The organism is Actinomadura sp. 7K507, assembly GCF_004348425.1.
Lineage (GTDB): Bacteria > Actinomycetota > Actinomycetes > Streptosporangiales > Streptosporangiaceae > Spirillospora.
Map to the genome: position 1 here is coordinate 1 of NZ_SMKK01000057.1, position 43,427 is coordinate 43,427.

A 43,427-nucleotide genomic window follows, 5' to 3' on the forward strand; every position below is an offset into this window, starting at 1 on the left:
CCCCGCCACCCGTACCGGTCCCGTTGACCGCGCCTCCGCCCGACGTACCCACGGCCCCTGTCCTTCCCCCGGTGCCCGGCCGGGCGGACGGTCCGGACCGTCGCGGCGGGCCCTCCAGACGCGCCAAGCTCACCGCCACCGCCGTGGCGGGCGTGCTGGTGGCCGGAGCGGTGGCGGGAGGCCTCTACTACTTCGCCGGGCCGTCCGGCGAGGCGGAGAAGCCGCCGGGGCCCGCGGCGTTCCCGTCCGATCCGATGCTCGTCCGGATCGACACCCGGCCCGGCTGGCCGGAGTCGTGCCACGCCGACATCGGCCGCTACCGGCCGGGCGAGCCGTCCGCGACGACGCTCGCCGGCGGGGACCGCTGCGAGATGCTGCCCGAGCCGTCCCCGGACGGCCGCCGCATCGCGTTCACCCGGACGGGCGGCGGCGAGCGGGAGGCGTGGGTGATGAACGCCGACGGCTCCGGCGCGCGGAAGGTCACCGACATCGCGGGCGGCCGGGTGACCTGGTCGCCGGACGGCACGCGGCTGGCCTACATCGGCGACGACGGCGGCACCCGGCAGATCTTCACGATCACCCTGCGGGGGCACGACGTCACCCGGCTCACCCGGGACGACTCGGTCAAGGACGATCCGATGTGGTCGTCCACGCAGAAGCTCGTGTTCTGGAGTGACCGCGACGGCGACGAGGAGATCTACACCCTCGACCCGAACACCCCGGGGTCGCCCTGGACGAAGCTGACCAGGGACGGCGTCCGCTCGGTGGACCCCGAGTGGTCCCCCGACGGCTCCAGGATCGCGTTCACCCGGGGCGAGTCCGAGCACAGCTCGATCTGGGTGATGAACGCCGACGGGTCCGGGGCGCGCGCCGTGACCACGGGCGGCCGGGACGACATGGACCCGGCGTGGTCCCCCGACGGCCACTGGATCTGCTACGTGCGCGGCTCGGTCACCGAACCGGTCGTCCACGCCGTCCGCCTGGACGGCACCGGCGACCGGGTGGTCACTCCGCAAGGGCGCACGTTCGGCCACCCCGCCTGGACGTAGCGGCCGCAGCCACTACTCTGCCCCGCATGCGGTGGCGACACGACTCCTGGGTCACCCGGGGCGGCCTGGGCCTCGCGGTGCTGGTCCTGCTCGGCGGCGGCTACCTGTTGCTGCGGCCGGACTCGCCCGAGGAGCGTCTGTCGGAGATCTGCGGCGGAATGCTCCCGGCCCGCGACACGCTCGGCATGATCTTCGATGCCGACGACCTCGACATCGAGGACCGGCTCATCGGCGACTCCGCCGGGGTCCCGGAACTCAGCAGGCGCTGCAAGGCGAACAACATCCTGGTCACCATCGAGCCCGCCACCGGAACCGGCCGGCCGTTCGGCACGCGCGCCTTCAAGCCGCGCCACCAGGCCATGCCGGTGCCGCTCGGATCCGGGTGGACGGGCTTCGTCGTCAGGGACGACGACAGCGACACCGCGGAGGTGCTCCTCGGCTGCGACGGCTGGCCCTTCCTGGAGGCCAAGGGCCTCCTCGTCACCGTCAGGGACGGCTACGGCGCCGACATGGACCCGCGGCACCGGGCGGACATCGCCCGCCTCGTGACGGACATCGCCCGGCGCGCCGCCGAGAAGACGGGATGTGACACCGAGCCGGGCTCCAGGATCGAGGGCATCGCACCGCTGCCGCCGGAGACCTTCAGCCGGGTCTCCGGCGCCACGGGCACCTGCAAGGGGATGACGTCCCGTCCGTCCGCCCGCGAGACGCCGGCGGGCATCTCCCCGGTCGAGTACTGCGTCCTCAAGGACGGACTGGTCCTGACCGCCGCGTACGGCCCCTACCCCAAGATCGATCCGGAAGCGGACGACCCCGCGGGCGTCAGCGCTTCCTCCATGTGGGGCACGGCCGCCTGTGAGGGCGTCCTGGAAACCGCGTACTACCGTGCGGTGCCCCGGGACTACACCAGGAACCTCGCCGCCGGGGACGGCGCCTCTGAGGACGATGCGGAGCCGCCCACCGAGGCCGAACTCGCGGATCTGGCCCGCTTCGCCGAGGCGTCCGCCGCCCGGCACGGCTGCGAGGCTCCCGTCCTGCCCTCGGGGGCCGACGCCTGACCGGCCGCGCCGGGGTCAGGCGGTGATCATGTCGAGGCGGCGCAGGATGACGCCCTCGCGCAGCGCCCAGGGGCAGACCTCCAGCTCGGTGAGCTGGAACAGGTCCATCGCGGCGTCCGCGACGATCGCGCCGGCGAGCAGCTGCGGGGCGCGCCGCTCGGAGACGCCCGGCAGCGCGGCGCACTCGGCGGACGGCATCGGCGCGAGCTTGTCGGCCCACTCGGTCAGGTCGGCGCCCGCCAGAACGCGCCGCTGGTAGGGGCCCTCGGCCGTGGGGGCGGCGCCGCCGACCCGGGCGAGCTGCTTGAACGTCTTGGACGTGGCGACCGCGTGGTCGGCCGGTCCGTACTTGGCGACGTCCCCGACCCGGCGGGCGATCTCCGCGCGGACGTGGCGGCGCAGGTCGCGGACCTCCTCCGGGGGCGGCGGGTCCGCGGTGAACCGGTCGCGGGTGAGCCGCGCCGCGCCGAGCGGCAGGGAGAACGCCACGTCCGGCTCCTCGTCGATCCCGGACGCGATCTCCAGCGAGCCGCCGCCGATGTCCACCACGAGCAGCCGCCCCGACGACCAGCCGAACCAGCGCCGGACGGCGAGGAACGTCAGCCGCGCCTCCTCCTCGCCCGGCAGCGCCCGGATGTCGATCTCCTTGTCGGAGCGGACGCGTTCGAGGACCTCCTCGCCGTTGGCGGCGTCGCGGAGCGCGGAGGTGGCGAAGGCGACGAGGTCCTCGACGCCTTTGTCCTCGGCGACCTGGAGCGCCTCGTCGATGAAGTTGCGCAGCAGCGCCTCGCCCTCCCCGGACAGGCTGTCTCCTTCGTCGAGGTGGTCGGTGAGCCGCAGGTCCGCCTTGTGGGAGTACGCGGGGAGGGGCCGGGCCCCCTCGTGGGCGTCCACCACCAGCAGGTGCACGGTGTTCGAGCCCACGTCCAGCACGCCGAGTCGCATGCGCAAAAAATATCGGACGGCACTCCGGCCCTTCGGGACGACCAGCCCCGAACCGTCAGAACGGACATGTTCCCGCAGGTGCGGAGCACGGCAGGACACGGCATTGTGGCGGCCGCGGAGCCCGCTGCTCAGCCCGCGGGCGGCTCGGGCAGCTCGTCCGGCGCCGGGTAGGAGCTCTGCGCGCCGTGCTTGCGGACGGCGGCGGCGCCCACCCGGGTGGCGTAGCGAGCGGCGTCCCGCAGCGAGTCCCCGCGGGCGAGCCGCAGGCAGAGCGCGGCCGTGAAGGCGTCGCCCGCGCCGGTCGTGTCGACGGCCTCCGCCTTCGGGGACGGAACGGACGCCGTCCCCTCGCCGTCCGCGACCACGACCCCCTCGGGCCCGAGCGTGACGACGACCGACCGGGGCCCGGACCGATTCCTTGTGGGGGGACGACCCCCCACGCCCCCCGGAACGGCCCCGACGAGCGCCGCCGCCGTCTCGTGCGGCCCGCCGTCGCCGCCCAGCAGGTAGGCCGCCTCGTGCTCGTTGACGACGAGAGGGTCGCAGAGGGCGAGCAGCTCGTCCGGGACGGGGGCCGGCGGCGAGAGGTTGAGGACGACCCGCCCGCCCGCCTCGGCGGCGGCTCGGGCGGCGGCCTCGACGGCGGGCAGCGGAACCTCCAGCTGGAACGACACGACCGAGGCACCGGCGATCATGGCTCGGGCGGCGGCGACGTCGTCCGGGCCGACCCGCGCGTTGGCGCCGGGCGAGACGATGATGCTGTTGTCGCCGTCCGCCCCGACCGTGATCAGCGCGACACCGCTCGGCGTGCCCTGGGTGGTGGTCAGATGGGCGAGGTCCACGCCGTCGGCGGCGAGGGCGCCGCGGAGCATCTCGCCGTGCCCGTCGTCGCCGACGCGCCCGACGATGCCGACCCGCCCGCCGAGCCGCGCCGCCGCGACGGCCTGGTTGGCGCCCTTGCCGCCCGGATGGGTGGCGAGGTCGGAGCCGAGCACGGTCTCCCCCGGCGCGGGCCTCCGGTCGACGCCGACCACCAGGTCCGCGTTGACCGATCCGACGACGACGACTTCCCAGCTCTGCGAGCGTTCTTCGATCACGGTGTAACCGATTACACGTGCCGGACCGTCCCGCGCAACCCGGGGTGCCGCTAGCGAGCGCGCAGCTCGGCCAGATCGACCACCTCCGCCAGGTCCTCGACGGACGCGTAATAGCCGCGCCCGGCGAGCACCCCGTTCCTCGTCACCAGGAACGCGCTCGGCCCGCGCACGCCGGCGAACTCGGCCAGGACCCGGTGCGCACCGCTCAGCCGCACCGCCGTGACGCGCAGTCCGCCGGGCCCCGTCCAGCTCCCCCGATCATCCCCCACATGCAGAACGTTACGTTGAGTGACGATCTGTGACGGCGGCGGGCTCGGTAGCGCTGGGCGGATCTCAGCCGGTCTCGCGGGCGCGCTGGTCGCGGGCGATCTCCTGGAGCGCGTCCTTGAAGGCGTCGAAGCGCTCTTCACCCATCGTCCGCCGGTGGCGCTCCTCGATGCCGGCGAGGATGGCGCGGGCCTTCGCGACCTCGTCGAGCCCTTGCTCGGTGGGGACGATCCGCTTGGCGCGACGGTCCGCGGGGTCGGGTTCGCGGCGGACGTACCCGAGCGCGACGAGTTCGTCCACGATCGTGCCGACGATCTGCTTGTGCTGCCCGGACCGGGCCGACAGCTCGGTGGCGCGCACGCCCGCGGGCTCGAGGAACGCGAGGACGGTGCCGTGCCGCGGCCGGACGTCCGGGTGCCCCTGCTCGGCCAGACGCTGGAACAACTCCTCCTGCAGCGCCCGCATCAACTGGCCGGCCAGCATGCCCAGGTCGGGGACCTCGCGCTCCGCGTCCATGACCGCCTCCCGTACTATTTAGTCACATATTTTGACCATCAATATCCGTTACTATACCTCGGGGCGCAGATGTAGTCACGGTCAGTTTCAGTCCATGACATCAGGGATGACGCAAATCCAGGTCCAACCTGCATGCATGTGTCGCCGTGGTGACCAAGTACCGGCGGGCAGTGTTCACCCGTTACTCCCGTTCACTGAGATGGGGCCCGAGCCGACCGGGCCGATGGTGAGGAGCCGGCCGGTGGCGTCGCGGCCCGTGGTGCGGGGGGCGCGGGCGTGGGGTCCGGTGACGTGGACGTCGCGGGGGTCGGCGTCGCCCAGCTCGATGACGAGCCGGGCCGAGGTGTTGGGCGGCACGTCCACGTCCAGCCGGTAGCGCCTCTCCCGGTTCAGCGCGACGGAGACCGGGCCGCGGACCGTGGGGACGCGGCCGGAAAACCGGGTGAGGCCGCCGGGGCGGGGCCGGACCTCGATCTCGGCGGCGCCCGGCGCGGTGATCCGCACGCCGAGGATGTGGCGCGGGATCACGTTCGCGGGTGCGGAACCCCAGGCGTGGGAGAACGTCATGTTGGGCTTCAGGGACGGGTCCCACGCCTCCGCGACGATGGTCGCACCGAGGTCGTCCATCATGTGCAGCCACGAGCTGAGGCCCTTGGCCGTCATCAGGCCGATCGCAGCCTCGGCCCGTCCGGTGGCGAACAGGGCGTCCAGGAGGAACTGCGCGCCGTAGACGCTGACCTTCATGCCGCCGTCCGCGAGGGTCTTGCCCAAGGCGTGGACGACGGAATCGGGGACCGTGCCGGGTCCGGCCACACCGAGCGCGACCGGGTAGGCGGTCGCGTGCTGTGCGCTGTGGGTGGTGCCTACGCCGTCGACGAACCGTCCGTTGGCGGTGTCCAGGAGCTTCTCGCGCATGGCGGCGGCGAGCTTGTCGGCCCGCCCACGCCATGTCCTCGCGTCGCCGGTCTTGCCCAGGACGGCGGCGATGTCGGCCATGGCGGTGAACGCGGCGTACTGGCAGGCGTTCACGACGGTGTTGACTTCGGTGAAAACGTAGCCGTCCCGGTTGGACACGGGCCAGTCGACCAGATCGCCGAGGTCGCGGCTGGACGAGCCGGGGTCCTTGTGGACGAGCCCGTCGTCGCCCAGGTACGACGTCAGGTGCTTGGCCGCGAGGACGTCGTAGTCGGCGGCGAGTTGCTCAGGGTCACCGGTGTGCAGGTAGTCCTGCCAGGCCGACATGACGTTCATCAGCCGGTACTCGGTCGGCCAGGTGTGGTTGCGCGCCAGGAACACGTCGGACGCGCGGGCCAGCGCATACGACCGCTGCACCCCGTACTCGGACGCCTGGTTGATCAGCGCGTCCCCCTCGTAGGGGCCGCGTTCGCGGGTCGGGGTGTCGATGTAGAGGTCGCCGCGCGTCGCCTCGATCGAGTAGCGGCACATGTCGTACAGGCGGTCGAGGTCGGGGTCGGAACTGGAGAACGAGGCGTCGGAGCCGCGCCAGCCGGCGCGCCAGGCCCGTCCTGTGACCGCGCGCGAGAGGTCGAGTCCGTCATCGCAGAGGACCTGCGCGTAGCGGAACCCGCGATAGCCCCAGTGCTCGATGGTCTGGCGGCCGTCGCGGAGGGTCCAGATCTCCCGGTAGGTGACGCCTGCGCGCAGCGCGTGCCTGACGGTCCCGTCGTCGTTCAGCTCTTCGCCGAGCCTCACTTCGACGGTCTGCCCGGCCTTTCCGCGCACGGAGATCCGGAGGCCGCCCACGATCTCCTTGCCGAGATCCACCAGCCAGGTACCGGACGAGACCTTCCGCACCGACTCGGGCCGGACGTCGTGCAGCTCGACCGGCTCGATCAGCGCCGGCTCCAGCCCGTCGATCGCCGCCTTGGCCGCCGCGGGCTCCCAGCCGGAGTCGTCGAAGCCGGGACTCGTCCAGCCGGCTGGTTCCTCCCGCATGTCCCAGTACTCCTGGGGGCCGTGGTAGAAGCCGGTGCCGAACGTCCCGCCGTCGCGCAGCATCCCGGCCTGGCGGCGCGCCTTCCATTTCGTGCCGCTGCGGACTGTCGTGGTGGTCCCGTCGGCGTAGGTGACGACGAGCTGGGCGAGGAACCGTTTGTCCTGGGTGGTGAAGGCCAGGGCGGCGAGCGCGTTGCGCCGTCCCGGCTTCAGCGAGGCCGTCACGTCGAACGAGTTGTAACGCGGTGCCCCGCGCCCATGAGGCGTGGACGCGAAACCGGCCACCTCGCCGTTCACCCAGATCTTCGCCGGGTACTGGCGCGTCGGTGTCGGCGACTGGGCCGCGACCTGGAGCACGGCGGCCACGATCTGCTTGCGCGACGGAGTGAACTCCGTGCGGAGCAGCGCCCAGTCGTCGTCCGGCGAACCCGCCGACGACAGGGTCGACTGGCCCTTCTCCAGGGTCAGGGCACCGTCGGCCACGGTCCCGGCGGAGAACGTGCCGCGTCCTTCGGTGAAGTCCTCGTCGATGACGGCTTCGCCGTCGGGACCCGTGAACGTGACGCGGCCCCAGACGTTCGCCTCGCTGGAACCGTTGCGCATCCCGACCGTGCCCGTCCGGTACGTCGCGTCGGTCGTGCCGTCGACCTCCGCGCCGTCGATCGACGTCGTGAACGTGGAGCCGGTCATCGCGATCGTGACGTCGTACCAGCGGCCCGCCTCGACGGGTACCGCCAGGCGCTTCTCCTCCAGCACCCGGTACGTGCCGTCCACGCACACGTGCTTCTTCAGGACGCCGGGCGTCCCGGCGCGGAGTTGCCACAGGTAGTTGGCGCCCGTCCCGGACGCCCGGAACCACAGGCTCGCCGCGACCGCGGTGATCCGCACCCTGGCCTTGAGGACACCGTCCCCCAGGCTTGGTGCGGCCGGCGTCCAGATCGGCTCGGCCGTCCACGCGCCGACGCCCGTGGCCAGGAGCGCCGCTTCGGACCAGCGGGACGACCGGTGCCCGTCGAACGTCCGGACGCGCCACCAGTAGGCCGTCCCGGGCGAGAGTGCCGGGCCTCCGTACGGCACGGCGACGGAGGCGCTGGACGCGACACGGCCGCTGTCCCAGAAGCGCGGGCCGTGCTCCAGCCGGGCCGGGGTCGTCGCGAACTGGACCTGGTGGTGAGTCTGCTCCGTCCCGTGCCCCAGGTCGGCGACCTGCCAGCTCAGCCTGGGCCGGGCCGCCGTGACCCCGAGGCCGTCCGGCATGAGGGAGGTCAGCAGGCCGGACGGTGTGCGGCGCGCCGCGCCGCCCGCGGGGGCCGCCGCCGCGGTGCCGGCGGAGCCGAGGACGACCACGCCGGTCGCTCCGGCCGCCGACGCGCCGAGGAAACGGCGCCGGGTCATGCCGTCGCGGGTCACGCCGCCGCCCCTTCGAACTTCCAGTCGCCGGAGCCGGTCTCGAAGACCGCCCGGCCGTTCTCGACGCCGATCCATGTGGCGTCCCCGGGGGCCTTGGGCCGTCCGGCCCCGGCCGGGAGGGGGATCTCGACGCGGGCCCTGGCGCCGGGCGGGACGGTGACGTCCAGGCGGAGCTTCCTGCCGGTGCGGCGCCAGGAGGCGGCCGCCCGGCCGCGCGGCGTCTCGTAGGTCGCGGCGGCGCGGGTGATGTCGCCGACCACGGAGGGCCGGATGAGGAGGGTCTCGAAGGCGATCGAGTCGCCGGTCTGGCCGAGGCCGGCGAGATGGGCGTGGAACCATTCGTCGATCGCGCCGAGCATGAAGTGGTTCTGGGAGTTGCCGGACGTGGGGCCGTCCCAGTTCTCGGTCAGCGATGTGGCGCCGTGGGCGACCTGGTAGCCGTAGCTGGGGTTGCCGGTCTGCGTGGCGAAGGCGTGGACGACGTCGTCGCGGCCGGCGGCGGACAGGGCGTAGAACACCGACGGCAGCGAGATCTCCCCGACGGTCAGGTGGTAGCCGTTGGCCTTGATGCTGTCGACGAGGTGGGCGAGGACCGCGTCCTTCTTGCCGGACGGGACCGCGCCCATGTCGAGAGCGAGGGCGTCGCACGCCTGACTGCCGGACCCGTAGGTGTCGCCGGTGGCGTACTCGGCGTGGAACGCCGAGCCGATCTCGCCCGCGAGCGCCTCGTACTTCGCGGCGTCGGCGTCCTCGCCGATGACCTTCGCGATCCGTGCGAGGGCCGATACGGCCCGGTGGTAGCCGAACGTGGCGGTGACGCCCTTCGGGGTGCTGGTGTCGAAGGCGATCCAGTCGCCGAGGCCGTAGTCGAGGAGATGCCCGTCCGCCTTCCCCGACAGGTAGCCGACGTAGCGGACCATGTTCGGGTAGTACGTGCGGAGCGTGGCGACGTCGCCGTAGGCGCGGTACATCTGCCAGGGCGCGAACACGATGACGTTGCCCCAGTTGGGGTCGTCGCGGAACCCGCCGGAGAACACCGTGAACTCGGGCGCGATGTCGGGGACGAGGCCGTCCTCGGTCTGGGCCTCGGCGATGTTGCGGACGATCGAGCCGTAGTAGGCGGTGACGTCGTAGTTGCGGGCGACGGCGGGGAACACCAGGTTGGCCTGCTCCAGCCAGCCGAGCTTCTCGCGGTGCGGGCAGTCGGTGAGGACGGAGTACATGTTGCCCTGCACGGCCCGGTCGATGATCGTGTGGATGTCGTTGAGGAGGCCGTGGGAGCTGGTGAACGAGCCTGCCTTCTCATTGGCGGCGCGCAGCACGATGCCGGTGACCGTGCCGTCGTCCGGCGGGGAGGGCAGTCCTTCGATCTGCAGGTAGCGGAATCCGTGGTAGCAGAACCGGGGATGCCAGGTCTCGGTGCCGTCGCCGGACAGGGTGTAGGTGTCCCAGATGGGCGAGCCGGTGGTGTGCTGGCTGACGGTCCCGTCGCCGGCGAGCAGTTCGCCGGGGCGCATCGTCACCTTCGTCCCGGCCGGGCCGCGGACGCGCAGCTTCGGCCAGCCGGCGATGTTCGTGCCGAGGTCGACGACGTAGACGCCGTCCCGCGGCTCGGTGATCTTCTTGGTGCGGAACTCGTCCACGGGCTCGATCGGCGGCGACGTGCGGGCCGCGAGGCTCGCGGTCGGGGAGGCGACCATCATCGCGTCCGCCCACTCCCCCGGGGTCCGGCGGGCGTCGTGGTCCTCGCCGCCGTACCAGCTGGAGAACGTGGTGGCGCCGAGCGCCGTCCGCCATGACGTGTCGGAGGCGATGACGTCCCGGGAGCCGTCGGTGTAGGTGATCTCGAGCTGGCCCAGGAACGCCGGTTTGCCGTCGGATCGGGTGAGCTTCTGGTAGCGGCCGGGCGTGGGGGGCACGTGGGCCATGCCGGGGCCGAGTTCCACCTGCACGGTGTTGCCGCCACGGCGGAGCAGTTTCGTCACGTCAAAGGTCGAGTAGACGAGCCGCTTGCTGAAGGTGGAGTACGGCGGTTCCAGTACGGCGTCGCTGACCGGCCGTCCGTTGAGCGTGATGTCCAGGACGCCGAGGGCGGTGGCGTACAGGCGCGCCGAGCGGACGCGCTTGCCGAGCTCGAACTCCCGCTTGAAGACGGGCAGCGCCTCGGGCGCGCGGTGCAGCGGCGGCGGCGCCTCCTGGCCCTCGACCGTGGCGGCCGTCTCGAACGCCTCGCCGTCGCCGGACGTCTGGACGGTGAAGTCCTCCGGGAAGTTGGCCGTCTTCTCGTCGCCGGTCGTCACGTCCGTGCGCGGGTAGAGCAGGATCCGGTCGAACCGCTGCTCCTCGCCCAGGTCGATCTGGATCCAGATGGGCTCGGTGAGGTCCTGCTCCCTGCGCTCCATGCTCGTGTAGCCGAAGGGGGCGGCGTCGGTGGTGAGCGAGCCGTCGGTGACGGCCTCCGGCTCCCACTGGCCCTCGACGGTGTAGCTCTCCGACGCGGTCACCGGGGCCCTGAGCGCCAGGTCGGTCCCGGACGGCCCGTCCAGGACCCGGATCTCGGCGAGCTGGAGCCGCGACACCTCGTACGGCCAGCCCTCCTTGATCGGGAGACCGAGCCGGGTCACGTTCAGGCGGACGTACCGGGCGGAACGGGCGGTGAACGCGACCGTCGCCGCGACCGGCTCCGGGTCGGCCGACCACGCCTCGTTCCCGATCCAGTGGGCGGTCCAGTCGGCGGCGGCGAGCAGCCCCGTCTCGAAGTGGGACGGCTCGCTCCACCGGGACGCGCGGCCCCGCTCGTCCCACACCCGGACCTGCCACGACACCCGTTCGCGGGACTTCAGAGCGCGGCCCGCGTAGACGGCCGAGACCGCCGCGCCGGCGACCTTGCCGGAATCCCACAGGTCGGGGTGCGCGAGCCGGCGGTCCGAGCTCGCGGCCCGCACCTGGTAGGCGGTCTGGGCGGCGTTGCGTGGTCCGGCGGCGTACCGCCAGCTGAGCGTCGGCTTCGTGTCGTCGATGCCGAGCGGCGACCGCAGGTGGCCGACCCGCGGATCCTCAGGACGCAGCGTCCGCGCCTTCGCGGTGCGTGTGGGGGCGGTGTGCGCGGGCGCGGCGCCCGCGGGTGCGGTGATCGCGCCGCTCGCGGTGATCGCCGCGGTGGCGGCACCGCCGGCCTGCACGAACCGTCTCCTGGAGAGTTCACTCATCTCGGGCTCCTCGGGGGTGGGACGAACGGAAGACGACGTGACGGAGCCGGATGGCGGGGAGGTCCGGCGGCATGGGGGCCCGGTCTCCGGACCGGGCCCCCGCGCGGTCAGCCGGAGGGGAAGCGGCTCGTGGTGAAGCGGTACGAGCCGGAGCCGACCTCGAAGACGGCGGCGCCGTCCTGCATGCGCAGGAACTTCGCGCCCCGCTGGGAGACGTCGCCGGCGTCGGCGGCCGGCACCCAGACCTCGGCGGTGGTGTTGACGGGGACGGAGACGTGGAGGGAGAACCTGTCGCCGTTCAGCGACCAGCGGGTGCTGACCGGCCCGTAGACCGAGTCGTAGGTGGCGTCCGCGCGGCGGACGTCACCGCCCGGCCTGGGCCGGATCACGGTCCGGCGGTAGCCGGGCTCGCCGGCGCTGATGCCGGCGATGTGCTGGTACATCCACTCGCCCACGGCGCCGTAGGCGTAGTGGTTGAAGGAGTTCATGGCCGGGTCCTCGAAGCCGCCGTCCGGCCTGATGGAGTCCCAGTGCTCCCACATCGTGGTCGCGCCCTTGCCGATCTGGTAGCCCCAGGACGGGTACGTCTTCTGCTGCAGCAGCCGGTAGGCCACGTCGGTGTGCCCGGTCTTCGTGAGCACCGGCAGCAGTTCCGGCGTCCCGAGGAACCCGGTGGACAGGTGCCAGTCGCGTGCCTTGATCAGCTCGACGAGGCGGTCGGCGGCCGGTTTGCGCGCGTTCTCGGGCAGCACGCCGAACTCCAGGGCCAGGGCGTAGGCGGTCTGGGTGTCGCCCTTGATGCGGGCGCCGCCCTCGGTGACGTAGGCCTCGTTGAAGGCGGCGCGCACCCGTCCGGCCAGGTCGTCGTAGCGCTCGGCGTCCGCGTCCTTGCCCAGCGTCCGGGCGGTCTCGGCCACCAGCGCGGCCGAGTGGGCGAAGTAGGCGGTGCCGATGACGTCCTTGGGCGTCTCGGCGTCGACGTTCAGCCAGTCGCCGTACCCGGACGCCGGGCGGAGCAGTCCTTCGCTGTGCTCCTCCAGGTAGGTGATCCACTTCTGCATGGCGGCGTAGTTGTCCACCAGCACCTGCCGGTCGCCGTACGCCTGGTACAGGTTCCACGGGACGGTGACGCCCGCGTCGCCCCAGCCGGCCGAGCCGCCGCCCAGGAAGCCGACCTTCGGCGCGACGTCCGGGAACGATCCATCGGCGGGCTGCGCGTCGCGCATGTCCTGCATCCACTTGGTCAGGAAGCGGGCCGACTGCATGTTGTAGGTGGCGGTGCGGCCGAAGACGTTGATGTCGCCGGACCAGCCCATGCGCTCGTCGCGGGCGGGGGTGTCGGTCGGGATGCTGAGGAAGTTGCCGCGCTGCCCCCACGTGATGTTGCGGTGCAGCTGGTTGAGCATCTTCACGTCGGTCTTGAACGACATCGTGAACGGCTCGGCGGTGTGCATGACCCGTCCGGTGACGGCGTCGAGGTCGGGCGTGCCGGGGTAGCCGGTCACCTCCACGTACCGGAAGCCGTGGAAGGTGTGGCGGGGGGTGTAGGTCTCGGTGCCGCCGCCCTTGAGCGTGTAGGTGTCGGTGGCCTTGGCGGTGCGGAGGTTGGCGGTGTAGAGGGTGCCGTCGTCGTTGAGCACCTCGCCGTGCCGCAGCGTCACCTTCTGCCCGGCCTCGCCGGACACCCGCAGCCGCACGGTGCCCACCATGTTCTGGCCGAGGTCGAAGATGTGGACGCCCGGCTCCGGGCTGGTGATCTTCACGGGGTCGATCTCCTGCTGGACCCGGGTGGGCGCCGCCGCCTGCGCGACCGGGAGCGGATCGGCCTCCTCGTTCAGCAGGACCGGCTTCCAGCCCGGCGCCTCGAAGCCGGGGCGGCTCCAGCCGGGGGTCTGCTCGCGGGCGTCGTACTCCTCGCCCATCAGCAGGTCGGAGGTCTGGACCGGCCCGACGCCGCTGCGCCAGCTCGGGTCGGTGGCGACCTTCTGGGAGGTGCCGTCGGTGTAGTCGATCTGGAGGTGGCCGCGGAACCACGGGCGGTCGCCGTACTGGCCGGGCCCGAAGATGGCGATGTGCCCGGAGTACCAGCCCGGCGAGAGGGTGGCGCCGATCGCGTTTCCGCCCCGGCGCAGCAGCTTGGTGACGTCGTAGGTCTGGTACTGGACGCGTTTGGCGTAGTCGGTCCAGCCGGGGGTCAGCTCGTCGCCGCCGACGCGGCGGCCGTTGATCTCGGCGGAGTAGACGCCGAGCGCGGTCGAGTACAGGCGTGCCCGCGCGACCTTCTTGCCGACGGTGAAGTCCTTGCGGAGCTGCGAGGTGAGCCCGTCGGGCCCGGACGACTCCGTCTCGAAGCTGAAGCGGCGGTCGCCGGCGACGGGCTCGCCGTCCGCGTACGCCTGCCCGTGCTCGTAGCCGTCCTCGGTGTGGCCCCACCAGCCGATCTGCCCGGACGGCTCGGACTGCTCGACGTAGTACGTCCCGGCGGGGGCGGGCGAGTCGAGGGTGAGGGTGGCCTCGGCGTTGTCGGAATGGTCCTCGATGCGGCGCTGCACGAGGACCTCGCCGCCGGGGCCCTTCTCGCGGAGGGTGAGGGTCACGTCCGCGTCGGAGGTCTGCCATGTCGGCATCGGGATCGACACCGCCGTCACCGGCTTGTCGGAGGTGAACGTCTGCCCCTGGGTGCCGTCCTTGAGCTGCGCGGGGTCGTTCTGCCCGGTGAAGGAGGTGGGCATCGGGAGTGGCGCGTCGTGCCCGATCCATTCCCCGGCGAGGTTCCTGCCGTCCAGCAGGCCGGTCTCCCACCAGGTGGTCTTGCTCCAGCCGGAGGGGCGGCCGTTCCCGTCCCAGACCCGGACGGACCAGTAGTAGCGGGTGCGGGGCTTGAGCTGCGGCCCGGCATAGGGGACGAGGACGGAACGGCCTGAGGAGACCTTGCCGCTGTCCCACACGTCGGGCGATCTGAGCCGTTCCGGCGAGGACGCCACCCGCACCTCGTACGCGGACTGGACCTGCCCGCGCCTGGAGGAGCCGAGCCGCCAGGTCAGCCGCGGGTGGGCGGCGTCGATGCCGAGGGGGCGCTCGCCGTACTCGGTGCGGGTCTCCACGACCCGCACGGCGCCGCCGGGCGCGGCGGCCGCGGGGACGGCGGCGCCTCCCCCGGCGATGAGAAGGACCGATGTCGGAAGGATGAGAAGTCGGGACGGTGTTCGCCTCATGAGCTTCCTCCGGTTTTCGGGCACGCCGAACCGAACCCGCGGCCCTGTGGGGCGGGGCGCGGCTCGCCGTCACCTCAGAAGTGGATCCCCCGATCCTGCGCTGTGTGCCTTAGGGCCTCACCTCGATGAGCTCTACCTCCAGCAGGTCGGCGAGGGCCTTCAGGTCGGCGATCCGGTGGCCGGTGCCGAGGGCCCAGTGGTGGGAGATCCCGGTGGCGCTCCACGCGTCGGTCCACTCGCCGGGATCGCAGCCGAAGTCGACGCGGGACGTGGTGTTGCCGATCCGCAGGTGCGGCCCGTCCACGGTCTCGCCCTCGGACGCGGCGAACGCGAACCGGCCGTCGCGGCGCTGGATGATCCCGAACGCGGTGACGGGGCCGTGCCTGACGTCGAACTCGACCGACACGCCGTAGCCGCGTTTGCCGTGGTAGACGCCGAGGCCGCGCAGCAGCGGGCGGCGGGCGCTGATCGCCAGGTGGGCGGGCCCGTCGTGGCCCATCTCGACGTGGCCGCGCCGGAAGTCCAGGGCCTGCAGCTCGGTGAACGAGCCGCCCGCGCCGAGCCGGTCGGCGATCAGCATGGCCAGGGAGGTGCGCAGCTCGTACTCGCCCGCCGCCGGGATCCCCCGCGCGGTGAGCAGCGACGCGCCGAGGATCATCCCGGCGCCGAGCCGCTCGTGGATCTCGCCGTCCAGGCCGCGGTGGTAGTAGGCGAGGCTGTCCAGCTCGAAGTCGTCCACGAGCCGGTCGAGGCCGGCGGAGACGCGGGCCGCCCAGGTCAGGTCGTCGCCGTCGACGGACGGGTCCAGCTCGAAGATCTTCTCCGCCTCGGCCCTCTTCGCGGCGGCCTCGGCGTCGGTGACCTTCTCCACCCGGACGCGCAGGTCGTCGAACTCCAGCACCTCCACGTGCCCGCCGAGGTTGGCGCTGACGAGCGTCAGGTCGGTGGAGACGTCCAGCATGCCCGGGTAGAGGTGGCCCATCAGGCCGTGCCGGCCCCTGCGCAGCGCGGCCCGCACCCCGGCGGCCCGCACCCAGCGGCCGATCCTCGTCCAGGCCCGCTCGTCCTCCAGGTATCCGGAGACCGAGCGGAAGGGGACGCCGCAGCGCTCGAACGCGTTCGCCATCTCGGGCAGCGGGCAGGCGCCGCAGTAGGCGAGCCACTGCCCGGTGTCGAAGGTCGCGTGGTCCATCGACTCGGTCGGCTGCAGGTTGATCAGCAGGACCGGGGCGTCGGCCCGCTGCGCGACGGGGACCAGCATCGTCGCGGTCATGTACGTGGTGAGGAAGCCGACGATGATGTCGCAGCCGGCCGCGCGGAGCTTCTCGGCGGCGGCCGCTCCCTCCTGCGCGTCGGAGATGAAGCCGACGTCGACCACCTCGGCGCCGAGGCCCCGCATCCGCTCCGAGACCCGCTCGGCGGACCGCTGGAGCTGCGGCAGCAGGTCGGGGAACTGCGGCCAGTAGGCGCCCAGCCCGCCGGCCACCAGGCCGACCTTCACCGGCGGTGCCGTGTTGTCGGTCATCGCTGTCCTCTCCTTCACCTCAGGAACGCGGCGGCGACGCCGGCGTCGACGGGGATGTGCAGGCCGGTGGTGTGGGTCAGGTCCCCGCCGGTCAGGGCGAAGACGGCGGCGGCGACGTGCTCGGGCAGCACCTCGCGTTTGAGCAGCGTCCGCTGGGCGTAGAACTCGCCGAGTCTCTCCTCCTCGACGCCGTACACGGCGGCGCGCTCGGCGCCCCAGCCGCCGGCGAAGATGCCGGAGCCGCGCACGACCCCGTCGGGGTTGACGCCGTTGACGCGGATGCCGTGCTCGCCGAGTTCGGCGGCCAGCAGCCGCACCTGGTGCGCCTGGTCGGCCTTGGCGGCTCCGTAGGCGATGTTGTTCGGCCCGGCGAACACGCCGTTCTTGGACGAGATGTAGACGATGTCGCCGCCCATCCCCTGCTCGGTCATGACGCGGGCGGTCTCGCGGGAGACCAGGAACGAGCCGCGCGCCATGACGTCGTGCTGGAGGTCCCAGTCGGCGGCGGCGGTCTCCAGCAGCGGCTTGGAGATCGACAGGCCCGCGTTGTTGACGACCAGGTCGACGCCGCCGAAGGCGAGGACCGCGTCGCGGACGGCGGCGGCGATCTCGTCTTCGGACGTCACGTCGGCTCCGGCGGCGACGGCGGCGTCGAAGGGGCGCGGGGCGCCCGCGCCGATCTCGGCGGCGACCTTCTCGGCGGCGGCGACGTCCCGGTCGGCGACGACGACGCAGGCGCCCTCGGCGGCCAGGCGGCGGGCCGTGGCGGCGCCGATGCCGGAACCGCCGCCGGTGACCAGCGCGACCCGCGCGGCGAGCGGCTTCGGCGCGGGCCTGCGGCGGAGCTTGGCCTCCTCCAGCTCCCAGTACTCGATGCGGAACTTCTCCGCCTCGTCGATCGGCGCGTACGCCGACAGGGCCTCCGCCCCGCGCATCACGTTGATCGCGTTGACGTAGAACTCGCCGGCGACCCGCGCGGTCTGCTTGTCGGCGCCGAAGCTGAACATGCCGACGCCGGGGACCAGCACGATCGCCGGGTCCGCGCCGCGCATCGGCGGCGAGCCGGGGACGGCGTGCCGGTCGTAGTAGGCCGCGTACTCCTCGCGGTAGGCGGCGTGGAGTTCGCGCAGGCGGGCGCGGACGTCGTCGAGCGGCGCGTCCGGCGGCAGGTCCAGCACCATCGGGCGGACCTTGGTGCGCAGGAAGTGGTCGGGGCAGGACGTGCCGAGCGCGGCGAGCCTGGGGTGCTCGGCGCGGGCGACGAAGTCCAGCACGGCCTCGCCGTCGGTGTAGTGCCCGACCTGCCGGCGGTCGGTGGACGCCAGCCCCCGCAGCAGCGGGAACAGCGCCGCGGCGCGGGCGTGCCGCTCCTCGTGCGGCAGCGCCGGGTGGACGACCTCGCCGAACGGGTCGGCTCTGCCGTGCTCGTCGATGTAGGTCTCGGCGGTGCGGATGATGTCGAGCGAGTTGGCCTTGCACTCCTCGCTCGTGTCGCCCCAGGCGGTGATGCCGTGGCCGCCGAGGATGACGCCGATCGCGTCCGGGTCGGCCTTCTTGATCTCGGCGATGTCCAGGCCGAGCTGGAAGCCGGGACGCCGCCACGGCACCCACGCGACCCGGTCCCCGAAGATCCGGCGGGTGAGTTCCTCGCCGTCCGCCGCCGTCGCGATGGCGATGCCGGAGTCGGGGTGCAGGTGGTCGACGTGCGCGGCCTCCACCAGCCCGTGCATGGCGGTGTCGATGGACGGTGCGGCGCCGCCCTTGCCGTGCAGGCAGTAGTCGAACGCGGCGACCATCTCGTCCTCGCGCTCGACGCCCGGGTAGACGTCCGCGAGGGCGCGCATCCGGTCGAGGCGGAGCACGGCCAGGCCCTTCCCGGTGAGGGTGCCGAGGTCGCCGCCGGACCCCTTCACCCACATCAGCTCGACGTCGCGGGCCGTCACGGGGTCGGTGACGGTGCCCTTCGCCGAGGCGTTGCCGCCCGCGTAGTTGGTGTTGCGCGGGTCCGAGCCGAGGGTGTTGGCCCGTTCCAGCAGCTGCTCCACCTCGGGTGGGGTGGACGTCATCGAATGTCTCCCAACGTGCGTTACTTGCGTGCGTTGAATCGGTACGTCCCGGACACGGCCTCCAGCCGGACGACGCCGTCCCCGGCGCCCAGGACGCGGACGCCGTCGGCGGAGCCGGCGGGCCGTCCGCTCTCGGTGACCCGTTCCGCCGCGGCGGCGGGCAGGTGGATCTCGGCGGTCGCGCCCACCGGGACGCCCACCTCCAGGGCGAACCCGGAGCCGGACCGCTTCCAGCGGACCGACACCTGCCCGTGCGGGGTGGGCATCGAGGCGTTCACCGAGGTCAGGTCGCCGAGCGGCTTGGGAGCGATCTTGATCCGGTCGTATCCGGGCGCGGCCGGGCGGATCCCGGCCAGGTCCTCCTGGAACCACTCGCCGATGGCGCCGCCGAGGAAGACGTGGTCACGGGAGCGGGCGTCCAGGTCCCAGCGCTCCCACAACGTCGTCGCGCCGTTGTCGACCCAGTATCCCCAGCTGGGGTAGGTGCGCTGGGTGGCGACCTTGTAGGCCAGCTCGCCATGGCCGCGCGCGGTCAGCTCGGTCAGCAGGTACTTGGTGCCGAGCGCCCCGGTGTTGAGGTGGTCGCCGCGCTCCCTGACGTCGCGGACGAGCCGGTCGGTGACGGCCTTCTGCGACTCCCCCGGCGCCAGGCCGAGCGCCAGCGCGATCAGCGCCGAGGTCTGCCGGTAGCCGGGGTCGGTGTCGGTCACGTAGGCGTCGCCGCGCAGGAACTCCCTGTTGAACGCGTCCTTCATCGTCGCGGCGGCCGCGCGGTAGCGGGCCGCGTCGGCGCCGTGGCCGAGGACCTCGGCGATGTCGGCCATGACCAGGCTGTTGGAGTAGGTGTAGGCGGTGCCGTGCAGCCGCTTGTCCTCGGGGGTGTTGCCGCCGTAGCCCGGTGCCAGGTAGTCGTTCAGCTGGCTGGGGTAGATGCCGTCGTCGCCGCGCGTGAGCCAGTCGTCGAGGTAGCGGCGCATGGCCGGGTAGTTCTCCGACAGGACGGCGCGGTCGCCGTACCGCTCGTACATCAGCCACGGGATGACGGTGAACGAGGCGTGCCACGGCGGCGAGGGCCATCCGTCGCCGAGGCCCCAGCCGTTGTCGGGGACGATCGCCGGGACCAGGCCGTCCGGTCCCTGGCTGTCGCGGTGGTCGGTCATCCACTTGGTGAACAGCCGGCGCAGGTCGTAGCGGCCCATCATCATCTCGGCCATCAGCTGGGCGTCGCCGGTCCAGCCGTTCTTCTCGTACATCGGGGTGTCGGTCGGGATGCCGTGCCAGTTGTTGACCACGGTCTGCCGGGTGATCTTCTCGATCGTGCCGAACAGGCCGTTGGAGCTGCGGAACGTCCCGTTCGAGCGCAGGTCCGTCCGGACCTCGCGGCCGTCCAGGTCGGCGGCCGTGGGCGGCTCGCCGGGCCAGCCGGTCACCTCCACGTACTGGAAGCCCTTGTAGGTGTAGCGGGCCTCCCAGCTCTCGCGGCCGCGCCCGGACAGGACGTACTCGTCGGTCTGGAAGCGTCCGGTGACGTGCCCGCTCTCGGCCAGGACGGTGCCGTCGTCGTTGAGCCGCTCGCCGTACTTGAGGCCGATCTTCGTGCCCGCGGGGCCGCTCGGGCGGATGCGGGCCCAGCCGGCGATGTTGCGCGGCAGCTTGAAGACGTACGTCCCCTCCTCGGGGTTGGTGACAGCGACCGGGCGGAGGGTGTCGGTGACCCGGATCGGCTCGTGCTCCTCGGGCACGACGTTGTCCGTCGGCGCGGGCAGGGCCGCGGCCCGCTCCCACGAGGACGCGTCGAAGCCGGGACGGTCCCAGCCGCGCTTCTCCTCGCGGGCGTCGTAGGTCTCGCCGCCGTAGAGGGAGTCGTAGCGCACGGGGCCCTCGGCGTGGCGCCACCGGCCGTCGGTCGCGACGGTCTCGATGCTGCCGTCGCGGTAGGTGACGACGAGCTGGGCCAGCAGCCGGGGCTCGGCGGTCCATGGAGTGTCGTGCCAGTTCCACACGTTCTGCTGGGTCATCCCGTAGAAGCCGCGGCCGAGCCGCGCTCCGATCACGTTGCCGCCGCGCCGCAGCATCCGGGTGACGTCGCGGGTCACGTACTCGACGCGCTTGTCGTAGCGGACGAAGCCGGGCTGCAGCACCTCGTCCCCGACGCGCCTGCCGTTCAGGCTCAGCTCGGCGTACCCGGCCGCGGCCGCGTACAGCCGCGCCTTGGCGACCTTCTTGCCGCGGACGGTGAAGTCGCGGCGCAGGAGCGGCTCGGGGAGGGTGGGCTTCTCGGGCTTGACCTCGCCCCAGGGGGCGCCTCCCCAGGCCGTCACCACCTTCGCCTCCGCCCAGCCGGCGTCGTCGAAATCGGCGGCGCGCCAGTCGCCGGCCGGCTCCTCGTTCGCGGAACGCCATCCCGCGCCCGTGTCGAACCGCTCCGGTTCCCGGCCGGGCAGTTCCAGCCGCCCGAGGAGCCCGGCGGGGCTCGGCCGGCCGTTGGTGGCCTGGACGGCGACGACGTTGCGGCCCTGCCGCAGCTTCGAGGTCACGTCGACGACGATGGGGCGCTTCCAGTTCTCCTGCTCCGGGTTGGGGTCGCGTCCCCCGGCCTCGGCTCCGTTCACCCAGACGGTGAAGCCGTCATCGGCGGTCATGGCCAGGCGGGCGCCCTGCGGGACCGAGGCGAGGTCGAACGTCCCGCGGAAGTAGCGCGACCCGGCGGGCGCCTCCGTGGCCGGGTCCCCCTCGGGGTACCAGATCCAGTCGGTGCCGCCGAGGTCGGGCACGGATGACGCTTTCCCGGGAGCGCCGATCCAGGAACCGCGCCAGCCGTCCCCGGCGAGCGCCGTCTCGAACCAGGTGTCCTTGCTCCAGCGCGTCCAGTCGCCTTCGGCGTCGGCGACCTTGACCCGCCAGGTGTAGCGGGTGGCGGGCTTGAGCGCCGGGCCTCCGTAGCGGACGTCGTAGGAGCGCGCCCCGGACACGCTCCCCGAGTCCCAGACGGTGCGGTCCCCTCCGGCGGTGGCGACCGTGATGCGGTACGCCGTCTGCCGCTGGCCCCGTTCCCGCGAGGACAGCAGCCAGCCGAAGCGGGGCTCGGGGGCGGAGACGGCGATCGGGGTGGCGGCGTGCTCGGTCTCCAGCCCGGCGACGCGCAGCGCCGCCTCCTCCCGCGCGTGCGCGGGGGCGGCGAGGGAGAGAACGAGCCCGGTCGTGACGGCGGCGGCGGTCCAGCGGCGTTTCGAGGTGGGGGGCATCCTCGGCCTCCTTGTCAGGGTGGTGGTCAGGCGCCCCAGCCGGCGGCCTGGCCGTCCTTGCGCTCCTCGGCGACACGCTCGTAGTAGCCGGACGCCCTGTAGGCTGCGACCGGGTCGGGGTGCAGGCCCATGTCCTCGCGGACCTCGGCGAGCAGCGGGCGGACGTCGGTGTTGAACGCGTCCATGAACACGGCGTTGGCTTCGAGGACGTCACCGGACGACTGCGCGGCCGACAGCGCGCCGGCGTCCACGAGCAGCGCCTTGGCCGTGGCCTCCTGGACGTTCATCACCGAGCGGATCTGCCCGTGGATCTTCGGCTCGATGTTGTGGCACTGGTCGAGCATGAACGCCACGCCCGCCTCCGCGTCGTGGCCGCCGCCCCGCACCACCTCGTACATGATCCGGAACAGCTGGAACGGGTCGGCGGCGCCGACCATCAGGTCGTCGTCGGCGTAGAAGCGGGAGTTGAAGTCGAACCCGCCGAGCTTCCCCTCGCGCAGCAGGAACGCGACGATGAACTCGATGTTGGTTCCGGGCGCGTGGTGGCCGGTGTCCACCACGACCTGCGCCTTCGGGCCGAGCTTGATGCAGTGCGCGTAGGAGGCGCCCCAGTCCGGGACGTCGGTCATGTAGAACGCGGGCTCGAACAGCTTGTACTCCAGCAGGAAGCGCTGGTCGTCGCCGAGCCGCTCGTACACGGCGGCGAGGGCCTCGGCCATCCGGTCCTGGCGGGCGCGGATGTCGTCCTGCCCCGGGTAGTTCGTGCCGTCGGAGAACCACAGCTTCAGGTCTCGGGAACCCGTCATGTCCATGATGTCGACGGCTTCGAGCAGATGGTCGAGCGCCTTGCGGCGGACGGCGGGGTCGGGGTTGGTGACGCTGCCGAGCATGTAGTCGTCGTCCTGGAAGACGTTGGTGTTGACCGCGCCGATCCGCACCCCCTGCGCCTCGGCGTGCGCGGCCAGCGCGGCGTAGTCGTCCACCCTGTCCCAGGGGATGTGCACGGCGACGCGGGGGGCGACGCCGGTGTAGCGGTGCACCTGCGCGGCGTCGTCGATCTTCTCCTGCGGGGTGCGCGGCACGCCCCGCTGGGCGAAGACCTTGAAACGGGTCCCCGAGTTCCCGTACGCCCACGAGGGAGTCTCGATCTGCTGGCGGCGCAGGGCGTCCTTCACCGCGCTGGTGTCGTTCACGATTACCTCTTTCACTCCAGGTGGAAGACCTCGGCGAGCGGCCGCATCCCCTCGTCGGGGCGGCCGTCGAGGTCTTCGAAGAACTGCGCCATCTCCGCCTGCCACCGCGCGTTGACCTCGGTGGCGGCCATCCGCTCCTGGGCCGCCTCGAAGTCGTCGGTCTCCAGGTAGCCGACGAGGAGACCGTCCTCGCGCAGGAACAGCGAGTAGTTGTGCCAGCCGGAGTCGCGCAGGGCCGCGCGCATGTCGGGCCAGACCGCCTGGTGGCGCAGCTTGTACTCCTCCAGGCGGTCCTGCCTGACCTTCAGCAGGAAGCAGATCCGCTTCCCGCGCGAAGAATCCGTGTCCATATGCGCGGCGGGCTCAGAAGTCGTAGTCGTCGATGTTCTTCTCGTCGAACACCGTCGGCGGGCCGAGGATGATCTCGCCCTTGGCGCCGATGCCGCGTTCGCCGAGCTTGCCGGCCTTGAACTTCTGGCCCTGCTCGCCGGTGATCTGGCCGGAGGCCAGCGCGCCCGCCGCGTATCCGGCCAGGTAGCCGAGGTTCGCCGGGTCCCACAGCGCGAACTTCTCGACCGTGCCGTCCTTGATGAACTTGCGCATCTGGTTCGGGGTGCCGAGGCCGGTCAGCGCGACCTTGCCCTTGTACTCCGAACCGGAGATGTAGCGGGCCGCGGCGGCGATGCCGACCGTGGTCGGCGAGATGATGCCCTTGAGGTTCGGGTACGCCTGCAGCAGGCCCTGGGTCTGCTGGAACGACTTCTGGTCGTCGTCGTCGCCGTAGGCCACCTTGACGAGCTTCATCCCCGAGTACTCGGGCTTCTTCAGCTCGTCCTTCATGAACTCGATCCAGGCGTTCTGGTTCGTGGCGTTCGCGGTCGCCGACAGGATCGCGATCTCGCCCTTGGCGCCGATCTGGTCGGCGAGCAGCTTGACCTGGCTGCGGCCGATGTCCTCGGAGGAGGCCTGGTTGATGAACACGTCCCGGCACTCGGGGTTGGTGTCGGAGTCGTAGGCGACGACCTTGATGTCCTTGGACATCGCCTGCTTGAGCGGCCCGCACACCGCGTTCGCGTCGTTGGCGGCGATGAGGATCGCGTCGTGCTGCTGCTGGATGAGGGTGTTGATGTAGGAGACCTGCGAGGACGCCGACGCGTCGGAGGGCCCGACCTCCTTGGCCTCCGCGCCGAACTCCTTGGCGGCGGCGATGCCGGCGTTGTCGACGATGGTGGAGTACGGGTTGTTGACCTGCTTGGGCAGGAACGCCAGCTTCAGGCCCTTCTTCATCGGCGCGTTCGGGTCGGCCGTGGTCTCCGCGCCGGTCTTGCCCTCCCCGGACGCCGACGAGGAGTCCTTGGTGGTTCCGCCGCAGGCGGCCAGGCTCAGGGCCAGGACGCTCACCGTGGCTGTGGCCCCCAATCGGGCCGCCAGCCGTCGCGGAGCGCGCAAACGAGTGGTCATCTCGGTGCCTTTCGGAAATCCGGGTCTTGCTTCGGGGGTGGGATGGGGACTCGCGACTAGGGCGCGGCGGCGGGGGTCGCGGGTCGCGCGCCCCGCCGCCTGCCTTGTGCCTCGCGCACCACGGCGATCAGCCGCGGTGTGAGGACGCTGATGATGAGCAGCAGCCCGGTGACGATCGACTGGACCTCGGTGGAGACGTCGTTGAGCATCAGCAGGTTGCGGAGCAGGCCGACCAGCAGCACCGCGGCGATGACGCCGGCGAGGGTGCCCTTGCCGCCCTCGAAGTCGATGCCGCCGAGCAGCACCGCCGCGATGACGGCCAGTTCGAGGCCGATTCCGTTGTCGGCGCGGGCGCTGCCGTAGCGGAGCGTGTAGACGATGCCGGCGAACCCGGCGACCAGGCCGGACATCACGAACAGGATCAGCTTGATGCGCTTGACCCGGATGCCGGCGAAGTAGGCGGCGTCCTCCTGCGCGCCGATCGCGAACAGCGACCGCCCGATGCCGGTGGCGTGCAGGACGACGCCGGCGAAGACGGCGAGCAGGACGAACAGCGCGATCGGGTACGGGATCGGGGTGCCGGGGATGGAGGAGGTGGCGAGGTCGGTGTAGGCGAACGGGAACTCGGAGATGGCGCCGGTGCCGAGCGTCACGTAGGCGAGGCCCCGGTAGAGGGTCATCGTGCCGATCGTGACGGCGAGGGACGGCAGCCCCAGCTTGGTGACGAGCAGCCCGTTGACCAGCCCGCAGATCACGCCGACGACCAGCACCAGCGGGATGATCGTCTCGATCGCCATGCCGTTGTCCCACAACATGCCGGTCAGCGCGCTGCTCAGCCCGAGGATGGAGGCGACCGACAGGTCGACCTGCCCGCACACGACCAGCAGCGTCATCGGCAGCGCGATCAGCGCGATCTCGCTGAGGTCGAGCAGCGCGAACGACAGGTTGCCGCTGCTGGCGAAGTCGGGCGAGAACCCGGCGCCGCCGAAGAAGACCACGATCAGCAGCACGGTGATGGCGGTCTCCCACCGCACCAGGTGTCCCAGGCGGCTCATGACCGGCCCCTCCCTTCCGGCGCCGCGGCCTCCGCGGTGGTCCCGGCCGCGTCCATGTCCCCCTCGAGGTCCCCTTCGGAGTCCTCCTCGGACGGCGCGGGCACGTCGTGGTGCACGGTCGACTCCAGGGATCGTTGTTTCAGCGCCCGGGTGACGCGGAGCGCGAGCAGCCGGTCGACGCTGATGGCCAGCAGCAGGAGGACGCCGGTGATCGCCTGCTGCCAGAACGGGTTGACCTTGAGCACCACCAGCACGCTGCCGATGGTGGTGAGCAGCAGCGCGCCGAGCGCCGCCCCGTACACGGTGCCGACGCCGCCGGTGATCGCGACGCCGCCGACGACGACGGCGGCGACGACCGTCAGCTCCCAGCCGTTCGCGGCGTCGGCGACGACGGTTCCGAACCGGGAGAGCCACAGCACCCCGGCGAGGCCCGCGAGCGCGCCGCTGACCAGGTAGGCGGTGAGGATGCGGCGGCGGATCGGCACGCCGGCGAGCATCGCGGCCTCGGGGCTGGACCCGATCGCGTAGAACTCGCGTCCGGACGAGTAGGAGCGCAGGTAGTAGCCGGCGGCCAGCATCACGACGACCGTGATGATCGGCAGGTAGGGGATGCCGAGGATGCCGTCGCTGCCGAGGCCGAGCACCGAGCCGGGAAGCTCGGAGGCGCTGATCTGGTCGCCTTGGGCGATGCGGTAGTCGAGCCCTTGGATCACGTACAGCGTGCCGAGGGTGACGACCAGGGAGGGGACCCGGCAGAAGCTGACGAGCAGCCCGTTCACCAGCCCGCAGGCGAGCCCGATGAGGACGCCGACCAGGAGGACCAGCACGACGTGCCGGTCGCCGCCGGAGGCGAACTTGCCCGCCGAGAACGCGACGAGCCCGACGACGGAGCCGACCGACAGGTCGATGTTGCGGGTGACGACGACCATGCTCTGCCCGACGGCGAGCAGGACGAGGATCGAGGCGTTGAGGAAGATGTCCCGCAGGCCCTGCTCCGACAGGAACCGCGGGTTGGCGATCGTGGTCCCGACGACGAGGAGGATCAGGGCGCCGAGGATGCTCAGCTCGCGGGCGCGCAGCACGAGGTCGACCAGGCGCCGCCCGCCTCCGCCGGCGCCGCCGGATCCGGGCCTGGCCGGTGACTTGGTGAGTACGGTCATCGGCTCAGGCCGCCCTTCCGGCGCCGGCCCCGCCGTTGCCGGTCCGTCCGGTCGCGGCGGCCATCACGCTCTCCTCGGTCGCCTCGGCGCGCGGGATCTCGGCGGTGAGCCGGCCCTCGTGCATGACCAGGACGCGGTCGGCCATCCCGATCACCTCCGGCAGGTCGGAGGAGATCATCAGGACCGCGATGTCCCGCGCGGCCAGTTCCGACAGCAGCCGGTGCACCTCGGCCTTGGTGCCGACGTCGATGCCGCGGGTCGGCTCGTCCACGATGAGGACGTCCGGCTCGGTGGCCAGCCACTTGGCGAGCACGACCTTCTGCTGGTTGCCGCCCGACAGGACGCCGACGAGGTCGGTGAGCTTGGAGTACTTGAGCTGGAGCCGCAGCCCCCAGTCGGCGGCGCGGCCGCGCTCCACCTTGCGGGAGATGAGGCCGCCGCGCCCGGTCTCGCGGCGCAGCGTGCGCAGCTGGGTGAGGCCCATGTTGCGTTCGATGGACATGCCCATGACCAGGCCCTGCTGGCGCCGGTCCTCGGGGACGAGCGCGAGGCCCGCCGCCATCGCGGCGGTCGGGCTGCCCGGGGGCAGCGGGCGCCCGGTGACCTCGACGCTCCCGGCGTCCCACCGGTCCACGCCGAAGATCGCGCGGGCGACCTCGCTGCGGCCGGCGCCGACCAGCCCGGCGAGGGCGACGATCTCGCCGCGGCGGACCTCGAAGGAGATGTCGGTGAAGGCGCCCTCGCGGGTCAGCCGGGCGACCTTCAGCGCGACCTCGCCGGGCGTCACGTCCTGCTTGGGGTAGAGCGCGTCGAGGTCGCGGCCGACCATCCGGCGGACGAGGTCGTCGGGGGTGAGGTCCGCGGTCTGGTCGGTGCCGATCAGGGAGCCGTCGCGCAGCGTGGTGACCCGCCGGCACAGCTCGAAGATCTCCTCCAGCCGGTGCGAGATGAACAGGACGGCGCAGCCGTGCTCGCTCAGCGTGCGGGTGACCGTGAACAGCCGGGCGACCTCCTGGCCGGTGAGCGCGGCGGTGGGCTCGTCCATGATGAGGACCCGCGCGTTGCGGGAGATGGCCTTGGCGATCTCGACGACCTGCTGGTCGGCGATCGACAGGCCGCGGGCGGGCGCCTGCGGGTCCAGCGCGACGCCGAGCCGCCGGAACAGCTTCGCGGTCTCGGCGTGCATGGCGCGGCGGTCGATGCGGCCGAGCCCTGAGACGGGTCCGCGGGCGCGCGGCTGGCGGCCCATGAAGATGTTCTCCGCGACCGACAGGTCGGGGAACAGGGTGGGCTCCTGGTAGATGACGGCGACGCCGGCGGCCTGGGCGTCGGCGGGGCCGCCGAAGGTCACCGGCTCGCCGTCGACGCGTACCTCGCCCGCGTCGGGGCGGTGGACCCCTGCGAACGTTTTTACTACCGTGGACTTGCCCGCGCCGTTCTCCCCGGCCAGGGCGTGGACCTCGCCGGCGTGCAACTCCAGGGTGACGCCCTGCAGGGCGCGCACGGCCCCGAACGACTTACTCACGTTCACCAGTGCCAATGTCGGCGGCGCCGACTGGCCGGGTGCGCCCATGGCGGCCCTCCTCGCGGGGCTGGTCTATGACGACCGGGTAAAAAACGTTTTAACGTGATGTTGCCGAGGACGCTAGAGTCAGGCCGGGCAGCCGTCAAGAGGTCACCGGCTCGAAGATCGCTCCGATAACGGCGGGAATCCCTTTGCCACAGGGGCCTGTGAGTTTTTGGAAGTCGCTCGTGGCCCCGCCCGGCCATCGGCCTCGGCACCCCGGTGCACCGCCCACGGGCTTGACACGTTTTAATTCGATGACCAAAGTGAATCGGCACGGCGAGCGTCATATCCAGCGGACGGACCGGGGGCACACAGATTGAGCGCAGACGACACCGGACGCCCCGGGGCCCTGAGCCGGACGGTCGGCATCAAGCAGGTCGCGGCGAGCGCCGGCGTCTCGCCCGGCACCGTGTCCAACGTGCTCAACCGCCCCGAGCGGGTCGCCGAGGCGACCCGGATCCGGGTCGAGCAGGCCATCCTCGAACTCGGGTTCGTCCGCAACGGCTCGGCGTCCACGCTGCGCGCCGGGCACAGCAGCACGATCGGGCTGATGGTCCTGGATCTGGCCAACCCGTTCTTCACCGACGTCGCCCGCGGCGTCGAGGACATCGCCAGCGAGCGCGGCTACGCGGTGATCCTGTCGTCGTCCGGCGAGTCGGACGAGCGGGAGCAGCGCAACCTGCGGGTGTTCGCCGAGCAGCGCGTCCGCGGCGTCCTGCTGACCCCGGTCGGCGACGACGGCGAGGCCGCCGACCGCCTCCAGGACCGGGGCGTCCCGGTGGTGCTGCTCGACCATCCGACGCCCCGCGCCAACCAGTGCTCGGTCGCCGTCGACGACGTCGCCGGCGGTGAGCTCGCGGTCGGCGAGTTGCTCGACGGCGGGGCCCGCACGCTGGCGTTCGTCACCGGCCCGAACGTTCTGCGGCAGTGCGCCGACCGCCGCAAGGGCGCCCTGCGCGCGCTGCGCGCCGCCGGGCTCGGCCGCGAGGTGATGCGCGAGGTGCCGGTCGGGGCGATGAACGCCAGGTCCGGGCAGGAGGCGGCACGGCGGCTGCTGGAGGCCGGCCCGCCGCTGCCCGACGCCGTCTTCTGCGCGAACGACCTGCTCGCCCTCGGGATGCTCCGCGTCCTGCTGCAGGCCGGGCTGAAGGTACCGGCTGACATCGCGCTGATCGGGTACGACGACATCGAGTTCTCGGCGGCGGCCGCGGTCCCGCTGAGCTCGATCAGGCAGCCCACCTACCAGCTGGGCCGGATCGCGACCGAACTCCTGCTGGAGGAGTGCGACGAGTCGGGCGGGCACGCCCACCAGCAGGTCATGTTCCAGCCCGAACTGGTCATCCGCGAGTCCAGCCGTCCTGCCGGAGAGGCCCCATGAAGGTCGCGCTCTTCCTCACCTGCGTGAACGACACGATGTACCCCGAGACAGGCAAGGCGATGGTGCGGCTGCTGCGGCGCCTCGGCCACGACGTCGAGTTCCCGGCCGGGCAGACCTGCTGCGGGCAGATGCACCTCAACACCGGGTACCGGCGGCAGGCGCTCCCCCTGGTGAAGGGCTTCGCCGGGACGTTCGAGCCCTACGACGCCGTCGTGACGCCGTCCGCGTCGTGCGCCGCGATGATCCGCGACTGGTACCCCAGGCTCGCGCCGCGGACCTCCGGGGTGGCGTCGCGCGTGTACGAGCTGTCGGAGTTCCTCGTGGACGTGCTGGGCGTCACCGACGTGGGCGCCTACTACCCGCACCGCGTCACCTACCACCCCACCTGCCACTCGCTGCGGATGCTGCACGTCGGGGACCGCCCGCTGCGGCTGCTGCGCGAGGTGCGCGGCATCGACCTGGCCGACCTGCCGGACGCCGCCGAATGCTGCGGGTTCGGCGGGACGTTCGCGCTGAAGAACTCCGAGGTGTCCGCCGCGATGTGCGCGGACAAGGTCACCGCCGTCCGGGAGACGAAGGCCGAGGCGCTGTGCGCGGCCGACAACTCCTGCCTGATGCACATCGGCGGCGCGCTCACCCGCACCCGCGCCGCCGTACGGACCGTCCACCTGGCCGAGATCCTCGCCTCCACGGAGGAGGAGCCCTCATGACCTCACCGGCGATGCCGACGTACGTCGGGATGCCGTCCTTCCCGGACGCGGCGCGCGGCGCGGTGGCCGACACGCGGCTGCGCGGCAACCTCGCCCACGCGACCGCCACGATCCGGGAACGGCGCGCGTCCGCGGTCGCGGAGCTGGACGACTGGCCCGCGCTGCGCGAGGCGGGCAAGCAGATCAAGGACCACGTCCTGGAGAACCTCGGGCACTACCTGCGCCTCCTGGAGGAGAAGGTCACCGAGGCGGGCGGGACGGTCCACTGGGCGCGGGACGCCGGCGAGGCCAACCGGATCGTCGCCGGCCTGGTGAAGGCGACCGGCGAGACCGAGGTCGTCAAGGTCAAGTCGATGGCCACGCAGGAGACCGGCCTGAACGAGTTCCTCGCCGAGGAGGGCGTCACCGCCTACGAGACCGACCTCGCGGAGCTGATCGTCCAGCTCGGGGACGACCGGCCGTCGCACATCCTCGTCCCGGCCATCCACCGCAACAGGTCCGACATCCGCGACATCTTCCTGCGCGCGATGGACGGCGTCCCGGAAGGGCTGACCGACTCCCCCGCCGAACTGGCCGAGGCCGCCCGCCGCCACCTGCGCGCCAAGTTCCTGTCGGCGAAGGTCGCCGTGTCCGGCGTGAACTTCGCCGTCGCCGACACCGGCACCCTCGTCGTCCTGGAGTCGGAGGGCAACGGGCGGATGTGCCTGACGCTCCCCGAGACGCTGATCTCGGTGATGGGAGTGGAGAAGATCGTCCCGAGCTGGCGGGATCTGGAGGTGTTCCTGCAGCTGCTCCCCCGCTCGTCCACGGCCGAGCGGATGAACCCCTACACCTCGACCTGGACGGGCGTCTCCCCCGGTGACGGCCCGCGCGACTTCCACCTCGTCCTGCTGGACAACGGCCGCACCGCCACGCTGGCCGACGAGGTGGGCCGGCAGGCGCTGCGCTGCATCCGCTGCTCCGCGTGCCTGAACGTGTGCCCGGTCTACCAGCGCGCGGGCGGTCACGCCTACGGGTCGCCGTACCCGGGGCCGATCGGCGCGATCCTGTCGCCGCAGATCAGGGGCATCGGATCGGACGTGGACGCCTCGCTGCCCTACGCGTCCACGCTGTGCGGCGCGTGCTTCGAGGCGTGCCCGGTCGCGATCGACATCCCGGAGGTGCTCGTCCATCTGCGGGCCCGCGCCGTCGAGAAGGGCCCCCGCCATCCCCTCGAACGGGTGGCGATGGCGGCGGCCGGGTGGACGCTGCGCTCCCCCACCCGGCTCGGGCTCGCGCAGCGCGCCGCGTCCGCGAGCCGCCGCGGCGTGGCGCGCGGCGGCCGGATCCGGCGGCTGCCCGGCCCGCTCGGCGCGTGGACCGAGACGCGCGACGCCCCCGCGCCGCCGCCGGAGTCGTTCCGCGCCTGGTGGGCCCGCACGGACGGCGGCCGGAAGGAGGGCGGCACGTGAACGCCCGCGAGGAGATCCTCCGCCGGATCGAGGACGCGGTACCCGCCCGGCCGGCCGCCGAGGTCGCCGCCTCCTACGACCGGATCGACCGCGGCTATCTCCGCCATCACCACGAGGACGGCGTCCTCGACCTGTTCGCCGAGCGGGTCGCGCACTACCAGGCGACGGTCCTGCGGGTCTCCGCGCCGGATGTGGCGGGCACGGTCGCGGAGCGACTCGCGGCCCGCCCCGGCTCCTACGGGGTGCCCGGCGACCTTCCCGGGGAATGGCTCGCGGCGGCGGACGTGCCGCTCGTCCGGGACCCGGACGTCGCGACGCTGGACGGGCTGGCCGGAGCGGTCACCGGCTGCGCCGCGGCGATCGCCGAGACCGGGACGATCGTCCTCGACCACGGCGCCGCCCAGGGACGCCGCGCGCTGTCCCTCGTGCCGGACTACCACCTGATCGTCGTCCTGGCCGGCCAGGTCGCGCCGGACGTGCCCGAAGCCCTGGAGCGGCTCGACCCGCACCGGCCGCTGACGTTCGTGTCCGGGCCGTCGGCGACGAGCGACATCGAGCTGTCACGCGTGGAGGGCGTGCACGGTCCCCGGACGCTCGAAGTACTGGTCGTCGAATGAGCGAAGCGAACCGTGGGGCGTGGGGGGCCGGCCCCCCACCGGGAACGGGCATGAGCGAAGCGACCTTCGCGGCCGTCGATCTCGGCGCGTCCAGCGGGCGGGTCATGACCGGCCGCGTCGGCCCCGGAACCCTGGAGCTGGACGAGGTCCGCCGTTTCGCCAACCGCCCCGTCCGGGTCAACGGCACGCTGCACTGGGACATCCTCGGGCTCTACGGAAACGTCCTGGACGGGCTGCGCTCCACCCCGTCCGGCGTGGCCTCGGTCGGCATCGACTCGTGGGCCGTCGACTACGGCCTCCTGGACGCGGACGGGCGCCTGCTCGCAAACCCCGTCCACTACCGCGACTCCCGCACCGACGGCGTGATGGACCGCGTCCGCGCCGAACTGGGCGACGACCTCCTCTACCAGGCGTCGGGGCTCCAGTTCCTCCCCTTCAACACGATCTACCAGCTCGCGGCCGACGACCTGTCCCGGGCGGGCACGCTCCTCCTGATCCCCGATCTCCTCGCCTACTGGCTCACGGGCGAGATCGGCGCGGAGCGGACCAACGCGTCCACGACCGGCCTCCTGGACGTCCGCGAGGGCACCTGGTCGCGGGACCTCCTGGCACGCCTGGACCTCCCGGAGAAGATCCTGCCGCCCCTGCGGAACCCGGGCGAGGTCCTCGGGCCGCTCCGCGGCGACGTGGCGGCCGAGACCGGCCATCCCGGCCTCAGGGTCGCGGCCGTCGGGTCCCACGACACCGCCTCGGCAGTCGCGGCCGTCCCCGCCACGACCGAGCGGTTCGCCTACATCTCCTGCGGCACCTGGTCGCTGGTCGGCGTCGAGCTGGACGCGCCCGTCCTGACCGAGGCGAGCCGCGAGGCCAACTTCACCAACGAGGGCGGCGTGGACGGGACGGTCCGCTACCTGCGCAACGTGATGGGGCTGTGGCTCCTCCAGGAGTCGCTGCGGACCTGGGGCGACCCCGGCCTGCCCGCCCTGCTCGCCGAGGCCGGGCGGGTCCCGGGCCTGCGCCGCCTCGTCGACCCCGACGACCCGGAGTTCCTGCCGCCGGGCGACATGCCCGCCCGCATCGCCGCGCACTGCCGCCGCCGCGGCTTCCCCGAGCCGGCCACCCGCGCCGAGACCGTCCGCTGCATCCTGGACAGCCTCGCCCTCGCGCACCGCGCCACGCTCCGCGAGGCCTCCCGCCTATCCGGGCGGGAGATCGACGTGATCCACCTGGTCGGCGGCGGCAGCCGGAACGATCTGCTGTGCCGCCTGACCGCCGACGCGGCCGGACTGCCGGTCGTCGCCGGCCCGGTGGAGGCGACCGCGCTCGGCAACGTCCTGACCCAGGCCCGCGCGCACGGCGTCATCGGTGGGCTGGCGGAGTCCCGCGCGCTCGTGGCCGGGACCCAGCCCCTCCGCCGCTACGAGCCGTCCGGCGACGAGTCCGCGTGGGCCGCCGCCGCGGCCGGCCTCGGCCTGGAACGCTGACCGCCGCCGGATGTCACGGGGGCGAGACGCTTTACCCACCTGAGGTTGACATGGCGCGTTCCAGGACGGTTCATGGCAGTGAACGTTGATGACCGTGGACGGCATGGTGACGGAGGAGGCCGCCACGTGGGACGGCGCGCTGGCGGGGGCGTGTTGGCTCCACCTTATTGACGTTCCACCCGATAGGGTGAATCCCGCCGATTCTGGAACCGCGCCGATTCCGGAACCGCAACGAGAAACTTCATTACGGCGCATCGGCCGCCTGTTCGCTGTTGGGGTGTTCCATGGAGGGTCGTGCGGCCCGCGCCGCCGGGGCTCGGCCCGGCAACGCTCCGCTGGTCGGGCGTCGCGACGCGCTGCAGGAGATCGACCGCGTGCTCGACGCGGCCGAGCGGGGCTACGGCTTCCTGGCGCTGGTCGGTGAACCGGGTGCGGGCAAGACGCGGCTGCTGAACGAGCTGGCGGACGCCTCGACCGCGCGCAAGCTGCCGTTCGTGGCGGGGCGCGCGGCGGAGTTCGAGCAGGAGATGCCGTTCGGCGCCGTGGTCGACGCCCTGGACGACCGTCTCGAAGAGCACACGCTGAACCTCCCCCCGGCGGCGCTGCGCCTTCTCGGGTCGGTGTTCCCCGCGCTGTGCGACCTGACCGACCCGGCCCAGCTCACCGGCGGGGCCGCCGCCCCCGACTCGCAGGTGGCCCGGTACCAGCTGCACCGCACCGTCCGGCACCTGCTGGAGGACCTGGCCGAGCCGCACGGGCTGGTGCTGATCCTGGACGACCTGCACTGGGCCGACGACGCGACGATCGAGCTGATGGACCATCTGGTCCGGCATCCGCCGCGCGCCCGGGTGCTGGTGGCGGTCGCGTACCGCCCGGCGCAGGCGTCGCCGCGGCTGGCGGCGCTGGTGGACGCGGCCGGGCCGCAGGGCGCGCGGGTGACGGCCGATCCGCTCACCCTCAGCGAGGTGGCGGAGTTCCTCGGACCGGACGTGAGCCGGTCGCGGTGCGACGCGCTGTACAGGGCGAGCGGCGGCAACCCGTTCTACCTGGAGGCGCTGTCCAAGATGGGCGACAGCGGCGGCCCCGCCGGACGTGACGGCACGGAGCGGCAGGGCTGGGAGAACGGTGTCGCCAGCCTGACCGAGGTGCCGCCGGCGGTGCGGGCCGCGCTGCAGGTGGAGCTGAGCGCGCTGCCGCCCGAGGCGCTGCTGATGGCGCGGGGCGCCGCCGTGGCCGCGGACGTGTTCGAGCCCGCGCTGGCCGCGGTGGCCGCGGAGATGGAGCAGGACGCGGCGCTGGCGGCGCTGGACGTGCTCACCGCGCACGACGTGGTGCGTCCCACGACGGGCGGCCGGTTCCGGTTCCGGCATCCGCTGGTGCGGCATGTCGCCTACGCCTCGACGGCGGCGGGCTGGCGGATCGCCGCGCATTCGCGGGTCGCGGCGCAGCTGGCCCGGCTCGGCGCGCCCGCGGCGGTCCGCGCCCATCACGTGGTGCGGTCCGCGCGGTTCGGCGACCTGGAGGCGATCGGGACGCTGGTGGAGGCCGCCCGCGTCGTCGCGTCGCAGGCGCCCGGCACGTCCGCGTACTGGCTGAAGGCGGCACTGGAGCTGATGCCGGACGGCGGCGACGCGAGCGGGGCGGACGGCCCCCGGCCCGACCGGATCGAGCTGCTGGTCGAGCTGGCCCACGTGCAGGCCGTCAGCGGGCACGCCGAGGAGGGCCGGGAGACCGCCCGCACGCTGCTCGGGCTGCTGCCCGCCGGCGACACCGTCCGCCGCGCCAGGACCGTGCAGATGTGCGCGGTCATGGAGCGGCAGCTCGGCCGCATCCACGAGGCGCGCGCCATCGTGCTGGACGAGCTGCGCCGCACCACCGACCGGCAGACCCCCGAGGCCGTCCTGCTGCGGATCCGCCTGGTCGCCGACCGCATCCAGCGGGCCGACACGCGCGGGTCGCAGGCCGTCCTGGACACGATTCCCGACAGCGCCCCCGGATGGGGCCCCGGGCTGGTCGCGGCGGTCGCGTCGATGCGCCCGATCGTCTCCCACGTCCGGGGCGAGGCCGAGGAGGCGATCGCCTACGCGCAGAAGGCCGACGAGCTGTTCTCCGCCGCGTCCGACAACGACTTCACCGACGGCCTGGACTGCTTCGCCTGGCTGCTGTTCGCCGAGTCGTTCCTGGGCATGTACGACAGCGCGCTGCGGCACGCCGAGCGGCTCGTGTCGATCACGCGGACGACGGGCCAGACCTACATCCTGGGCTACATGCTGGCCGGGCAGTCCCGGATCCTGGCCCAGCAGGGACGGATGGCGGAGGCCGCCGCGGCCGCCGACGAGGCCACCGCGGTCGGCCGCGAGCTGCGCTCGCAGGAGGTCCTGGCCTACGGGCTGATCCAGCAGTGCCTGACCGCGTCCTGGACGGGCGACCACGACCAGGCGCTGCGCTCCGGCGAGGAGGCGGTCGCCAACGACACCGGCTCGGGTGAGTGGTGGACGCACATGGCGCACGTCGCCCGCGCGCTCGCGATCATCAACGCGGGACGGCCGGACGAGGGCGCCGAGGCGCTGATCGCCGCGTGCGGCGACGGCACCCAGGGCCTGGACTTCGGCACGCTGGTCATGTGCGCGGAGACGCTCGCGTCCGTCAGCGCCGCGCAGCAGGACGCCCCGGAAGACGCCGCCTACTGGGCCGGAATCGCCGGCGCGATCGCCGACCCGGCGCTGACCGGTGACGTCGGCCTGGCCCGGCTCGCCCGCGCGCACGCGGCCCGCGCCGCCGACCCGGCGGCCTCGGCGGCGCTCGCCGCGGAGGCGGCCGAGCTGCTCACCAAGGCGGGCCGCCGCCCCGAGGCGGGCCGCGCCGAACTCGCCGCCGGGATCGCGCACGCCGCGGCCGGCGACCGCAACCGGGCCCGGGAGCGGGTGCGGGCGGCGGCGGAGATCTTCGACGCGTGCGGGATGCGGGGCCTGCACGCCCAGGCCGTCCGGGAGCAGCGCCGCCTCGGCGTCCGGGTCCCGGCCCCCGGCAGGTCCACGGCCCCGTCGCCGGGCGGTAAGGAGAAGCCGCCGTTCGGGCTGTCGCCGCGCGAGCACGAGATCGCCATGCTCGTCGCCGAGGGCTGCAGCAACCAGCAGATCGCCGAGCGGCTGTTCCTCAGCGTCCGGACGGTCGAGACCCACCTCTCCCGCGTCTTCGCCAAGATCGGCGTCTCCTCGCGGGTCGGAGTGGCGACCAAGATGAACCGCCCCGGGTGAGCCACCCGGCGTGAACCACCCAGCGTGAACCGCCCAAAATGAACCACTGGGCCTGATTCCGACTCTCAGTTCACGTAGGTCCCGTACGTTCGGGCCACCCCCTGGCACACGTAAGTACGGGTTCTCCACGATGCCGCGCCTATGTGCGTGTTTGGCAAGGTTATGACGTCAGAAGCCGGAGGGATGGACATGGACGAGCAGCGGATCGCGCGCTTCACCAGCGCGGGCGTCGCCGACGCCGAGGTGTCCGAGCACCCCTTCGCCACCGAGGACGGGCTGGGGCTGAACCTGACCCGGTTCCGCCGCGGCGACTGCGACGACGTGGTCCTGCTCGTGCACGGTCTGACGACGTCCAGCGACATGTACATCATGCCGGAGCACACCAACCTGGTGAACTTCTTGCACGACGCCGGGTTCGGGGACGTGTGGGCGCTGGACTTCCGGATGAGCGGACGTTTCCCCTACAACGCCGAGACCCACCGCCACACCCTCGACGACATCGCGCTCTACGACCACCCGGCCGCGCTGGCCGAGCTGCGCCGCCACATCGGGGACCGGCGGGTGCACGTGGTCACGCACTGCCTGGGCTCGGTGTCGTTCTCGATGGCCCTGTTCGCCGGTACGGTCACCGGCATCACCAGCCTGACCTGCAACAGCGTCTCGCTGACCCCGCGGACGCCGGCCTGGTCGAAGATCAAGCTGGGGTACGGGCCGGCGCTGATGGAGTACGTCCTCGGACCGAGCCAGCTCGACCCGCGCTACGGCAAGGCCCCCGTGCTGACCCGCGGCTGGATGCTCGCCAAGGCGGTCGCACCGTTCCACCGCGACTGCGACGAGCCCGCGTGCCACATGCTCGGATTCATGTGGGGCGGCGGGAAGCCGATCTACACGCACGAGAAGATGTCGCCGGTCACGCACGCCCGGCTGCCCGACCTGTTCGGGGCGTGCAACGTCCACTACTACCGGCACATGCACACGATGGTGAAGGCCGGCCGGGCCGTGAAGTACGACCGGCGCCGCCGGGCCCACGCGGACCTGCCGGACGACTACCTCACCGGCGCCGCGGAGGTCACCACGCCGATCCTGTTCCTCACCGGAGACCGCAACCACGTGTTCACCGACTCCAACATCGCCTGCCACCGGCTGCTCGAATCGGTCACGCCCGGCCTGCACGAACTGGCGATCCTGCCCGGCTACGGCCACCAGGACCCGTTCATGGGCGCGAACGTCGACGCCGAGGTGTTCCCCCAGGTCCTCGACTTCTTGAAGCGGAAGGCGGGCTGACCATGGAGCACGCAGACGCCGTCGTCGTCGGGTCCGGGTTCGGCGGATCCGTGGCCGCGTACCGGCTGGCCGAGGCCGGGCAGTCGGTCGTCCTGCTGGAACGCGGGCAGCCGTACCCGCCGGGCGCCTTCCCGCGCTCGCCCGCCGAGATGGGGCGCGCGTTCTGGGACCCCGACGCCGGGCTGCACGGGATGTTCGACGTGTGGCGGTTCAAGGGCTGCGACTCGGTCGTGTCCTCGGGCCTCGGCGGCGGCTCGCTGATCTACGCGAACGTGCTGCTGCGCAAGGACGAGAACTGGTTCGTCCACGACCGGCCGCTGCCCGGCGGCGGGTACGAGCGCTGGCCGGTCTCGCGCGCCGACCTCGACCCGCACTACGACGCGGTCGAGAAGATGATGGGCGCGACGCCGTACCCGCTCGACCAGGTCCCGTTCGACGACACCCCGAAGACGCACGCCATGCAGGACGCGGCGGCGGAGCTGGGGCTGCAGAGCACGCTGCCGCCGCTGGCGGTCAGCTTCGCCTCCGAACCGGGCGGCGCGCCCGCCCTGAGCCTGCCGATCGTGGACGCCGGGTACGGCAACCTGCACGGCGTCCCGCGGCGGACGTGCCGGCTGTGCGGCGAGTGCGACATCGGCTGCAACGAGGGCGCCAAGAACAGCCTCGACCACACGTACCTGTCGGCGGCGGCGCACCACGGCGCCGACATCCGCACGTCCCACGAGGTGAAGGCGCTGCGGCCGCGGCAGGGCGGCGGGTACGAGGTCGACTACGTCCACCATGAGGACCTGACCGCGAAGAAGAGCCGCCCGGCCGTGCGGACGATCACCTGCGACCGGCTGATCCTCGGCGCCGGCACCTACGGCACGACGTTCCTGCTGCTGCGGTCGCGGGACGCGTTCCCCGGCCTGAGCGACGCGCTCGGCACGCGGTTCAGCGGCAACGGCGACCTGCTGACGTTCCTGATGCGGGCCAAGGACCGCAACCGGGTCCGGCCGCTGAACGCCAGCCGCGGCCCGGTGATCACCACCGCGATCCGGCTGCCGGACGAGCTCGACGGCGTGCCCGGCGCGGGACGCGGGGCCTACATCCAGGACGGCGGCTACCCCGGGTTCACCGACTGGATCGTCGACTCCTTCGACATCGGCAACGACTTCGAGCGCGCGGTGAAGTTCCTGTGGGACCGGTTCACCGACCTCTTCCGGGACGCGCCGGACACCAACCTGTCCAAGGAGATCTCGGAGCTGATCGGCGACGGCGCCCTCACGGTCAGCTCGCTGCCGCTGCTCGGCATGGGCCGCGACGCCGCCGACGGGCGGCTGCACCTGAAGGACGGCCGGCTCGCCGCCGACTGGACGTCCGAGACCAGCGAGGAGCTGTTCAACCGTGTCCGCAAGACCATGCAGCGCATCGCGGACGTGCTCGGCGCCGACTACGCCGACAACCCCATGTGGTTCCGCAAGCGCATCATCACCGTCCACCCGCTGGGCGGCGCCCCCATGGGCGTCCACCCGGCCGAGGGCGTCTGCGACGCCTTCGGCGAGGTGTTCGGGTTCCCGGGCCTCTACATCGCCGACGGGGCGGCGATACCGGGGGCGGTGGGCCCGAACCCCTCGCTCACCATCGCCGCGCAGGCCGATCGGCTGGCCACGCGGCTGCTGGAGGACGCGTCCGCACAACGGAGTGCGGGCGGCTCCGCCATGACCGTCCCGTCCACCACGGGGGCCGGGCCGGCCGGGGGAACCGGCTCGCCGGACGGGGCGGAGAGCGGCTCGGCGTACGGCCCGGAATCGGGGAGCCACGGGGGGTCACGGGGACCGTCCGCCGTGGCGGCGGGCCGTACGTCGCTGTCGTTCACCGAGGAGATGAAGGGGTTCGTCACCTACGGCGAGACCGATCCGCAGATCGGTGAGCTGGCCGGCGACCGCCGCCGGCTGTCGTTCCGCCTGACGATCACCGCGGAGGACACCGACGGGTTCCTGGCCGAGCCCGACCACGAGGCGCGCGCCGAGGGGTGGGTTGACGCGTCCGGTCACGGGGGGCGGTGCCCGGTCGAGGAGGGCACGTTCAACCTGTTCGTCGAGCCCGAGAACGACCGGGACGGCGCCGAAGAGCGGCGGCTGATGAAGTACCGGCTGTTCTACACCGACGGCGCCGGCGAGCGGCGCACGCTGAGCGGGGTCAAGAACGTCCGGCACGGCCCGGCGACCCGGATCTGGTCGGACACGTCCACGCTGTACGTGCGGCTGCTCGACGGACACGTCGGCGAGGACGAGGAGGAGGGCGCGCAGGTCGTCGCGGCGGGGGTGCTGCAGATCCAGCTGACGGACTTCGCGCGGCAGCTCACGACGTTCCGCACGTCGGGGCCGGACGGGGTGGAGAAGCTGATCAGCTTCGGCAGGTTCTTCGCCGGTGAGCTGTGGGAGGTCTACGGCCCCGATCCCGCGTGAGCGGTCAGGGCCACCAGGGGGGCCAAGTTCGTGCAGGCCGAGGGAACTGCGGGGTGCTCTCGGCCTGCACCTTTTCGCCGGAGGTCGCGCGGGGGGTCGCGCGGCCTCCGGTCGGCTCAGATGTCGCCGGCCTGGCGGGCGGGGCAGTCCGCGGGGCACTTCTCGGTGTGCGCGGGGAGCCACCGGGTGAAGGACGACAGCATCCGCCGGAACATCAGGCGCAGCAGCGGGCCGGTGCCGGGGATCAGCGGCTCGAGTTCCGCCTCCCAGCGGATGGACGTGCCGGAGTCGCGGGCCTCCAGGTACACGTCGGAGCGGTAGCGGCGGACCGGGAGCCCCGACAGCGCCTTGTAGGCGAAATGCGTGTACGGCTCGTAGGCGACGGTCTGCTCGCTGGCGGGCCAGATCTTCTTGACCGTCCCGACGCCGTAGGTGGTCGTGTCGCCCTTGCGGGCCTGCTTGGCGGGTATGGGGAACTTGCCCCACGCGCCCCACGCCTCGGGAACGGCGAGATGCCGGAACAGTTCCTCGGGCGTGGCGGTCGACGTGGCGGCAAGCTTGATCTCGTACGGCATGGCCTCTCCCCGGAGTGATTACCGAACGCTATTCAGTGGGGCGCCGCCGGCACAAGGCCGTCAGGCGCCGGCGAGGCGTGCGCCGTAGACGGCGCGTGCCGCGTCCAGCAGGTCGAGGTGGGCGGCGAGCTGGTCCGGGTTCTGGATGCGGGCGGCGCGGCGCAGCAGGTCCTCCAGGCCGTCGAGGTACCTCAGGCACCAGCGCAGGTCGGCTTCGCGCGCGACGTGGCGCCCGTCCACGTGCAGGTGGACGGGGCTGGTGTGCGCGAAGGCGCCGGAGTAGTGCATGGAACGCTCGTGCCGCGGGCCGATGGCGACGGCGGCGACGTAGGTCGGGCCGGCGGCGGTGAACTCGGCGGTGACCTCCCCCGGCGGGCCTTCGGCGAAGACGCCGTCGGCGGTGCGGAGTTCGATGCGGAGCACTTCGGGCCCGGCCGTCCGCGCGGTGACGGTGACACGTTCGCCTGGGGCGACGTCAAGGACGTCTCCTGGGCCGCGACCGTTCACGTCCAGTTCCAGCCAAGGGCCGGTGGTGGCGAACGTGCGCCCCCGCCGGATCGCGTCGGCGAACGACGCGGCGGTGAGCGGGCCGTCCACCCTGGCGTAGACGCGTTCCCATCCGGGCGGGCTGGACTGGCTGCCGCGCCGCTGGAACGACAGCATCGTGTCCGTCCCGGCGGTGACGGCCAGGGTGTTGCCCGCGCCGAGCAGCCGCCGGTAGACGATCGCGGTCGCCTGGACGGAGGAGTGGTTGAGGACGTCGAGGGAGTCGACGAGTCCGAGCGCGGCGTCGGCGACGATCTCGCGGGACGAGCAGTTGCGGCCGCCCGCGAGCGCCGCGGCCGGCGGGTCGTCCTCGTTCAGCGGGAGGTGGAACGGGTGGCTGTATCCGAGGACGGCGCCGAGGTCGCACAGCTCGCGGCAGGCCACACCGTTCGGCGGCCAGTCGGCGGTGCCGAGGAACCCGGTGTGGAACCGTCCGGGCGGCGCGGTGACGCCGAACGCGTACAGGTGGCCGAGCAGGTCGTTGCGGTATTCGACGCCGAGGCGGGCGATGTGGGCGGCGTCCGACCACGGCATGTCGCGTCCGGCCCAGTGCTCCAGGGCCTCGCGGTCGTAGACGCGCTGCGAGGCGACGTTGCCCGCGACGAGGTTGAGGACGTGCAGATCCTCCCCGTGCTGGACGGCCGCGGCCTGCGCGGGCGTGCCGACGGTGTCACCGGCCCAGTTCATGTGGACGTGCATGTCTCCGCCGTACCAGCCCCTTGCGGCGGCGTCGTAGATGCGCCGCGGGGACAGTTCGACTAGCGTTTCCACGCCGACGCCCGGGGCGACTTCGGTGTCGACGGCGTCGTACTCCATCCCTCTGGTCACGCGCACGGTGAGCGGCTCGGCGGGCACGTCGAGGACGATGTCGTCGCCGTGGAAGTAGGGGACGCGGTGCGCGTCGATCCGGTGCGGTGCGCCCGCGGGATACCAGCCCTGCCCGTCGGCGCCGACGACCGTCCAGCGGCAGGGGAACCCGGCGCGCAGGCGGAGCCGGCCGGCGAGGGCCTGCCGGGTGAGCGGCCCGAGGGAGACGCGGATCCCGTCGACGGCGACCTGGCTCTGCGACGTCACCGGGATGAGGCGCGCCCCGCGCGCGGGGACGTCGTGTGCGGCGCCGTCCACGCGCACGGTCACCGGCGCGTCCCGCGAGGAGTCGACGAGGAGGGTGGTGCGGACGGGCTCACCGTCCAGCACCGCCCGCGGGAGGGCCTCCAGCGACGCGTCCTCCGGCGTGACGCGCAGCGCGGGAAGGTTGTCCAGGACCTCGCCGCCGAGCGCGTCCCGCACGACCTCGTGCGGGTCGAGCTCCAGGACGCGGGCGTCGATCTCCTCCTCGGACGCGCCGGGGTGCTCGTCGAGGACCTTGCGCAGGCAGGTGATCCAGTAGTCGTGCTCGTCCATCAGGTAGGCGCTGGTGGCCATCTGCCGGACGTAGCCGATCGGGTCCTCACCCCACGTGGGGCCGTACTCGTCCAGCAGTTCCCGGTACTCCCGCAGGGCTTGCGCCACCGTGGGCGGCTCCAGCGCGTCGGCGTCGCACATCGTCTCTCCCGCTGATCGGCGGCGCCGCCAGAGTGACACGTAACCCGGCGGGCGCCCAGCGCCGGCCGTCGCGGCCCCGGCTCCGGGTGTTGGAACGTCCGCCCCGGTATAAGGATCCTTCGCCTTGGTACCGAAG

Annotated in this window: 27 protein-coding genes and 1 pseudogene; 10 read left to right on the forward strand and 18 right to left on the reverse strand. The window is 72.6% G+C overall.

Features of this window, described 5'->3' with window-relative positions:
* Together E1285_RS15210 and E1285_RS15215 are read left to right on the forward strand one after the other, a co-directional pair.
* Positions 1 to 1,049: pseudogene (locus tag E1285_RS15210) on the forward strand (PD40 domain-containing protein); the annotation flags it as partial.
* Between the two features lie 26 nt (positions 1,050 to 1,075).
* Positions 1,076 to 2,107: a hypothetical protein gene (locus E1285_RS15215; protein ID WP_132152432.1), complete on the forward strand. Its 1,032-nt coding sequence runs from the start codon at positions 1,076 to 1,078 to the stop codon at positions 2,105 to 2,107.
* 15 nt (positions 2,108 to 2,122) lie between these two features.
* Here E1285_RS15215 and E1285_RS15220 read toward each other — a convergent pair whose 3' ends face one another.
* The 16 genes from E1285_RS15220 to E1285_RS15295 form a co-directional block, all read right to left on the reverse strand.
* The gene (locus tag E1285_RS15220) at positions 2,123 to 3,052 is read right to left on the reverse strand and encodes a Ppx/GppA phosphatase family protein (RefSeq protein ID WP_132152434.1); all 930 of its coding nucleotides are present in this window, start codon (positions 3,050 to 3,052) and stop codon (positions 2,123 to 2,125) included.
* A gap of 128 nt (positions 3,053 to 3,180) precedes the next feature.
* A complete protein-coding gene (locus tag E1285_RS15225; protein WP_243722795.1) occupies positions 3,181 to 4,149 on the reverse strand; it encodes a ribokinase in 969 nt (322 codons plus the stop codon).
* Between the two features lie 50 nt (positions 4,150 to 4,199).
* Positions 4,200 to 4,418 carry a hypothetical protein gene (locus E1285_RS15230; protein ID WP_132152436.1) on the reverse strand — a complete coding sequence of 73 codons (219 nt, stop codon included), beginning with the start codon at positions 4,416 to 4,418 and terminating at the stop codon, positions 4,200 to 4,202.
* A gap of 64 nt (positions 4,419 to 4,482) precedes the next feature.
* A complete protein-coding gene (locus E1285_RS15235) occupies positions 4,483 to 4,932 on the reverse strand; it encodes a MarR family transcriptional regulator (RefSeq protein WP_207946602.1) in 450 nt (149 codons plus the stop codon).
* A 174-nt stretch (positions 4,933 to 5,106) separates the two neighbouring features.
* Positions 5,107 to 8,298, reverse strand: coding sequence for a family 78 glycoside hydrolase catalytic domain (locus E1285_RS15240; protein WP_207946603.1), 3,192 nt, complete (start codon positions 8,296 to 8,298; stop codon positions 5,107 to 5,109).
* On the reverse strand, positions 8,295 to 11,507 hold the full coding sequence (locus E1285_RS15245) for a family 78 glycoside hydrolase catalytic domain (protein WP_132152438.1): 3,213 nt from the start codon (positions 11,505 to 11,507) through the stop codon (positions 8,295 to 8,297). Before E1285_RS15245 ends, E1285_RS15240 begins: the two co-directional genes overlap by 4 nt.
* 107 nt (positions 11,508 to 11,614) lie before the next feature.
* Positions 11,615 to 14,722, reverse strand: a complete 3,108-nt coding sequence (locus E1285_RS15250; protein WP_132152440.1) for a glycoside hydrolase family 78 protein — start codon at positions 14,720 to 14,722, stop codon at positions 11,615 to 11,617.
* Between the two features lie 109 nt (positions 14,723 to 14,831).
* Entirely contained in the window at positions 14,832 to 16,247 is a 1,416-nt protein-coding gene (locus E1285_RS15255) for an L-fucose/L-arabinose isomerase family protein (RefSeq protein WP_132152441.1), read from the reverse strand.
* A gap of 14 nt (positions 16,248 to 16,261) precedes the next feature.
* Positions 16,262 to 18,313 carry a bifunctional aldolase/short-chain dehydrogenase gene (locus tag E1285_RS15260; protein WP_132152443.1) on the reverse strand — a complete coding sequence of 684 codons (2,052 nt, stop codon included), beginning with the start codon at positions 18,311 to 18,313 and terminating at the stop codon, positions 16,262 to 16,264.
* A gap of 20 nt (positions 18,314 to 18,333) precedes the next feature.
* On the reverse strand, positions 18,334 to 21,558 hold the full coding sequence (locus tag E1285_RS15265; protein ID WP_132152445.1) for a family 78 glycoside hydrolase catalytic domain: 3,225 nt from the start codon (positions 21,556 to 21,558) through the stop codon (positions 18,334 to 18,336).
* Positions 21,559 to 21,584: 26 nt separating this feature from the next.
* Positions 21,585 to 22,751 carry an L-rhamnose isomerase gene (gene rhaI / locus E1285_RS15270; protein WP_132152447.1) on the reverse strand — a complete coding sequence of 389 codons (1,167 nt, stop codon included), beginning with the start codon at positions 22,749 to 22,751 and terminating at the stop codon, positions 21,585 to 21,587.
* An 11-nt stretch (positions 22,752 to 22,762) separates the two neighbouring features.
* Positions 22,763 to 23,101 carry an L-rhamnose mutarotase gene (locus tag E1285_RS15275; RefSeq protein ID WP_132152449.1) on the reverse strand — a complete coding sequence of 113 codons (339 nt, stop codon included), beginning with the start codon at positions 23,099 to 23,101 and terminating at the stop codon, positions 22,763 to 22,765.
* Positions 23,102 to 23,114: 13 nt separating this feature from the next.
* The gene (gene rhaS, locus E1285_RS15280) at positions 23,115 to 24,212 is read right to left on the reverse strand and encodes a rhamnose ABC transporter substrate-binding protein (protein ID WP_132152451.1); all 1,098 of its coding nucleotides are present in this window, start codon (positions 24,210 to 24,212) and stop codon (positions 23,115 to 23,117) included.
* A gap of 56 nt (positions 24,213 to 24,268) precedes the next feature.
* On the reverse strand, positions 24,269 to 25,267 hold the full coding sequence (locus tag E1285_RS15285; protein ID WP_132152453.1) for an ABC transporter permease: 999 nt from the start codon (positions 25,265 to 25,267) through the stop codon (positions 24,269 to 24,271).
* Positions 25,264 to 26,427, reverse strand: coding sequence for an ABC transporter permease (locus E1285_RS15290; protein WP_132152455.1), 1,164 nt, complete (start codon positions 26,425 to 26,427; stop codon positions 25,264 to 25,266). Before E1285_RS15290 ends, E1285_RS15285 begins: the two co-directional genes overlap by 4 nt.
* A 4-nt stretch (positions 26,428 to 26,431) precedes the next feature.
* On the reverse strand, positions 26,432 to 28,000 hold the full coding sequence (locus tag E1285_RS15295; RefSeq protein WP_132152457.1) for a sugar ABC transporter ATP-binding protein: 1,569 nt from the start codon (positions 27,998 to 28,000) through the stop codon (positions 26,432 to 26,434).
* A gap of 310 nt (positions 28,001 to 28,310) precedes the next feature.
* On the opposite strand from E1285_RS15295, the gene E1285_RS15300 reads away from it, so the two are divergent.
* The 8 genes from E1285_RS15300 to E1285_RS15335 all read left to right on the forward strand — a co-directional run bounded on the left by E1285_RS15300 (position 28,311) and on the right by E1285_RS15335 (position 40,625).
* The gene (locus tag E1285_RS15300) at positions 28,311 to 29,372 is read left to right on the forward strand and encodes a substrate-binding domain-containing protein (RefSeq protein ID WP_243722796.1); all 1,062 of its coding nucleotides are present in this window, start codon (positions 28,311 to 28,313) and stop codon (positions 29,370 to 29,372) included.
* Positions 29,369 to 30,082, forward strand: a complete 714-nt coding sequence (locus tag E1285_RS15305) for a (Fe-S)-binding protein (protein WP_132152459.1) — start codon at positions 29,369 to 29,371, stop codon at positions 30,080 to 30,082. Before E1285_RS15300 ends, E1285_RS15305 begins: the two co-directional genes overlap by 4 nt.
* Positions 30,079 to 31,533: a LutB/LldF family L-lactate oxidation iron-sulfur protein gene (locus tag E1285_RS15310; RefSeq protein WP_243722797.1), complete on the forward strand. Its 1,455-nt coding sequence runs from the start codon at positions 30,079 to 30,081 to the stop codon at positions 31,531 to 31,533. The genes E1285_RS15305 and E1285_RS15310 overlap by 4 nt, the downstream gene beginning before the upstream one ends.
* Positions 31,530 to 32,150, forward strand: coding sequence for an LUD domain-containing protein (locus E1285_RS15315; RefSeq protein ID WP_132152461.1), 621 nt, complete (start codon positions 31,530 to 31,532; stop codon positions 32,148 to 32,150). The genes E1285_RS15310 and E1285_RS15315 overlap by 4 nt, the downstream gene beginning before the upstream one ends.
* A gap of 50 nt (positions 32,151 to 32,200) precedes the next feature.
* Positions 32,201 to 33,634 (forward strand): rhamnulokinase family protein, encoded by a 1,434-nt coding sequence (locus E1285_RS15320; protein ID WP_132152463.1) that lies wholly within the window; start codon positions 32,201 to 32,203, stop codon positions 33,632 to 33,634.
* A 284-nt stretch (positions 33,635 to 33,918) separates the two neighbouring features.
* Positions 33,919 to 36,891, forward strand: a complete 2,973-nt coding sequence (locus E1285_RS15325) for a LuxR family transcriptional regulator (RefSeq protein WP_132152465.1) — start codon at positions 33,919 to 33,921, stop codon at positions 36,889 to 36,891.
* Positions 36,892 to 37,080: 189 nt separating this feature from the next.
* The gene (locus tag E1285_RS15330; RefSeq protein WP_132152467.1) at positions 37,081 to 38,175 is read left to right on the forward strand and encodes an alpha/beta hydrolase; all 1,095 of its coding nucleotides are present in this window, start codon (positions 37,081 to 37,083) and stop codon (positions 38,173 to 38,175) included.
* Positions 38,176 to 38,177: 2 nt separating this feature from the next.
* Complete coding sequence (locus tag E1285_RS15335; protein ID WP_132152469.1) at positions 38,178 to 40,625, forward strand: GMC family oxidoreductase; 2,448 nt, start codon at positions 38,178 to 38,180, stop codon at positions 40,623 to 40,625.
* Positions 40,626 to 40,741: 116 nt separating this feature from the next.
* On the opposite strand, the gene E1285_RS15340 is transcribed toward E1285_RS15335, so the two are convergent.
* Together E1285_RS15340 and E1285_RS15345 are read right to left on the reverse strand one after the other, a co-directional pair.
* A complete protein-coding gene (locus tag E1285_RS15340) occupies positions 40,742 to 41,200 on the reverse strand; it encodes an SRPBCC family protein (protein ID WP_132152471.1) in 459 nt (152 codons plus the stop codon).
* 60 nt (positions 41,201 to 41,260) lie between these two features.
* The gene (locus tag E1285_RS15345; RefSeq protein ID WP_132152473.1) at positions 41,261 to 43,291 is read right to left on the reverse strand and encodes a CehA/McbA family metallohydrolase; all 2,031 of its coding nucleotides are present in this window, start codon (positions 43,289 to 43,291) and stop codon (positions 41,261 to 41,263) included.
* Between the last annotated feature and the right edge of the window lie 136 nt (positions 43,292 to 43,427).

Bases quoted from the DNA above. Each gene is read 5' to 3' on its own strand.
- E1285_RS15215 (WP_132152432.1), top strand. From the start codon at position 1,076: ATGCGGTGGCGACACGACTCCTGGGTCACCCGGGGCGGCCTGGGCCTC.
- E1285_RS15220 (WP_132152434.1), bottom strand. From the start codon at position 3,052: ATGCGACTCGGCGTGCTGGACGTGGGCTCGAACACCGTGCACCTGCTG.
- E1285_RS15235 (WP_207946602.1), bottom strand. From the start codon at position 4,932: ATGGACGCGGAGCGCGAGGTCCCCGACCTGGGCATGCTGGCCGGCCAG.
- E1285_RS15245 (WP_132152438.1), bottom strand. From the start codon at position 11,507: ATGAGTGAACTCTCCAGGAGACGGTTCGTGCAGGCCGGCGGTGCCGCC.
- E1285_RS15250 (WP_132152440.1), bottom strand. From the start codon at position 14,722: ATGAGGCGAACACCGTCCCGACTTCTCATCCTTCCGACATCGGTCCTT.
- E1285_RS15255 (WP_132152441.1), bottom strand. From the start codon at position 16,247: ATGACCGACAACACGGCACCGCCGGTGAAGGTCGGCCTGGTGGCCGGC.
- E1285_RS15260 (WP_132152443.1), bottom strand. From the start codon at position 18,313: ATGACGTCCACCCCACCCGAGGTGGAGCAGCTGCTGGAACGGGCCAAC.
- E1285_RS15265 (WP_132152445.1), bottom strand. From the start codon at position 21,558: ATGCCCCCCACCTCGAAACGCCGCTGGACCGCCGCCGCCGTCACGACC.
- E1285_RS15275 (WP_132152449.1), bottom strand. From the start codon at position 23,101: ATGGACACGGATTCTTCGCGCGGGAAGCGGATCTGCTTCCTGCTGAAG.
- rhaS (WP_132152451.1), bottom strand. From the start codon at position 24,212: ATGACCACTCGTTTGCGCGCTCCGCGACGGCTGGCGGCCCGATTGGGG.
- E1285_RS15285 (WP_132152453.1), bottom strand. From the start codon at position 25,267: ATGAGCCGCCTGGGACACCTGGTGCGGTGGGAGACCGCCATCACCGTG.
- E1285_RS15290 (WP_132152455.1), bottom strand. From the start codon at position 26,427: ATGACCGTACTCACCAAGTCACCGGCCAGGCCCGGATCCGGCGGCGCC.
- E1285_RS15295 (WP_132152457.1), bottom strand. From the start codon at position 28,000: ATGGGCGCACCCGGCCAGTCGGCGCCGCCGACATTGGCACTGGTGAAC.
- E1285_RS15305 (WP_132152459.1), top strand. From the start codon at position 29,369: ATGAAGGTCGCGCTCTTCCTCACCTGCGTGAACGACACGATGTACCCC.
- E1285_RS15310 (WP_243722797.1), top strand. From the start codon at position 30,079: ATGACCTCACCGGCGATGCCGACGTACGTCGGGATGCCGTCCTTCCCG.
- E1285_RS15320 (WP_132152463.1), top strand. From the start codon at position 32,201: ATGAGCGAAGCGACCTTCGCGGCCGTCGATCTCGGCGCGTCCAGCGGG.
- E1285_RS15325 (WP_132152465.1), top strand. From the start codon at position 33,919: ATGGAGGGTCGTGCGGCCCGCGCCGCCGGGGCTCGGCCCGGCAACGCT.
- E1285_RS15330 (WP_132152467.1), top strand. From the start codon at position 37,081: ATGGACGAGCAGCGGATCGCGCGCTTCACCAGCGCGGGCGTCGCCGAC.
- E1285_RS15335 (WP_132152469.1), top strand. From the start codon at position 38,178: ATGGAGCACGCAGACGCCGTCGTCGTCGGGTCCGGGTTCGGCGGATCC.
- E1285_RS15340 (WP_132152471.1), bottom strand. From the start codon at position 41,200: ATGCCGTACGAGATCAAGCTTGCCGCCACGTCGACCGCCACGCCCGAG.
- E1285_RS15345 (WP_132152473.1), bottom strand. From the start codon at position 43,291: ATGTGCGACGCCGACGCGCTGGAGCCGCCCACGGTGGCGCAAGCCCTG.